We start from the raw sequence: 56,038 nt of genomic DNA on the forward strand, positions 1-56,038 counted from the left end.
CTCATCGAGACGATGGCGAACGACGAGACGATGCCCGAGCTGCGGGTCGGCATCGCCTTCGGCACGGTCACCACCCGGATGGGCGACGTGTTCGGCACGACCGTGAACCTGGCGAGCCGTCTCACGTCGATAGCCCCGCGGGACGCGGTCCTCGTCGACGGCGCCTTCGCCGAGGAACTGACCCGCACCGGTGACGCCCCCGCCTCCGAGGCGGAGGCGGCCGAGGCCGCGGCGACCGCCGAGAAGGAGGGCGAGGAGCCGCCCGCCTACCGCTTCGCCCTCCAGCCCATGTGGCAGCGGCCCGTCCGCGGACTGGGCGTCGTCGAACCCTGGCTGCTCGGCCGCCGGGAACCCGGGGCGTAGCCCCGCCCGCGACCCGCTCGCCGCCACGCCGGCGGCACCCGCCGCCTCCGGGCGTCCCGCCTCCGGGCCCGCGGTACCGGTCGTCTGCGGGCGTCGGGCTTCCGGACCTGTGGTACCGGTCGTTTGCGGGCGTCGGGCCTTCGGGCCTGTGGTACCGGTCGTCTCCGGGCGTCCGGCCTCCGGGCCCGCACTACCTGCCGCCCTCGGCCCTCGTGCCTCCGGGCCCCCCGCGTTCGCGTCCGCGGCGCCCTGATCGCGTGCGCCCGGGCCCTCCGTCTCCACACCTCCGCCCGCCGGGCCCTCCACCGCCGGGCTGCCGGCCGGCCGGTCGCGCCTCGCCGGGCTTCCCGGTTCCCGGTCATCCGGTACCGGGCTCCCGGCTGCCCGGTACCGCGGGGCCGGGCCGGTGGCCTCCCGGTCGCCCCTCTCCGGGCTCCCGGCCGCCCGGTCCCGGGTCACGGGGCCCACGGCCCACCCGCCCGCGCCCCGGTTCCTGGCCGGCCGCCCGGTCATCCCCGCTGCCCCGGTGGCAGCAGCCCGTCGACGCAGATCCCCACGACCGGCACGCACACCTCCGGCCGGTGCGTCGGGGCCGGAGGACGCGTACTCCCGGCCGGCGTCGGGGGCGCCGTCGGCGCCCGGCCGGGCGCCGTGGCGGTGGACGCCGGGGCGGGGACCTGCGCGGGGCGGGTCGGCTCCGGCTCCGCGGGGACGCCGGGCACCCCGAAACCGGGTGCCGCACGGCGCGCGTCCGGCGCCGCGCCGCCGGACGCCGCGGGGGACGGGCCCGGGCTCAGGCTCGCGCCCGGGGAGGGCGCCGGACTCACGCCGCCCATGGCGGCCGTCGCCGTGGCGGCGGCGCCGGGGCGGGCGGGCGGCGGAACGGCCTCCACGGTGGTGACGGCGTCGTCCTCCGGGTCCGTGGCCGCGGCCGATCCGCGCGGCTCGGCGTCCGCGGTCCCGCCGCCCCCGCCGATCCCGGGTGCCGACTCCGGTGCCATGCGGACGAGGCTCAGCACCCCCGCGGCCAGGGCGAGTCCCCCCGCGGCGAAGAGCACCCGCCGGCGCCGCGGACGGCGGTGCCGCCCGCGCCCGGAGGCCGGCGCGAAGAACTCCCGGTCCGCCCCGGCCGCGGTGCCGGTCCCCGCGGGACCCGCGCCGGTCCGGGGCGCGGGGTCCTCGGTCCCGGTGCCGGCCGGCACGGCGCCCGGAGCGGTCCGCGGACGCGGGCGGGGTCCGCGGGCGGCACCCGGAGCGGCCTCCGTGCCCCCGCGTCTTTGGGGCTCCGCGCGCTCGTGCCCGGCGGTCGCGCCGGTGCGCGGTCCCGTGCCCGCGCCGCTCGCGGTCGACGCCGATTCCGTCTCCGTACCGGTCCCGGGGCCGCTCCGCGCGGAAGCCCCGGTCCCGCCGCCGATCGCCCGTCCGGTCGCGGGGCCGAGCGGCCCGGCCGGGTCGCTCCCGAGCGGGACCTGCCCGCCGCCCGTGTGGGGGACCGACCCGGCGGGGCCGGGGCGTGTCGCGGTCCGCGGGGCCGGGTGCCCCCCGGCCGGCGGCGGAGTTCCCGCCCGACCACCGGGCTCCGTCCGGGGCTGCCCGGGCCGACCGGGTACCGGTGGAGCCGAAACGTTCCTGGAGGCGCCGGGAACCTGGCCGACCCGCCTCGCCGGGGGCGCCGGGGGCACCGGCCCGGCGGGACCCGCGAGGCGCTGTGCCGGTGAGGGGGCCGGCGCCGGAGGCGTCCCGGCACCGGGCGGCGCCGCGACGCGGGGTGCCGGCACGGTGCCGGGCCGGGCCGGTGCCGCGGCCCGCGGGGGTGTTCCGCCCGGCGCGCCCGGCGCCGGGTGACCGTCCCCCGGCGGCCGGGGGCCCGCCGCTGCCGCCGGCTGGGCCGGAACGGCCGGAACCGGGTCAGGCCGGCCGGCGACCGGCCGGAACCGTCCACGGGCGACGACGCGGGTGCCGGCCGCGCCGGGTGCGGGGACCTCGGGGCCCCGGGCTCCGGCCGCGGCCGGCCGCGCGGGTGCGCGTACCGCCGCCGTCCGCGCCGGGTCCACGGCTCCCGCGGCGAACGAGGTGGGCGCGTCCGTCGCCACCCCGAGGGACGGGGAACGCACCCAGCGCCCGCCCGCCCGCGCGGAGGCCGTCCTGGCGCTCCCCTGCGTCCCCCGGAGGGGTGGAGCCGGGCTCGGAGGAGCCGCGGGGCCCTCCGCTCCCGCGCGCTGCGGGAGCGGGCCGGGAGGGACCGGGCCGACGGGGCTTTCCGGGCCGGGGGGCGGCGCGTCGGCCGGGCGTGCCGTGCCGGGGTGCGGCCGGCGCGGGGAGGGGGCCGGGACGGCGGGGTCCGCGGGAGCGGGTGCGCCGGGTGCGGGTCCGGAGCGGCCGGGCCCGGACGGTGTCCGGGGCGCGGTCCCGGGTGCCGGGCGCCCGGCACCGGCGTGCGGCCTCTCGCGGTCTGTCATGGCCGTCCCTCCCCGGTGTGCCGGTGTCGTGGATGCGCTGTGGCGGTGCGCAGGTTACGCACGGGCCGGGGCGCCCGGTACGGGAGTCGGGTGCCATGTCACCCGAACGAGGGGGCCGGCGGCCACGAGGTGGGTTTCGCCGGGCGGCCTCGGCTGCGATGATCGGGGCGTCGTTGTTAACCCGCGTTAACCGGGAGGGTGTCATGGCGGAGCAAGGGGCGGAGCGACCCGTGGAGCAGGGCGGGGACCCGGGGGAGCGGCGGTTCGGCGAGTTCGTCGCGGTGCGGCGGCACGGGCACGTCGCCGAGCTCGTCCTCGACCGGCCCAAGGCCATGAACGCCGTGTCCACGCAGATGGCCCGGTCCATCGCGGGCGCCTGTGACGCGCTGGCCGCCGACCGGGACGTCCGAGTCGTGGTGCTCACCTCCACCCACGAGCGGGCGTTCTGCGTGGGCGCCGACCTGAAGGAGCGGAACTCCTTCACCGACGCCGAGCTGGTGCGGCAGCGGCCCGTCGCGCGCGCCGCCTACACGGGCGTCCTGGAGCTGCCCGTGCCCACCGTGGCCGCCGTCCACGGCTTCGCCCTCGGCGGCGGGTTCGAGCTGGCGCTGTCCTGCGACATCGTCGTGGCCGACGCCACGGCGGTCGTGGGGCTGCCCGAGGTCTCCGTCGGGGTGATCCCGGGCGGTGGCGGCACCCAGCTGCTGCCCCGCCGGGTGGGGGCGGCCCGCGCGGCGGAGCTGATCTTCTCCGCCCGCCGCCTGGAAGCCTCCGAGGCGCGGGAGTTGGGGCTGGTCGACGAGCTCGTGGAGACGGGCCAGGACCGTACGCGGGCGCTCGCGATGGCGGCCCGCATCGCCGCGAACTCGCCCGTCGGGCTGCGGGCCGCCAAGCGCGCCCTGCGCCTCGGGCACGGCCTGGACCTGCGGGCCGGTCTGGAGGTGGAGGACGCGGCCTGGCGCTCCGTGGCGTTCTCCGGCGACCGGGCGGAGGGGGTCGCCGCGTTCAACGAGAAGCGGACCCCGGACTGGCCCGGGGAGTGACCCGGCCCCCTGTTCGCCGCACCAATGTCCCAAAGATAGGTAAATATCCCTAACCTGGGGAGATGGGAGAGGACAGGCGGCTGAGGGCCGTGGTGGCGCTGGCACAGGGGATGGCCGCGGCGCACACGCCGCGGGAGTCGTGGCGGGCCGCCGCGCTCGGCGCGTGTCACGCGCTGGCCGGGAGTTTCGCCGCGCTGTCCGTGTGGGAGCGCGAACTCGGCCGGCTCCGCGTCCTGGCCAACGTGGGGGACCGCGCGCCGGACGAGGCGGAGTTCCCCGAGGGGGAGGCCTACCCCGTGCACCAGTTCCCCGAGATCACCGAGTTCCTGCACGAGCGGTGGGCCGGCGGAGGCGAGCCCAACGCCTGGGTGGAGACGGCCGACGGCCCGGCGGCCGGCCCCGCCGGGTACTGCCATCAGCGGGTCGCCGCTCTGCGCAGGCGCGGGCGGGGCTGCTGCGTCGTCGCGCCGATCGTGCTGCACGGGCGGGCCTGGGGCGAGCTGTACGTGGCCCGGCGCACCGGTGCCCCCGTCTTCGCCCGGTCCGACGCGGACTTCGCGACCGTGCTCGCCTCCGTCGTCGCCGCCGGGATCGCCCAGACCGAGCGCCTGGAGGAGGCCCGGCGGCTGGCGTACACCGACGCCCTGACCGGGCTCGCCAACCGCCGTGCCGTGGACGTGCGGCTCGACGAGGCCGTCGAGCTGCACCGGACCCAGGGGGCCGTGGTCAGTCTCGTCGTCTGCGATCTCAACGGGCTCAAGCGGGTCAACGACACCCGCGGCCACGCCGTCGGGGACCGGCTCCTGGAGCGGTTCGGCTCCGTGCTCTCGCTGTGCGGCGCGATGCTGCCCGGCACCCTCGCCGCGCGGCTCGGCGGGGACGAGTTCTGCCTCCTCGCGGTCGGCCCCGGCGCCGACGAGGTGGTCCGGATCGCCGACGAACTCTGCCGTCGCGCGGCCGAGTTGGAGCTGGGCGAGGGAGTGGCCTGCGGGGTCGCCTCGACCGAGGACCCGATCGGGCCCGTGCGGTCGGCGCGCCGGCTGTTCCGGCTGGCGGACGCCGCGCAGTACCGGGCGAAGGCGGTCCGGGCGGCGAAGCCGGTGGTCGCCGGGCGCGAGGGCCCCGACGATCCCGTGGTCCGCCTCGCGGACACCCCCGCACCCCCGGCGGGCGAGCGCCGCAGGTTCCGGGGACGGCACGACCGGCCGCGTTCCTGAGCACCCGGAGGGGGTCCGCTGTGACGTACGCCGGAGTAAGGGGCCAACCCGCCGTCCACTAGTGACATCATCGAATTCACTGCGTACGCTCCTGAATATGGATATGCACACTGTGGTGGTGGGGACGTCCGGGGTGACCGCGTCCGACGTACTCGCCGTGGCGCGCGGCGGCGCCCGGATCGAACTCTCCGGCGAGGCGATGGCGGCCCTGGCCGCGGCGCGCGAGATCGTCGACGCCCTGGCGGCCAAGCCGGAGCCCGTCTACGGCGTCTCCACCGGCTTCGGGGCCCTGGCCTCCCGGCACATCAGCCCGGAGCTGCGCGCACAGTTGCAGCGCAACATCGTCCGCTCGCACGCCGCCGGAATGGGTCCGCGGGTCGAGCGCGAGGTCGTCCGGGCGCTGATGTTCCTGCGCCTCAAGACGGTGTGCTCCGGGCGCACCGGCGTGCGGCCCGAGGTCGCCCGCACCATGGCCGACCTCCTCAACGCGGGCATCACCCCGGTCGTGCACGAGTACGGCTCGCTCGGCTGCTCGGGCGACCTCGCCCCGCTGTCCCACTGCGCGCTGACGCTGATGGGGGAGGGGGACGCCGAAGGCCCCGACGGCGTCGTCCGCCCGGCCGCCGAACTCCTCGCCGAGCACGGCATCGACGCCGTCGAACTCCGTGAGAAGGAGGGGCTCGCCCTCCTCAACGGCACCGACGGCATGCTCGGCATGCTGGTCATGGCCCTCGCCGACCTGGAGACGCTCTACAAGTCCGCCGACGTCACCGCCGCGCTCTCCCTGGAGGCGCTGCTCGGCACGGACAAGGTGCTCGCCCCCGAGCTGCACGCCATCCGCCCGCACCCCGGCCAGGGTGCCAGCGCCGCCAACATGCTGGCCGTGCTGAAGGGTTCGGAGCTGACCGGCCATCACCAGGACGACGCCCCGCGCGTCCAGGACGCCTACTCCGTGCGCTGCGCCCCGCAGGTGGCCGGCGCCGGCCGGGACACCCTCGCCCACGCCCGCACGGTCGCCGAGCGCGAACTGGCCGCCGCCGTCGACAATCCCGTGGTGCTGCCCGACGGGCGGGTGGAGTCCAACGGCAACTTCCACGGCGCCCCGGTCGCCTACGTCCTGGACTTCCTCGCCATCGCCGCCGCCGACCTCGGCTCGATCGCCGAGCGCCGCACCGACCGGCTGCTCGACAAGAACCGCAGCCACGGCCTGCCGCCGTTCCTCGCGGACGACGCCGGCGTCGACTCGGGGCTGATGATCGCCCAGTACACGCAGGCCGCCCTGGTCAGCGAGATGAAGCGGCTCGCCGTACCGGCGTCCGCGGACTCCATCCCCTCCTCCGCCATGCAGGAGGACCACGTCTCCATGGGCTGGTCGGCCGCGCGCAAGCTCCGCACCGCGGTAGGCAACCTGGCCCGCATCGTGGCGATCGAGCTGTACGCCGCCACCCGCGCGGTCGAACTGCGCACGGGGCTGGCCCCCGCCCCCGCCTCGCAGGCGGTGATCGACGCCGTCCGCGCGGCCGGCGTCCGGGGGCCCGGCCCGGACCGCTTCCTCGCCCCCGACCTGGAGGCGGCGGACGCGTTCGTGCGCGCGGGCGGCGTGCTCGCCGCGGTGGAGCCGGTGACGGGCCCGCTCGCCTGAGGGGACTCCCGTAGGGACGGTGCGCGAAAGTCCCTCCGGTCGCCCCCGGGGCGGGCTGCACGGCGCGAGTGCGTGCACGGCGTCGCGCGGCAGGAGGGACTTTCGCAACACGCCCGAGGACGTCGCACGGCAGAGGGGCTTTCGCATCACCCGCTGGACGCGCGGTGGGCGCCGTTCGCCGCGGCGGTCCGGTGGTGCCCGCCGGGGTGCCGAACCGGACGGGCACGGGCGGGTGCATACTCGGAACGACGGGCGGCGGCTCGTCGCCGCGTCCGCGACGGCCGCGAGGGCCGGGCGGATTCGCGCAGGCGGGACGGGGCGAGCGGGTGGCCGGCGGCGGCCCGCGCACCCCGCCGCGCAGCGATGCGGCGGGGTGTGCTACTGTCTCATTGATACGTTTTTGGTACCCATTTACTTTGTGCGCCTGATCGGAATCCTCCGCAGGCGCGTTTTGTTTTACCGGCATCTCCGGCATTACCGGTGCATGCTCCGGATGGGGCCTCTACCTGTTCAGGAGAACAACATGGCTACCGGCACCGTGAAGTGGTTCAACTCGGAAAAGGGCTTCGGCTTCATCGAGCAGGACGGCGGCGGCCCCGACGTCTTCGCGCACTACTCGAACATCGCGAGCTCCGGCTTCCGTGAGCTCCTCGAGGGCCAGAAGGTCTCCTTCGAGGTCACGCAGGGCCAGAAGGGCCTGCAGGCGGAGAACATCGTTCCCGCCTAGTTCGCGACGCGCTTTTCCAGAGCCGGGTCCCGCGCCTTCGGGCGCGGGTCCCGGCTCGCGCTGTGACAGCTCATGCAGGTGGTGAGCGCTGTGTGTGCAGTCCGTGGGGCCCAGGAAGGAAATCCAGATCCAGCATGACTCGATCCGAACGTCCCGTCCGTAAGCGGCCGGCGAACGCACGCGCCGGACAGGCCGGCGGTTCCGCCGGGAACTCCGGACGCTCCGGCGGCCGGGGCGCGGGCCGCGGCCCCGCCCGCAAGGTGACACCCCCGCAGGAGTTCTCGCTCCCCGAGACCGTCACCCCGGCGCTGCCCGCCGTCGAGTCCTTCGACGCGCTGGACATGCCCGCCGCCCTGACGAAGACCCTCGCGGCGCAGGGCGTCACCGAGCCCTTCCCGATCCAGGGCGCCACCCTGCCCAACTCCCTCGCCGGGCGCGACGTCCTCGGACGCGGGCGCACCGGCTCCGGCAAGACGCTCGCCTTCGGGCTCGCCCTCCTGGCCCGCACGGCCGGCCGCCGCGCCGAGCCGCGGCAGCCCCTCGCGCTCGTCCTCGTCCCCACCCGCGAACTCGCCCAGCAGGTCGACGACGCCCTGACGCCGTACGCCACCGCCGTGAACCTGCGCGTGGCCACCGCCGTCGGCGGGATGTCGATCGGCCGCCAGGCCGGCACGCTGCGCCGCGGCGTCGAGGTCCTCGTGGCCACCCCCGGGCGGCTCAAGGACCTCATCGAACGCGGCGACTGCGCGCTCGGCCAGGTCGCGATCACCGTCCTCGACGAGGCCGACCAGATGGCCGACATGGGCTTCATGCCGCAGGTCGTCGCGCTGCTCAAGCAGGTCGAGCCGGGCGGCCAGCGACTGCTGTTCTCGGCCACCCTCGACAAGAACATCGACCGGCTCGTCCGGATGTTCCTCACCGACCCCGTGGTGCACTCCGTCGACCCCTCCGCCGGGGCGGTCACGACGATGGAGCACCACGTGCTGCACGTCGCCGACGAGACCGACAAGAAGGCCGTCGCCCTGCGGATCGCCGCCCGCGACGGCCGGGTCATCCTCTTCGTCGACACCAAGCGCGGCGCCGACCGCTTCACCAAGCGGCTGCTCGCCAACGGTGTCCGCGCCTCCGCGCTGCACGGCGGGCGCAGCCAGCCGCAGCGCAACCGCACCCTCGACCAGTTCAAGAACGGTCAGGTCACCGCGCTCGTCGCCACCAACGTGGCGGCGCGCGGCATCCACATCGACGACCTCGACCTGGTGGTCAACGTCGACCCGCCGACCGACCACAAGGACTACCTGCACCGCGGCGGACGCACCGCCCGCGCGGGTGAGTCCGGCAGCGTCGTCACCCTCGTGCTCCCCGAGCAGAAGCGCGAGATGACCCGTCTGATGGCGGACGCCGGCATCACGCCACGCACCGCCCGCGTCAGCTCAGGGGACGAGGAACTCTCCCGCGTCACCGGCGCCCGCGAGCCCTCCGGCGTCCCCGTCGTGATCGAGGTTCCGGCCCAGCCCGAACCGGCCAAGCAGCGGCCCAAGTCGCGGCGCGCCACCGGGGGCGGCGCCAGGCGCCCCGCCGGCGGCGGGGCGGGCGCGCGCCAGGACGCCGCCGGGGCGGACGGCCGGTCGCGCCGGCAGCGCGGCGGCGGCAGGTCGGCCGCGGGCGCCGAGGGCGGCACCCGCCGTGCGAGCGGCGGCGCGGGCTCGTCCCGGCGCGCCGAGGGCGGCACCGGAGGCGGCCGCCGGGCCGACGGAGCCGGCGCGCCGCGCCGGGCCGAGGGAGGCGCCGGCACGGGCCGCTCCGGCGGCACCGGCCGCGGCGGGCGTCCCGCGCAGCGCGGCGGCCAGGGCGGCGGCGGGCGCAGGGCGGCCTGACGGCGTCCCGGATACGACCGGTGGCCTGCTTCCCCGCGAACCGCGGGGAAGCAGGCCACCGTCGTGTTCGGCCACCGTCGTGTTCGGCCACCGTCGTGTTCGGCCACCGTCGTGTTCGGCCACCGTCGTGTTCGGCCACCGTCGTGTTCGGGCTCCGCTTCCCGCGCGGCGCGACGGCCGGTGGCGGCCGGGTGTCCGGGAGGGCCGCGCGGGCCGGGGCCGCGTCGGGTGGGGGAGGGGTCAGACGGTGCCGAGGAACCCCGGGTCGATCTGGTCCAGTCTCAGGCCGAACTCGCGGTGCAGCCGGAGGATCTCGGCCAGGGGGGCGGGGCGGCGGCTGGTGGACATCAGGTCGCGGCGGGCCTCGGCCGACCACAGGTACGGCACGACGGACAGCCCCTGCACACCGGTCAGGGGACCGGACTCCGCGCGCCAGCCGGGCCAGCGCAGGGTGTCGTAGAAGCGGTCCGTGCCCTCGCCGAGGAGCCACTGGAGCCAGGCCGCGTGGCCGACCTCCAGCGCCTCCCACTTCAGGGAGTCCGGCGCGAAGTACACGATCTCGCCGGGGTGCCCCGGCCGCCCGGCCGCCTCCGGGTCGGGCCCGTTCAGGGCGAAGACGCCGCCCAGGACGTCGTGGCCCACGACGAGGCCGCCGCCCGCGGGGCGCCAGGCCGGGTCGACGTGCTCGGGGAAGTCGTTGACGTCGGCGAGCGAGGGAAGGTCCGTGGAGCCGCCCGGCAGTCCGGCCGGGGCGTCCTCGGCCGGACTGCCGTAGATCCGCACCCAGCCGCTGTCCAGGACCACCCCGCCGCATTCGAGCACCATGCCGCCCAGCCAGGACCGGGCGGTGACCTGGAGCTGTTGAAGGGTGGCGCGGCCCAGTGCGGGGTCCACGGGGAGGACCTCCATGGACACGCCGCTGGTGTCGAGCGCCCGGGCCAGCAGCGGCCAGGCCGGCTCCGCGACGTCGGTCAGCTCGCTCAGCTCTCGCATGGTTTCCCCACGGTTGTCCGGAACGCCGGTCGGCCGGCTCGGTGCGCCGGGCGCCGTCAGAGGGCCACGGAGCGCTCGCGGCGCACGGAGTACGCCACGAAACCGGCCCCGAGGCCGAGGAAGGCCGTGCCGCCGACGACGTACGGCGTCGTGTCCACGCTGCCGGTGTCGGCGAGTTGGGTGCCGGCGCCGGCGGGGGCCGCGTCCGGGCCGGTGTCCGACGCGGCGGGGGTTCCGGTCGCCGTGGCGTCGGCGGAGGCGGAAGCCGGTGCCGGACCGTGCGGGGACACGGAGTCCGGACTCGCGTTCGCGGACGGGACGAACCACAGGGCCCCCAGGAGGGTCCCTGCTGCGGTGGCGGTCAGCAACGATCGACGTGCGGCGGACACGAAATATCGATCCCCTTGTGGCGCTGGCGAATTGGCCGTGTGGGGCGATGCTAGTGAACGGCGCGGGTCGCGGGAAAGTCGCGCACCCCATGGGCCGTACGCTCCCTCCCATGAGTACCCCTGAGACGTCACGTTTCGTCCGCATTCGTGTCGAACTGGTGCTGGAGATCGGCGATGCCGGCGCGGTCGCCGAGGCCGCGCTCGGCAGGATCGCCGAGGAATCCCTGCCGGCCGGTGAGCGGGCGTACGCCGAGCGGGCCGTGACGGAGGACACGGCGGAGGCGCTCGCCTATCTCGTCGATCCGTTCGACCTGGTCGGTGATGTGCCCGGAACCGATCTCGCGCAGGCGTCCTGGAGCGCCGAACGCGTCGACTACGATCCCGATTCGCCTGACGGGGGCCTCGGCGAGGATGATGCGGACGAGGACGACGAGGACGACGTGCGCGGCTGACGCGTTTCGGGGGATTGACCGGCCCCGGGCGGCAACCGCCGCCCGGTTTTTCTCGTCTCCGCAGACGCACGGGCCACTCGCGTACCGCTCCGTCCGCGCGCCCGAACGTGGCGTGCCCCACACTTCCGCGGGAAGTGGAACGGGACGAACCGGTCGTAGCGTTGAAGGTTCTTACGGGGGCTCTCGTGTCTTTTCGGGATTCGGCGACGATGGAGAAGCGTGTGATGACGGACAGTAGGCGGCGCAAGGGTCTGACGGCCGCGTCCGCACTGCTCGGCGGGGTGCTGGTGCTCTCTGCGTGCAGCGGGGGCGAGGACAAGGCCGGTGCTCCGGAGGCCAGTGACGGCAGTTCGTCGCAGGCGAAGGTCGACGAGGCCGCGGCCAAGAAGACCTCCGAGGCCCAGATCAAGATCACGCCGAAGGACGGCTCCGACAACGCCTCGATCAACAACGGCACGGCGGTCGTGGTCAGCAAGGGCTCGCTCACCTCGGTGACGATGCGCACCGCGGACGGTACGGCCGTCGCCGGCCGGATATCCGCGGACAAGAAGAGCTGGAAGCCCAGCGCGCAGCTGAGTCGTGCGACCACCTACAAGATCGCCGCCGAGGCCGCCGACTCGTCGGGCCGCGTCGCCCACGAGAACGCCTCGTTCAGCACCGTCTCGCCCGCGAACAGCTTCATCGGCAACTTCACGCCGGAGGACGGCTCCACCGTCGGTGTCGGCATGCCGGTGTCGATCAACTTCGACAAGGCGATCACCGACAAGGCCGCGGTGCAGAAGGGGATCTCGGTCTCCTCCAGCAGCGGCCAGGAGGTCGTCGGGCACTGGTTCAGCGCCAACCGCCTGGACTTCCGCCCCGAGAAGTACTGGACCGGCGGCTCCACCGTCACCCTGAAGCTGAACCTCGACGGTGTCGAGGGCGCTGACGGCGTGTACGGCGTGCAGCAGAAGACGGTCACCTTCAAGATCGGCCGCAACCAGGTCTCCATCGTCGACGCCAAGTCCAAGACGATGAAGGTCACCCACGACGGCAAGACGATCAAGACCATCCCGATCTCCGCCGGTTCGCCCGAGAACAAGACCTACCAGGGCCAGATGGTGATCTCCGAGAAGTTCAAGGAGACCCGGATGGACGGCTCGACCGTCGGATTCAAGAACGACGAGGGCAAGGGCGAGTACGACATCAAGGACGTGCCGCACGCCATGCGCCTGTCCACGTCGGGCACCTTCATCCACGGCAACTACTGGGGCCCGAAGTCCATCTTCGGCTCCGCGAACACCAGCCACGGCTGCGTCGGCCTGTCCGACACCAAGGGCGCGGGCGACCCGGACACGCCCGCCGCGTGGTTCTACAACAACTCCCTGATCGGTGACGTGGTCGTCGTCGAGAACACCGGCGACAAGACCATCGCCCCGGACAACGGCCTCAACGGCTGGAACATGGACTGGTCGGCCTGGAAGGCCGGTTCGGCCGTCTGACCGCACGCGCGGTGCCCGCCGATGCGGCGGCGATCCTCCGGGGTCGCCGCCGCATCGGCGTTCCGCGTCCCGGGTCCCGTACGGGCGTCGCGGCCCGCCCGCGGCGTTCTCATGCTTCTTTTATTTCGGCCTTATCCCTTCGTCACGCGCCGTCCCTAGCTTGCGGCCATGTTCTTCACCTACCTGAGGCGCGAACTGCGCCGCCGCAGAAAGGCGGCCCTCGTCGTCGCCTCCGGGCTCGCCCTGGGCATCGCCCTTGTCATCGTGGTCAGCTCCGTCTCCTCGGGCATGGAGAAGGCCCAGGGCACGGTCCTCCAGTCGCTGTACGGGCTGGGAACCGACATGACCGTCACCAAGGCGGCCGAACCGGTCTCCGCCGGCAGCGAGCGCCCGCGCTTCTCCTTCGACGCGAACGACGGCGGCTCCGACGAGGAGCAGAGCAGCGACCGCGTCATGGTCCGGGGCTTCCAGACGCTGGCCTCCTCGACCGTCGCCGAGGTCGGCGGCCAGCAGGGCGTCGCGGACGCGGTCGGCGGCCTGAGCCTCCAGGTCGTCCGCGTCGACGGCAGGTTCACCCGCGGGAAGTTCGAGCAGGCCCCCGGGCAGGAGGGCGGCAGCCGGCGCGGCGGAGCCCAGCCCTCGCCCCAGGGCACCGTCAAGGGCGGCGGCGCCGACTTCGACGTCAACAACTACTCGGTCTACGGCACCGACGTCACCAAGCCCGCGCTGGGACCGCTGACCTCGTCGAAGATCACCGACGGCCGGACGTTCACCACCTCGGAGACCAACGCGAAGGTCGTGGTCGCCGACGTCTCCTACGCCCAGGAGAAGAAGCTCGACGTCGGCGGCACCGTCACCGTCAAGGACGTCACGTACAAGGTCATCGGCATCGCGACGCCGGACAGCGGGGACGCGGCGGCCAACCTGTACATGCCGCTCCGGCAGGCGCAGACGCTCGCCGGCGCCAAGGACAAGGTCACCACGATCTACGTCAAGGCGTCCGACTCGCAGCAGATCTCCAGCGTGAAGAGCGCCATCCGGAAGAACGTCTCGGGCACGACGGTCACCACCTCCGCCGACCTCGCCGACACCGTCTCCGGTTCCCTGTCCACCGCCTCCGACCTCGCGTCGAACGTGGGCAGGTGGCTGTCGATCGCGGTGCTGGTGGCCGCGTTCCTGGTCGCGGGACTGCTCACCTCCTCGGCCGTCTCCCGGCGCGTCCGCGAGTTCGGCACCCTCAAGGCGCTCGGCTGGACGTCGGGCCGGGTCACCCGCCAGGTGGTCGGCGAGGCCGTCGTCAACGGACTCGTCGGCGGCGTGCTGGGCATCGCCCTCGGGCTCGCGGGCGCCTACGCCGTCACCGAGATCAGCCCCACCCTCCAGGCGCAGCTCGGCGGATCGGGCGGCGGAGGCGGTGGCGGCGGTCTCGGCGGGGCCGGTTTCGGCGGGCCCGGCCGGCGGGCGGCGTCGCAGGCCCTCGACGTGGCGCTCACCGCGCCCGTCGGCGTCGACACGATCGCCGTCGCGGTCGCGCTGGCCGTGGCCGGCGGCCTGATCGCCGGTGCCTTCGGCGGCTGGCGCGCCTCCCGGCTGCGCCCGGCGGACGCGCTGCGCCGCGTCGAATAGCCCGGCCCCACCCCCTCACGCATCCCAGTCCCAGGAGCTGCACCATGTACGAACTCAGAGGCGTCACCAAGCGCTACGCGCGAGGCAAGGAGACGGTGGACGCGCTCGCCGGCGTCGACCTCACGATCGGGGACGGCGACCGGCTCGTCATCCAGGGCCCCACCGGCGGCGGGAAGTCCACCCTCCTGCAGATGCTCGGCGGCCTCGACCGCCCCACCGCGGGCAGCATCGAACTCGACGGCACGGACCTGGCGAAGCTGTCCGAGGCCAGGCTGACCCGGGTGCGCAGCGAGACCATCGGATTCGTCTTCCAGAGCTTCAACCTGATCCCCACACTCACCGCCCAGGAGAACGTCGAGACCGCGCTCGTACCGCTCGGCGTGAAGGCCGCGGAGCGGCGGGAGCGGGCCGCCGCCGCCCTGGCGTCGGTGGGCCTCGCCGAGCGGCTCGGCCACCTGCCCGCCGAACTGTCGGGCGGCCAGCAGCAGCGGGTGGCGATCGCCCGGGCCCTCGTCAAGCGGCCCAAGGTCCTGCTCGCCGACGAGCCCACCGGCAACCTCGACGAGTCCATGCGCGACGAGATCATGGACGTGCTCGAAGCCCTGTGGAAGGAGCACGGGCTGACCTTCATCATGGTCACGCACGACTCCTCGATCGCGAAGAGGGCACCGCGCCTCGTGACGATCCGCAAGGGGCTGATCACCGTCAAGGAGAACGCGAAGGCGTAGCGGGAAGGGCGCCGCGGGCGGGGCGCTGTGCCCGCAGCGAACGGACCGCCGGAAGCGGGGCCTTCGGCGGTCCGTTCGTGTTTGTGTGGAGCATGACCGTTTCGACAGTCGAATACATCCGCTACCGGATCGCCGCCGAGCAGTCGGCGCAGTTCCTCGCCGCCTGGACCCGCGCCGCGGCCCAGCTCGCCGCCGCCCCCGAATGCGTGGACTACGAACTCGCCCGCTCCGAGGACGACTTCGAGAACTACGTCCTGCGGATCACCTGGACGTCGACCGAGGCGCACCTCGAGGGATTCCGGCAGTCCGACCGCTTCCCCGTCTTCCTCGCCGAGATCGGGCCCTACGCCGACGCCGTCCAGGAGATGCGCCACTACAAGCCGACGGCCGTACGCGGCCGCGGCTCCGCCGTCCCCACGCTCTACGACTGGGCCGGCGGCGCCGAGGCGTTCACCCGGCTCACCGAGGTGTTCTACGACAAGGTCCGCAAGGACGACCTGCTCGCCCCGCTCTTCGCCGGACTCGCGCCCGAGCACGCCGCCCACGTCGCGGCCTGGCTCGGCGAGGTCTTCGGCGGCCCCACCCACTACTCCGACACCCAGGGCGGGCACGGCCACATGGTCGCGGCGCACCTGGGCAAGGGCATCACCGAGGCCCAGCGCCGCCGCTGGGTCGACCTGATCCAGGACGCGGCCGACGACGCCGCGCTCCCCACCGACGCGGAGTTCCGCTCCGCCTTCCTCGCCTACGTCGAGTGGGGCACGCGCCTGGCCGTCCTCTTCTCCGCCCCCGGCGCGGCCCCGCCCGCCGAACAGCCCGTACCGCGGTGGCACTGGGGAGCGGCCCCGCCGTACCGGCCCTGAGGGCCCGGCCGGGGGCGGAGGCGTCCGGGCCCACGGCCGGGCGAGGCGGGACGCCCGCCGTACGCCCTAGGAGGGCGAGGAGGCGCCCGCGCGGGTCGCGTCCGTGCCCCACGCGGCCAGCAGCCGCAGCGCCTCCGCCGACGGCGATCCCGGCTCGGCGTGGTACGTGACCAGCGCCAGCTCGGCGTCGTCCACCAGCCGGAACGACTCGTACCGCAGAGCGAGATCGCCGACCAGGGGGTGGCGCAGCAGCTTCACCCCGTGGCTCTTCTCCTTCACGTCGTGCGTCGCCCACAGCTGGCGGAAGTCCTCGCTCTTCACCGACAGCTCCCCGACCAGCGCCGACAGCCGCGGGTCGTCGGGGTGGCAGCCGGCGTCCATCCGCAGGTGACAGACGATGTCGATCGCCTTCTGCTCCCACTCCACGTACAGGTCGCGGTACTCGGGCCGCAGGAACACCATCCGCGCCCAGTTGCGGTCCTGGGGCGGCAGCTCCGACCAGTCGCCGAAGACGGCGGCGGCCATCCGGTTCCAGCAGAGCAGGTCCGAGCGCCGCCCGGTGATGTAGGCGGGGACGCCGTCCAGTGTGTCCAGCAGCTCCCGCAGCGGCCCGCGCACCTGCTGCGGGCGCGCTGCCTGCCGCTTCTTGTGCTGCTTGGGCTTGGCGAGGTGCGTGAGGTGGTTGTGCTCGGCGTCGGTCAGCCGCAGCGCCCGCGCGATCGCGTCGAGCACCTCCGCCGACACGTTCCGCCCGTTGCCCTGCTCCAGGCGCGTGTAGTACGCCACGGACACCCCGGCGAGCTGCGCCAGCTCCTCGCGGCGCAGTCCGGGCACCCGGCGGTGCCGACCGTGGTCCGGCAGACCCACGTCCCGGGGCTTGAGCCGGGCCCGGCGGGTGCGCAGGAACTCGCTCAGCTCGGCACGGCGGTCCAGCGGCATGCCCGCCTCGCCGGCGGACCTCGCGGAGGGGTGTTCGTCCATACGTCCAGTATTCCCGGTCGTACGCCCGCGAGCCTGACCCCGCCAGTGGTAGGACCGGCGAACGTACGCCAAGCCGTGACCTGGGTGAACACCGGAACATCGGGCAGGCTGAAAAGCGTGCCCGATGCGAGAGACCCGATCGCCGGGCACCGCACTGACCACTCTGGAGGAGAACCCCGGCATGACCACAGTCGCCGCGTACGCCGCTCCCGCCGCCAAGGCTCCGCTGGAGCGCACCACCATCGAGCGTCGCGAGGTCGGCGAGCACGACGTCCTGATCGACATCAAGTTCGCCGGCATCTGCCACTCCGACATCCACCAGGCCCGCGAGGGCTGGGGCGAGGCCATCTTCCCGATGGTCCCCGGCCACGAGATCGCCGGCATCGTCTCCGAGGTCGGCCCCGGCGTGACCAAGTTCAAGGTCGGCGACCGCGTCGGCGTCGGCTGCATGGTCGACTCCTGCCGCACCTGCGAGAACTGCCGCGCGGGCCTGGAGCAGTACTGCCTGAAGGGCAACGTCGGCACCTACAACGCGATCGGCAAGGACGGCGAGCCCACCTACGGCGGCTACTCGCAGAAGGTCGTCGTCGACGAGAACTACACCCTGCACATCCCCGAGGGCATCTCCCTCGACGTGGCCGCGCCGCTGCTCTGCGCCGGCATCACCACGTACTCCCCGCTGCGGCACTGGAACGCCGGTCCCGGCAAGAAGGTCGCCGTGCTCGGCATGGGCGGCCTCGGCCACATGGCCGTCAAGATCGCGCACGCGCTCGGCGCCGAGGTCACGGTCCTCTCCCAGTCGCTGCGCAAGAAGGACGACGGGCTGAAGCTGGGCGCCGCCCAGTACCACGCCACCAGCGACCCGAAGACCTTCGAGGACCTGCGCGGCACCTTCGACGTGATCCTCTCCACCGTCTCCGCGCCGCTGGACCTGGACGCCTACCTCTCCCTGCTGCGCACCGACGGCGCCTTCGTCAACGTCGGCGCCCCCGAGGAGCCGGTCCGGCTCAACCTGTTCTCGGTGATCGGCGGCCGCAAGACCCTCGCCGGCTCCGGCATCGGCGGCATCCAGGAGACCCAGGAGATGCTGGACTTCTGCGCGGAGCACGGCCTCGGCGCCGAGATCGAGCTGATCGCCGCGTCCGAGATCAACGACGCCTACGAGCGGGTGCTCGCCAGCGACGTCCGCTACCGCTTCGTGATCGACGCGGCCACGATCTGATCCGTACCGGCGGGGGCGCCGGCCGTCCCGGCGACAGCCTGGGGCGTTCCCCGGAGGAGACCCGATGGCGCGGGTCCCGGTCCTACGACCGGGACCCGCGCCATCCGCTCTCCCCGTCCGCGGTTCCACGCCGCACTCACGCGGCGCGAGCGGTCTAGGCCCAGCTGGTCATGGTCGGTGTGGGGTCACCGGCGGCCACCGCGGTCACGATCACGGCGCCGAGGGTCATCCCGGCGAGAATTCTCGCTCGGCGGGCGAAGACGTCCGTGCCGGACGCGTGCCCTTCGGAGTCCACGGCGGAACCGCCCGGCTCCTCCCGCTCCTGCTCCCGGTCCAGCTCCTCCGGCTCCTGCGCCGCGGCGAGTTCACGTTCCTGCTCCTGCATGTCGTGCTCCCTTCGATGGGGTGGTGTCTCCGGTGTCGGGCTGGTGCGGACGGGTCAGTTCCGCCCCGGTCCGGGCCGCAGGGCCAGGACCGAGGGCACGGCGGCGGGTTCGGCCAGGCGCAGCAGGCCGTAGCCGATCCCCGCGGTTCCGTACAGCAGGCCGGGGGTGGGCACCTCGTTCGGTGTGCCGCACCGGAGGCCGTACTGCTCGACGGCGCCGAGCAGACGACTGCCGCCGATGGTCGACAGGCGACGGGCCTCCGCGTACCCGGCCTGTTCCAGTTCGATGAGGACGTCGAGGATGCCGAGTTCGCCGGTGCACAGCGACTGGTCGCGCAGTGGCTCGTGCCCGGCGGCGGCATCGAGGAAGCTCCGGACCACCGGTTCGCCGCCGGGGCGTCCGGCCGCCGCCAGAGCCGCACCCGCCAGCCCCGTGCTCCAGCTCAGGTCCCGGCCGGGCGGAGGCGGCACGGGGGCGGCTCCCGCGGCCCAGCGCACACCGGCACCGCCGTGCAGGAAGCCCCCGGTCCGGTCGCGGTCGTCCAGCCGCTCGGCGAGCCGCCCGCCGAGTTCGCCGGCGAGGGGTTCGCCCGTCTCCGTGTGCACGGCGCGCAGGGCGGCGAGGCCGCCGGCCAGGCCGAGCCCGACACCCTGCCCGTGCTCGTCGGCCAGGGACGCGGCCAGCGCGCGCAGCGCGACGGACAGCGAGGCTCTGAGCCGGTCGTCGTCCAGCAGCGTCGCCAGGCGGCACAGCGCGTAGCAGATGCCGCCCACGCCGAAGAAGCCGCCGGGACCGACCTGTCGGGACAGCGCGGTGTGCCGGGCGAGGCCCTGGACGAGTCCCGGCAGCGCCGCGGCGGCTCGGCGCGCCACCGCGGTGTACCGCTCGATGCCGGTGAGCCGTCCCAGCTGTGCGAGGAACAGGGCGGGGCCGGGATGGCCGTCGCCCAGGCCCGCTCCGCACTGCTGCACCGCCCAGCGGGCTCCGTCCAGCCGCTCCAGGCCGATCCAGTTCGTGCGGGCGCTGTTCCGCACGGACGTGGCGATCACTTCGTCGCCCAGACGGCAGGCCAGGGCCAGCAGCCGGCCGCGCTCCAGGGGCTGAGGTGTCACCGGCCGGGCCGGCGCCGCGTCGGCGGCGGGCGCGGCCTTGGTCGCCAGTGCCGCGGCGATGAGCCACGCCTGACGCCGCAGATCGGCCTCGCTCATGCGGAGGATCTTCGCGCGCGCCGCGTCGAGCCCGGTGGCGTCGAGGGTGACGGGGACGAGGGCGCCGCGCGCCGTGTGCAGCGTCCGCGCGTCGGTCGTGCCGGTGAACAGCGGGATGTCGCCCGCCATCAGGTCCGACCGCTCGTGCACGGCCAGCTCCCGCAGATGTGCCGAGCCGGCCTCCGCGAACAGGGCCGAGAAGGCGGTGGCGCGGTCCTCCGGCCCGGTGAGCCGGTAGGGCTGGGTGGCCTCGGTCAGCATGGTGGCGTAGACGTGACTCGGCCGGACCACGACCCGGATCGGCAGCCCGGCGAAGGCGTCCAGCAGTCCGCCGGCCGCGGTCAGTTCCTCGGCGTGATCCAGGATGGAGCGGTATCCCGCGGCGAAGCCCGTCTGCAGGTGCGTTCCATAGGACAGGGGGTCGACCGGGTGTCCGTCGATCACCGGCCGGTTCGCGGCAGGCGCGTAGGGGACGGACCGTCGGACGATCCGCATCGTGTCGGTGCCCAGGTCGGTCCAGTCCGGTACCAGCAGCGCCTCGGAGCCGGAACCGTCGTGGCCCGCGCCGAACGCCGAGATGTCGACCTGGCCGGCCTCGATGTCCATCAGCCACGGGAGGAGGCCGGTGCGGGCCACCGAGTCGTTCAGCGCGGCGAGGGCCGGATCGTCGCCGTGGTCGGTCCGCGGCCGCCATGCCGGGTGGAACAGTGTCTCGACGTCGACGACGACCGGCTGACCGGCCCCGGCGATGACGTTCTCGCAGTGCAGGTCGACCGCGTCGATCGCGTAGCAGAGGGCGAGCAGCGCGCCCTGCCGCCGGTAGAACGCCTCCACCTCGCCCGCGTCCGCACAGGGCGACGCGGGGACGAACTCGGCCCATCCGTAGCCGTCGCGGGGCAGTACCGCGAGGGCGGCGGGCGCGAGGCCGGGCAGGATGCCGCGATACCACGCCAGCAACGCGTTCCAGCTCTGGTGCAGAGCGAGCGGCCGGGGCTTGTAGACGAGCCGCTCTCCGCAGGCGAACCGGAGCACCGCGACCGTCCGGCCCGCGTGACGGTCGCCCGCACCGAACCCGACCCCGACCAGCCGGGCTGTCGCGGCCGCCGGCAGCACGTCCACGGCCAGCGCCGCGCGGTCGCCGGCGAGCCGGTCGAGGAGCTCCGTGAGCGCGGTGACGGTGTCGATGCAGGCGTCGGTGAGCAGCCGGGCCAGCTCCGGGTGGCGTGCGAGCACATCGCCGAGCCGGTCGCGCCGGGCGAGCCGGCCCAGGAATCGCCGGTATCGGACGGGACCGGTCGTGCCACGGAGCTCGTCGGCGTCGCGGGCCGCGGCCAGTTCGGAGGCGAGCACGTGCCCGGCGAGGCGGGCCAGCCGCTCGGTCAGGGTCGCCGCGACCTCGGTCCACACCGAGTCCAGGTCCACGGACTCCGATGGGGCCCTCGGGGCGAGTAGCTCCCTGGCGGCCGTCGCGAACGGGCGCAGTGGGTGGGTCAGTTCGGCAAGGGTTCCGGCCTCGGTCGCCGGCGGCGGGGTGTCGGTGCCGGGGGCCAGCCCGAGTGCTCGCACGAGGAACGTCTCCCGCTCCTCCTCCGGCCGGCGTGCCGGGGCGGCCATGAGGGCCGTCTGCCTGTCCGTTCGCTTGTCCACGTCCCCCAGAGTGCCGAGCCTGCACGGGTCCGGCATGGGTATTCGTTGCCCAGATTCCCGCCGTGCCGCACTCCGCCCCGCCGGCCGGGTCCCGCCACCGGCCTCTCCGGCAGCCGCGCTGCGCCGAACTCCTGTGCAGAAAGCCCGAGTTACACTCCCGGCATGCGAACCCGTGCCGCCACCTACGTCGGCCGCCCCGCCGAACTGACGGCCCTGCGCGCACTTCTGGGGGAGGCCCGCGAGGGACGGGGCGTAGTCGCCTTCCTGACGGGTGAGCCCGGAATCGGCAAGTCGCGCCTGCTGAGGGAGGTTCTCGGCTGCGCCGTCGACGCCGAGATGCCGGTGCTGCGCGGACGGGGCAGTACGACCGGCCCCCCGGTGCCGTTCCGGCCGCTGGCGGAGGCCCTGATGTCCGTCGCGAGAACCCTGGACCCGGAGCTGGTGCGGCAACTCGGTCCGTACCGAAGGGTCCTGGGCCGCCTGGTGCCCGACTGGGAGGATCCCGGGGGCCAGTACGGGGACGCGTCCATGGTCGTGCTGGGCGAGGCGATTCTGCGGCTGACCGCTCTGGTGGGCCGCGACCGGGGGTGCGTGCTGGCACTCGACGACCTGCACGAGGCCGACCCGGAGACGCTCGCGGTGGTGGAGTATCTCGCGGGCAACCTGACGGGTCAGCCGGTCGCCGTGGTGGCCGCCGTGCGCACCGAGTCGCCGGAGGCCCACGAGCTGGCCGAGGACGTGTGCCGCCGCGGTGACGGCGTGGCGTTCCCGCTCGGCCGGCTCGGCCGACCCGAGGTCCATGAACTGGTCGCGACCTGCCTGGAGTCCGAGCCGTCGCTCATCCCCGCCGAGGTGTGCGACCGGCTGCTCCACGACAGCGCGGGCAACCCGCTCATGGTGGAGGAACTGCTGCACAGCATGCTCGCCACGGGCGAGCTCGTCTCGGTACGGGACAGCTGGGCGCTCGCGGACACCTCCGCCGGCACGGTGCCCCCGACCCTGGTCCGGCTGCTCAGTGCCCGCGCCGACCGGCTGGGCCCCGGAGGGTCGCGCCTGCTGTCCGTCGCGGCGCTGCTGGGGCGCCGATTCCAGCTCACCCTCCTCCAGGAGATCCTCGGCCTGGACGACCAGCGCCTGCTCAACGACGTGCAGTCCGCGGTGGACGCCCAGCTGCTGGCCCCCGACGAGCGGACGCCGGGCTGGTACGCGTTCCAGCACCCGCTCGCCGTCGACGCGCTGCGCAGCAGGATCGGACCCGGCGAACTGGCCCGGACCGCCCGGCAGGCTGCGGAGGCCGTGGAGGCGGTCCACCCGGGGCTGCCCGGAGAGTGGTGCCAGACGGCGGCCCGGCTGCGTGAACGGGCCGGTGAGCGCATGGCTGCCGCCCGGCTCTACCTGGAGTGCGGTCTGCGCGCCACACGCGCCGGGGCGCCCGGCTCGGCGGCCGTCGTGCTCGAGCGCGCCCGGTCGATGCTGAACGGCGTCGACGACGTCCTCGCCGACCACCGGACGCTGCTCTCCGAGGTGCTGGAGGCGCGGCTCCAGGCACTCGCCGACGACGGCCAGCTGGACCCTGCGCTGGCCCTGGTGGAGGAGCTGACCGCGCTGGCGCCCGGCGACCGCACCCGGCAGATCGACCGGCACATCCGGCTGGCCTGGGCCGCGCAGGTCGGCGGCCACTGGGCGCAGGGAGACGCCCAGGTGACGGCGGCCCGGACCCTGTTGCCGGGCGCGGCGACCGAGGAGCAGCTGGCGACGCTGGACGCGGTGGCGGCGTACCTGTCGGTGGTGAGCCCGGCTGCCGACCGCATGGACCGCTGTATCGAACTCGCTCGGAGCGCGGCACGGCGGGCGGAGAGCATCGGCCTGGCCCGGGTCGTCTGCCAGGCCTGGTACATCCTCGGATTCGCGCTGCGAGAACGGGACATGACCGAGTCGGACGCCGGCTTCCGCCGGGTCCTGGACTGTGCGGTCGAGCACGGCCTGACGGCGTGGCGCAACTACGCGCTCGTGGGGCTCGGCGGCAATGCCTGGCTCACGCGCGGGGATGCCGGGCCGCTGCGCCGGGCACACCGGGAACTGCTGGACGGCGGTGCGCTCACCCTCGCGCAGAACGCCGCCGCCGTACTCGGTCTGCACACGGTGCTCACCGCCGACTTCGAACGCGCCGAGCGGGAACTGGACGCGTGCCTGGCCGGCAGCCGCGGCCTGCGGTTGGTCGGGGTGACGCAGTACGTGCTCATGGCCAGGGTGGTGCTGGCCGCGCACCGTGGATTGCGCGACGACATGACGGAGGCGCTCGCCGAGTTCACCCGCCACGGCGGGGGCCGGTCCGGTGAGGTGATGCTGGTCCACGGTCTGGGGCGGACGTTCTGTGCGCTGCTGGAGGAGGACCGTGCCGCCGCGGAGGCCGAGATGGCCTGGGTCGCGGCGGAACAGGGCCGACGACAGAGTCCGTTCCATCTCGACGGGCACCACGGACTCGGACTGCTGCTCGACGTCCTGGCCGGGCGGGCCGACGAGGCGCGACTGCGCCGGGCCGCCGCCGCGGACGCGGCCACGATGCGGTGGAACCGGCACTTCGTGGCGCTCGCGGAGGCGGTGCTCGCCGGGCGCCGCGGCGATGCGAGGGCGGCGAGCGACGCGATGCGCCGGGCCGGACGCGACGCCGAGCCCTTCGGCATGGCCCGGCACCTCGGTTTGCGGCTGGTGGCGGAATCGGCGGTCGACGAGGGCTGGGGACACCCTCGGGACTGGCTGCGTGAGGCGGAGGAGTATTTCCACCGCCTGGAGGTGGGGCCGGTGGCCGGGGCCTGCCGGGCGTTGCTCCGGCGGCTGGGCGAGCCGGTGCGGCAGCGACGGTCCGGCACCGACCGCATTCCCGAGTCGCTGCGCCGACTCGGGGTCACGGCGCGCGAGTTCGAGGTACTGGAGATGATGCCCGGCAAGCCGAGCAACAAGACGTTGGCGGCGCGCCTGCACATCTCACCGCGGACGGTCGAGAAGCACGTCGCGAGTCTGTTGCAGAAGACCGGACTGCCGGATCGGGGCGCCCTGTGCGAACGGGTGGGTGAACTGCTGGCGGGGGAGTGAGCACCCGGCCGGTCGGGGGCGGCGAACGGCGTCTCGTGGGGCCCGTGGGCGTCCGGGCCCACCGCACGGCGGAGCCCCGGGCCGGAATCTGGGGCGCTGCCACCCATGTGGCGGGCTGCCGCGCGGCCGGATGATTCCCCTGCCGCGACCGCGGTGACCCACCACCCAGGACGCGCAGAGAGGGGCCGCCGTGGAACTCGACGAGCGGGCGAAGCCTCATCCGGCATCGAGCGGGCGAGCGGGCGGGGCGCCGGGCGCACCGGCTGCGGCTCCACGGACACGGCGGCCGCCGTGGGGGACGATCGCACCTCCGCGGCCGATCCGGACCGATACGGCCGAACTGGCCTGGTGGACCGCTCGGGACGCGTTCGGCCCCGCACCGGGCGGTCTCCGCCACCGGCCCTGTCCCGGCCCGGATGACGACCGTCCGGCGGCGCAGGAGGACGGCGCACTCGCGCGGCTGCGGTACGCCGTGCGGGCCGCCCGCAAGCGCCAGTGCCTGGGCCGGTACGGCGAGGCCGCCGCCCTGGGGGAGAGTGCGCTGAGGTGGGCCCGGCGGGCGGGTGCGACCGAGGGAGAACGGGCCTCCGTACTGGGTGTCCTCGGATTCTCGCTGCTGTACGGCCCCGAGCCCGTCTCCTCCGCGGTGCCCCGTCTCCGCACCCTGCTGAGTCGATACGGCGACCAGGGACCCGCCTGCCGTTTGGCGCTGGCCGGTCCGCTGGTGCTGTTGCACGCGATGCAGGGCCGCGATTCCCTCGCCCGCGCCGCTCTGGTCCTGGCCCGTTCCGCGGCGGCGGAGGCCGATCCACGGTGCGGTGCGGTGCTGCTGTCCGTGCTGGAAGCCCGCCTGGAGTCGCTGGCCGGGCGGACCACGCGTTCTGCCCGGCACCTGGCGGAGGCTCGGGACGCGGCCGCGTCCCTCGGCCTCGGCCCGGTGCGGGACGCGGTGCGCTGGGCGTCCGTGCGGCTGCTGACCGACGCGGGCCGGTACGAGGAGGCGGCCCGACGGCTGGCGGCCGGCGGCTCGCCGGTCGTGCGGACGGAGGGGCGCGGTGTGGCGTGCTCGGTGGACACGGCCGGTCCGGCGGGTCTGCTGGCACGGCTGGCGGCCGCCGAAGGGCGTGCCGAGGACGCCCGCGCGCTGGCGGACCGTGCGGTGGGCGAGGCGGCCGCGTCCGACTCGCCGTTGGTCCACGCACTGGCCCGGCTGGACCAGGCGGAGGTCCTCAGGCTGGCCGGCCGGGGAGAGGCGGCGCGGTACGCCGTCTGCCTGGCGGGGGAGGGCTTCGCGCGCAAGGGTCATGTCCCCGGTGTGCGCGACGCGGCCGCACGTCACGCGGCGCTGGCTCCGGCGGCGCGGCGCCGCTGACGGCCTGCTCCCGGACCGCCGGCACCGGAGCCGGGCGGCGGCTCCCGTGACCGCCTCGTCCGGCGGGTGCCGTGCCGGACGACCCCTGAGGGCGGGAAGGCCACCTCGGCCTTCCCGCCCTCAGGGTTTCTCGGTGTGCGTGCCCGGGGCGACGGCCGCGCCGCGTACGGCGTGGCCGGCCCGGCGCCGTGGCCGGACGGTCCGTCCCGGGACGGGTGCCGGTCCGAGCGGCGAGGGCACGGACCGGCCGGTGCGCCGGGACGGACCGTCCCGGCGGCCCTAGAACGTCGAGGACGTGATGGTGACGGTCCACGTCGTGAGTGTCGGCGGTATCTCCGCCACCACGGAGGACGCCAGTTCCTCCGCGTCCACGAAGGTCCGGTAGCCGTCGATGAGGTCCTGGGCGGTCATGGCGTCGGCCCCCTTCAGCAGGTGTGCTCGGCGGTCAGCGACAGGGACACACCGATGGTGATGGTGATGGTGGGCGTCGACTGCTCGTCGGCGACCCCGACCGCCGCCTGTGCGGCGAGCTCGCCCGCGTCGGTGTAGGCGTCGAAACCGTTCATCAGATCCTGGACGGACATCGTGTCTCCTCGGTGATGGTGATGATGATGGACAAGCTCAGTCAAAAAGCGTGACATGACTAGTCATGCGCGAGGGTGTTCCGGGTCCCCTTTCGGACGGGATGGGTCCGCAGGGGGGAGGGGCTTGGCGCCGCCGGCTCCGGGCGGGCCGGAGTCGGCCCCGGTGGCGGGGAGGTCGCGGTCAGCAGCCCGTGTCGTAGGTGTGCACCACGCTGATCAGGCTCACGGTGATGGTGATGGTCGGCGTGGACTGCTCCTCGGCGACCCCGTTGACGGGCTCCGCGGCCAGCTCGGCGGCGTCGGTGTAGGCGTCGAAGCCGCTCATCAGGTTCTGGGTGGACATGGGTGTCTCCTGTCGGTGAGGCGTGATTCCCGTCCCGGCCGGGGGTCCCCGCCGGGTGTGACTCCTTTGTAGGCCCATCGCGTCGGCGTGTCAATAACGATGACTAAATCTGTCATGTCGAGCGGATCGAACCTTCGGCGAAGTGTCATGAGCGGAGGCTGTCGGCGGCTGCCGCCAGATGACGGCAGCCGTATCGGGCCTGTAGGCGGAGCCGTAAGCTACGGAGAGATCCTTGACTCGCGGGTGGAATGGACGGCGGATGGAACTGTTGGGCCAACCCGACTTCGGACGGCTGTTGCGCCGTCTGCGGGTCGAGCGCGGACTGTCGCAGGCGGACCTCGTCGGCCCCAAGGTCTCGGCGAGTTACGTCTCCCGGCTGGAGTCCGGAAGCCGGGCGGTGACGTCCCAGGCGGCCGGCCACCTGGCGGAGCGGCTCGGGATCGCCCCGGACGTCTTCCGGATCGCCTCCGGCGCGGCGAGCGGCGACCGGGCCCCGGCGCTTCTGGCGTCCGCCGTCGCCGCCCTCGAGGACGGTGAGCCGGCCGAGGCCGTCCGGCAGCTCACCACCGCTGCCGCGCTGCCCGACGTTCCCGCCGGCCAGCGCTGGCAGGTGCTCTGGTTCCTGGCCCGCGCACACGAGCTGCTCGGCGACGTGCGGGTGCGACGGGAGGTGCTGGACCGCCTGGACGCGGTAGCCCGCGAGTCCGGCATCGTCCCGCTGCGGGCACGGGTGCTGACCGGGCTGTCCGACTGCCATCTGCTGCTCGGAGAGACGGACGCCGCCGTCGGGCGTGGGCGGGAGGCGCTGGCGTCGGCCGAGGACGCGGGCGCGACCGACGCCGACCGGCTGGAGGCGCTGCTGGCCGTCACCGCGGCCGAACTGGCGGCGGGTCGGCTCGGCGAGGCGGAGGAGCACGCCGGGAGGCTGCTGGAGCGGTCCGGGCAAGCGTCCCGGTCGACCGGACGGCGACGGGTCCGCGCCCTGTGGACCGCCGCCGCCGTGTACACGGCGCGCGACGCCCACCAGCGCGCTCTCCATCTGCTGACGGAGGCGGTCGGTGCCGCGGACGCGCGGGACGACCTGCTGCTGTGGGCCAGGGTGCGGCTGGCCGCCGTCGCCGCCCACATCGAGGTCCACGGCGGGATGACGGCCGATCCCGAACGGTGGTGCCGTGAGGCGGAGGCGGCGCTGGGGATGATGGACGACGGTGCCGGGCACGTCGGTGAACTGTGGGCGGTCCAGGCGCGCGTCGCCTTGCAGCAGGGTGAACCCGCCGTGGCCGCCGGATGGTGCCGCAAGGCCCTCGCCGCACCGGGCGTGATGAGTCGCCGCGACCGGGTCAGGACGGAAATCCTGCTGCGCGAGGCCGAGTTGGCCACGGGCGCGGGCGAACCGGCCGCGGCGGAGCTGCGGCGGATCGCGGAGGAGACGACCCGGTCGGGCAGCCTCGATCTCGCCACCCGGGCGTGGAAGGCCCTCGCTCAGGCCGCTCTGCCCGGCACCTGAGCCGTCACGCCGTCAAGCGGGCGGGCGCCGTCGGGGCACCGCCCCGCGGTCGCGCGCGACCGGATTCCGCGCGGCGCGTTCCTTCCTCACCGCGCCCCGACGGAGCACACCCGCGTGGCGTCCCAGCCCGCCGCGGCGTCCGGCGCCTCCGCCGCTTCCGCGGCCTCCGCGACCAGGTCCAGGTACGTGGTCAACTCGGAGTGCCAGGTGACGTAGGCGGCGAAGTCGTGCGCGTGGGTGAGACTGCGCACGGCCACCGCCCGGCGCGCCGCGGCAGGTGAGGGCTGCCTGCCGTAGCCGTCCAGGAACGCCCTGGCCAGGCCCGTGTGGTCGGCGGGGCCGCAGACGCCCCAGCGCACGCCCGCGGCCATCTCGGCGAACTCGGCCAGTTGCCAGGCGACGTCGAACTCCCATGAGCCGCCGGTTGCCTCCTCTCCCGTCAGCAGCACCGGCCGGCCGGAGCCGACGGGCAGGACGAGCCCGCCGAGGGCCGGGCCGCCGTGAAGCAGGACGCGAGGGTGGGAGCCGCGCGGGGCTTCGTCCGCCCAGTCGGCGATCGACCCGAGCCGACGGTCGCCCAGGCGGGACCGGGCCGCCGCGTACAGCCGCCGGGTGGCTCCGGGCCCGTGACCGGAGCGCAGCCATCGGGACAGCCGGGCCGGTGCCGGCGGAGCGGCGCCGGTCTCGGGTGCGGGCTGTGCGTGCAGCAGGCGCAGCGTCGTGCCCAGCCCCCGAACGGCCTCCCGGACGGACGGGCCGGCGCCCCGGGCGTTCACGCGGAGCAGCGTGGCCGCCGCCTGGACTCCGGGCGCCGGGTAGCGCAGCACGCCCGCCTGGTGCTGGTCGGGCTCGGCCAGAGCGAGGCCGACCGGTGACACGTCCGACACCGTGCGCAGCGAGGAAGCGGTGGCGGGTCCGGGCAGGGGGAGCGGGGCGTCCCGTGCGGGCCCCGGGCGGCGAGCCCACACGTGGCCGCCGGCGGGCAGGGCGAGGACGGCCGTGACGATGTGCGCGGTGCCCAGCTCGCGGACCAGTCGCTCGTCCCGGGCGATCCGGATGCCGGTTCGGGGGGCGAGGTCAGACGGGGCGGGCATGGGGGACTCCCTCCGTCGGCTTCTCCGCGGCACGGTGACGGGTGATCAGGTCGAGCAGAGCGGGCAGCGGGGCCGCCACCGAGGCGTCGCAGCGACCCGTGGAGGCGCTGCGACCGGGATGGGGCGCCGCGACGAGGACGTTGTCGTACCGCTCCAGCGCCGTGAGATGACCTTGGTAGGCGGGGCCGGCTTCGGCCCCCGGCGGCAGCGCGGGGGCGATGCCGATCACGGCCCGGGTGCACTGGAGCGCCATCAGCAGCGGTGTGTCGGCCAGGCCCCCGGCGAACCTGCCGATGAAGTTCAGGCCCGCCGGGTGCACCGCGACGGCCTCGGGCCAGGCGGCGAGTTCGACGTGGTCCAGGTGCGGCGCTTCGGCATCGGAGGTGCCCGGCCAGGTGTCCAGCAGCACCTCCTTGCCCAGGATCGCCCCGAGGGCGGCCCGGCTGACGAACCGGTCCGCGCTCCGGGTGAGGGCCAGCCGGACCTCGGTCTGCGGATGGGTGGTGCGCAGCCAGTTGAGCCAGAAGGGCAGGAAGGCCACGCTCAGGGCCCCGGTGCCGAACAGCAGCAGGCGGGACGGTGGAGGCTGCGGGCCGGTGGTCGGCGGCTGCGGCGCGCGTCCGGCGGTCGGGCCGTCCGCCCCGGTTCGCGGCGCCGTCCCGGAGGACGTCCGAGGCGTGGCTGCTGTGGCCTGGTCCGGTGCCGTGGGGCGCGCTGTCTCCTCAGCCATGGTGCTCCTCCACGGCGGTGTACACGTCCTCCAGGTCCGTCAGCGCCTCCGGGAGGCCGTGGGTGAACTGGACCCCGCCGACGTTGAGGATCACTTCGTCGATGCCGGCCGCGCGGTGCCGTGCCAGCTCGCGGGCGATATGCGCGGGGCTGCCGTAGACGAACACCCCGGCGTCGACCAGCTGTTTGGCCTTGACCCTGGTGTCGTCCTCGGCCCGGACGGGCAATCCCGCCCGGCGCAGCATGTCGAGGTAGTGCGGGGCGGTGAGGTGGCCGGAGACGACGGAGGCCGCAAGACGCGCCGCGTCGCGGCCGGGCCGGTCGACGGCGACGTGGACCACGGTGGCGACCCGCGGGGAGCGCCCGCCGCCCGCCCCTTCACGCAGCGCGGGTGCCAATACGTCCCGGATGTACGCGGCCGGGGTGAGCCAGGTGATGGCGACGTCGGCCACCGCTCCGGCGGACCGCGCCATGGCCGGGCGCAGCACCCCCGCGCCGATCTCGACGGCAGGGTGCGGCCGCGTGGCGGGGAGCGCGGTGCGCAGCCGCTGGTACTCGCCCGCCAGGTCGGCCGTCGAGCCGTCGAGCAGGGTGCGGGCGGCCGTGAGGAACTCGACCGCCGCGGTGCGCGGACTGCGGTACGGCGCTCCGTGCAGCGACGCCACGAAACCCGGCGTCGCGGTCCCGTACCCCATGACGACCGTCCGCCCGGTGATCAGGGCCAGCGAACGGGCCTGGACCGCGGCGTCGTACGGGGTGCGCAGCGGGATCAGCGACACGCCGGTGCCGACCGGCAGGCGTATCCCGCGCCCGGCGAGGTGGGCGAAGAGCTGGAGGGGGTCCAGGCGCAGCGACTGGCCGGTCCAGAGGCGGCGGGCGCGGCGCCTGAGCGCCAGTTCCGCGTAGGGCAGGACGTCGTCGACGCTGTCCGGCTGGTGCGGGATCATCAGGGCCGGTGTGGCCCGGCGGGACAGGGCCATGGCGTGGCTCCGCTCCTCTCTCATCGCCCGGCGACCGCGAACGGGCCGGTGGCCGACGGTGTCAGGCCAGGTCGGCGTGGAGCAGGGCCCGGGGCGCCGGGCGGCGGGGACGTCGCGGCCGGCGCCTTGCCGCCCGCGCGCGGAGCGGCCAGAACATCGCGCGGAGAGGTCAGGTTCCGCGCAAGGTCGGCAGGGTCGACGCCGGCCTCCACCAGGCTGTCGTGCACGGCCCGGGTCAGGGAGCGGGCCTCGGGGTCCCGGGCGTGCGCGACGAGACCGGCGGCCAGCGCGGCGGCCCGGTGTTCGCCGAAGCTGACCCGACGCATGCCGGGCCGGGCGTCGTCCGGCTCCCAGGCACATCCGACACCGGGGGCGAGTTCCCGGACGAAGGCGGAGACCGTCGTGCCGAGTCCGGGCAGGCCCCGGGCGGCGTCGGCGATGAGCTCCGCCGCGCCCCAGCTCTCCGGGCCGAGGTAGATCACGCAGGCGTCCTGGCGCGGGTAGCCGGCCCGGGAGGACGTGATCTTGGCGCGGTACGGGAGCCGTTCGCCCTCCAGGACGTCGAGCACGTCGGCCCAGATCCGCGGGGCGCCCTCGGCGCCGGTGACGTGCACGTAGACGCGGAGTGTGGCGGTGGCCCGGGCCCGCGCGGCCGTGCTGCCCTCGCACAGGAAGAAGCCGGGGGACACGGCAGGCCGGGCGGCGTCCAGCCGCACCCGGACGCCGTCGCCGCCGGTCTCCACCCGGTCGTGCCCGACGGTCACCCGCAGCCCGCCGTCCAGGGCGACCGGGACGCCGGTCGCGTCGCCGTCGCCGATCCGCCGGACCGGGCGGCTGATGTGGTGGTGCGGCATGGCGGCCAGCAGCCGGGTCTCCAGGGCCGGGTCCCGCAACGACCTCGGAGCCGCGGTCTCCTCGTCCGGACGGCCCATGTGGTGATGGCGGTACAGGGCGGAGGCGAGGGACGCGCGCAGGGCGCGGGGGTCGTCGGCGGTGACCTCCCGTCCGCCGACCAGGGCACGGGTCGCTCCGGCGGCGACGGTGGTCTCGTCGAGCAGCCGCAGTACCGAGGGAGCCAGCACGGCCTCGGACGGCGGAACGCTCGGGTCGTTCGGTGAGGGGTTCATGTCCGGGGTCCCTTCCAGCCGAGTACGGACACGAACGCGTCCGGGGAGAGCAGGGCGGTGCGGCCGATGCCGGCCGCGGCACGTTCCGCGGCGCCCAGGCGGGCGCTGCGCTCGGCGGTGGCCAGAAGCCGGTCGAGCAGGTGCCAGCCGGCAAAGGCGGTCGCCCGGCGCAGCAGGTCGGGGTCGTCCGCGGCGGCGTCCGGCCGGACGGCGGTGTAGCCGTGGTGGAAGGCGGCGACGAGCGGGGTCACGCGGGCCAGTTCGGCCGTTCCGGCGGCGACGATCTCGGTGTGCGAGACGGGGGTGCCGGATGCCTGGGGGAGAGCGGCGGGCACCTGGAGAACGGCCCGGAAGAGCCATTCGCCGGCGAATCCGCCGAGGTCGCGGGCGGGGTCGCCGCGACGGAACTCCTCCCAGTCGGTCAGGAGCATCGGGCTTCCGGGAGCGGTGAGGAACTGGTCCAGACGCAGATCACCGTGGATCGGTGCGTGCGGTGCGCGGGCCTCGTCCCGGCGCAGGCCGTGCAGCGCCTCGCACAGGGCGGCGTCGCCCTGCATCAGCCGCCAGGCCTCCAGGGCGCCGGCGCTGGCCCGGGTGTACAGAGCCCAGGGCAGGGCCCGGAGGTGTCCGAGGGGAGGCAGCGGCGGTGGCGTGTCGTCGATGTCCGCGGGGCCGGCCGGCCGGAGTGCGTGCACGGAGGCGACCATCCGTCCGGCCTCCCGTGCCAGGTCGGCTCCGAAGGCGTCGCGCGCGGCCAGGTCGCTGCCCGAGGACGAATCCGCCACCAGGTCGAAGACGAGCAGTCGGGCCGTCTCGTCCGATCCGATCAGCCGGGGCCGGGGAAAGGCCGCGCCGGGCGCGGTCGCGACCGCCTTCTCGAAGCTGACGACCCGGCGGAACCGGCGCAGGGACTCGCTCGGTTCGCCGCCGATGTGTTTCACGAAGACCGGTGTGCCCCGGGTGGTGGTGCCCACCCAGTTGTCGTTGCGGCCGGGGTAGGCGCTGAGCGATCCGTCGGTGAGGACGCCCAGGCCCAGCCCGCTGAGGAGCTCCTGCACGGCGGGGAAGTCGGATAGGTCGGCGGGGGTGAGGCGGCGCCGCGCACGCTCGTCCGGCCTCGCCAGAGTGTCATTCGGCATGACGGAAACGTAGCGCCCGGCCATAGGGAGCTGTCAAGAACGCAGACAAGCTAGGCAAGAAACTTGACAAGGTCGGGGGTGGGTCCGGTAGACAGTCGGTGTCCCGCAGCGTGCCGCTGCGACGCCGGCGATTCGACGGAGGAACAGCCATGGCGACCGAAGTGACCCAGCCAGATCTCCCGCGCGACCGACTTCGCCTGCTGCGCCACGTGCTCCGGGACCGACGGAACACCGTCCCCGCTGTGCTGCTCGCTCTGGCGGCGACGGCCGCGACGCTCACGGTCCCGTTGGTGGTCCGCCGTATCGTCAGTGAGTTCTCCCAGCATCACGGCGTGACAAAATATGTCATGCTGATGACGGTGCTGGCCCTGGCCGGCGCGGTGGCATCGGCCCTCTCGTCCTACCTCCTGGCCCGGGCCGGTGAGGCGATGGTCCTGACGGTCCGGCGCCGGGTCGTCGCCCATGCACTGCGCCTGCCGCTGTCCGAGGCCCGCAGCGTCGGCGTCGGAGAGCTGGTCTCCCGCGTCACCTCCGACTCCGCGCAGCTGCGCTCGGTCGTCGACATCGGCGTCACCCAACTGCCGATGGCCGCCCTCACCGTCACCGCCACCCTCGTCATCATGGGGCTGCTCGACTGGGTGCTGCTGCTCATCGTCCTGTTCACGTTCTCGGTGGCGGGTCTGGCCATCGCCGTCTTCATCAAGGGCATCCGGCAGAGCAGCGCCGATCAGCAGGACGCGCTCGGTGCGCTGGCGCAGCGGTTCACCGCCGCGCTCGGCGCCCTCGCCACCGTCAAGGCGTGCCGGGCCGAGGCCCAGGTCACGCATGCCATCGGCGAGGACGCCGTGACCGCCACCGGCGCCGCGATCACGGCGGCACGACGGCAGGCATTCGTCACGCCGATCATGGGACTCGGGCAGCAACTGGCCCTGATCGGAGTGGTTCTGGGCAGCGGTACGCGACTGGCCTCCGGAGCACTGAACATCGGTGAGTTCGCCGCCTTCCTGTTGTACCTGCTGCAACTGCTCGCTCCGCTGTCGCTGGTGACCGGCGGTATCGCCCGGCTCCAGCTCGGCTTCGCCGCCCAGACCCGTATCGAGGGCGTGCTCTCCACCCTCCCCGAGGACGCCTCGCGCGGCTCGGCCGCCGTGACGGGTGCCGGACGGACGGCAACCGGACAGACCGTCACCGGCCGATCCGCGGTCGAGTTCGACGACGTGACCTACAGCCACGACGGGGACCGGCAGGCTCTCGACGGCCTGTCCTTCACCGTCCCCGCCCGCGGTGTCACCGCCCTCGTGGGCCCGTCGGGAGCCGGGAAGACGACCGCCCTGAACCTCGTGGAGCGGTTCCTCGTCCCCGACAGCGGCTCCGTCCGGGTCCTGGGACGCGACGCAGGGCACTGGCCGCTGCACGAACTGCGCGGGTGTGTCAGCTATCTCGACCAGGCGTTCACCCTGCTCGAAGGGACGGTCCGGGAGAATCTCCTGCTCGGCCGCACCTCCCCGGCCACGGACGACACCCTGTTCGCCGCCCTGGCGGCGGTGGGGCTCGCCGACGCGGTCGGCCGGCTGCCCGGCGGCCTCGACACCACCGTCGGCCGGGGCGACGACCTCTCCGGCGGTCAGCGGCAGCGGCTCGCCCTGGCCCGCGTGCTGCTGACCGACGCCCCCGTGGTCCTGCTGGACGAGCCCACCTCCCAGCTCGACAGCATCAACGAGAACCGGCTGCGGGACGTGGTCGACCGCCTCTCCCGGGACCGCGCCGTGATCGTCGTCGCGCACCGCATCTCGACGGTGCGCCAGGCCGAACGCATCGTGGTCCTCGACCAGGGCCGTTGCCTCGACGTCGGCACCCACGAACAGCTCCTGGACCGTTGCGGGATGTACGCAGAGCTGGTGCGGGGACAGCGGATCGGCCTCCGGGTGGCCGCAGGTGTCTGAGCCCGCCGCCGGCACGACGCAGGCGCGCCCCGCCGGTCGGCTCCACCGCCTCACCCTGCCCAACGGTCTGCGGGTGGTACTCGCCCCCGAACCGGGCACCGGAGTCTGCGCCGTGGGACTCCGCTACGGGGTGGGCTTCCGCTCCGATCCGCCCGAGCGAGCGGGGCTCGCCCACCTGCTGGAACACCTGATGTTCCGTCGGCGCCCCCACACCGGTGATCCCGGCGGCCGGGTACCCGCGGGTGGCACCGCCAACGCGGCGACGGGACCCGACGCCACCGACTTCCACCACGTGGTCCCCTCGGGCTTTCTGGAGGGCGCGCTGGCCGCGGAGCGCGCCCGCATGGCCGGGCCGCCGGCGGACGCGTCGGCGCTCACGGTGGAGCGGGCCGTCGTCGCCGAGGAGGTCCGGCGCAACGTCACGGGGCGCCCCTACGGCGGCTTCCCCAAGTCCCTGCTGCCGCCCCTTCTCTACAGCGATGACGCCCACACGCACGACGGGTACGGAGAGGCGGACGTGCTGGCACAGGTCACCCCAGAGGAGTGCCGGGCCTTCTTCGACCGCCACCACGTGCCCGGCAACGCCGTCCTCACCGTCATCGGCGGGTTCGCCGCCGAGCCGACACGGCGCCTCGTCGAGCGCATGTTCGGCGACGTGCCGTTCCGGCCGGCGCCCGCCCGCAGCCTTCCGTCCGAGCCGACGCCGGGGGCCGGCCGACGAGGGTGGCACACGGACCCGCTGGCACCCCTGCCGGCCGTCAGCGTCGGCTACCGACTCCCCGACCCCGTCGCCGATCTGCCCGGCTACCTGGCGCACGTGCTCCTGGCGGCGGTCCTCGAACAGCGGTTGCGTGACCGACTCGTACGACGGGACAACACCGCCGTCGCCGTGACGGCGGGGTGCGGGCTGGTCGGCGGGGCGTTCGCCACGCGCCACCCCGTGACCCTGGCCTGCACCGTCACCCACACACCGCGGATCGGCACCCCCGAGGTCGAAGCCGCTCTCGACACCGCCCTCGCCGGGCTGGCCGCCCGGGGGCCGACGCCGGACGAACTCCTCGTCGTCGCCAACCGATGGATCGGCGGGCTGCTGCGCCGCAACGACGACCCCCGGGCACGGGTGCGTTCTCTGGGAGCCTTCGAACTGCTCCACTCGGACGCGGGCCTGCACGACCGGGTCCCCCGACTGCTGGCCGACACCTCGCCGGCGGCCGTCGGGGGAGCGGCGCGCCGGCTGCGCGACACGGATCGAGCCGTCCTCACCCTGATCCCCGGGCACCCTGCCCGCGGAAACCCGCGTTCCGGGCCCGGAGCCGGCCGCCTGGGGCCCGAATGACCGCGAGGCGACAACGGCCGGCCGCATCCGCCACGTCCTCGGGGAGGACCACGGCCCGCGGGCATCACCACCCGGTCCCCCCGTCACCACCAGTACCCTCGGGAGCCCCCGGATGACCACTGCCCTGCTCGGCTCCGCCGCCGACGTTCCGCAGACCGCCACCGGGTGCCTGCCCGGCGGGCTGCGGGTGACCGCGGTACGGCTCGCGACGGTGGCACGCGTCGAGATGCGGCTCACCCTCCCGCTCCCTCTCCCGGACGCCGGAACGCGAGACGACACCGACCGGCCGACGCGGTCCGTCGCGGCGGCCCGGGCGGCCGTGCTCGCCGCCTGCCTGCTGCGCGGATCGACGGCGACCGACGGCGTCGGCGTGGAGACCGCCCTCGGACGGATCGGAGCGGACGTGGCGCCGCTGGCCGACGCCGGCCGGCTCGTGCTGCGCGGCGGCGTCCTCAGCGGCGGACTCGGGGATCTGCTGCGCCTCCTGGCGGGCGCCGTGACGACGATGACGTACTCCGACGACGAGGTGGCGGCGGCGCGCACCGTACTGGCCGGACAGGCGGCGGTGATCGGCATGCGGCCCGAGGCCGCGGTCCGTGCCCTGCTCCACCGGCAGGCTCCGGACCGGCCCGGCGATCCGACGGAACCGCCGACCCCGCGGCTGATGGCGGCGGTGACGGCTGAGGAGGTGCGCGCGCTGCACGCCAGGGCACTGCGGCCCGCGCACGCGCGCCTCGTCCTGGTCGGTGACCTCGATCCGGACCGCGCGATCGGGGAGGCCCGAGCGGCGTTCGCCGGCTGGTCCGCCCGCACGCCGCCGGGCTCCCCGCCGGTGCCCGGCGGCCCGCTCCCGTCCCCGCCCGCCGATCCGAGGGCGTCCGGGCTGGTGGGCTGGTACCCGGCGGTCCGCGAGGACACGGCTCAGGTGCTCCTGTGCTCGGTCGGCGACGATCTGCCGCTCACCCCCGCTCTGCGCCTGGCCTGTCTCGCGTTCGGCGGTCACCCGGAATCCCGGACGGCCGCCTCGCTGCGGGAACGGCACGGCTACACGTACGCCGTGCGCGCCTGGCCGGAGAACGGCGGTACCGTCGGGCGCGGGGCCGGCCGGCAGACCCGTCCGGGGCACCGCCTCTTCGTCGGGGCGGACACCGCGCCGACGAAGGCGCGCGCCCTCCTGGAGTGCCTGGGCGAAGAACTGGCACGGATGGTGTCCGAACCGCCCTCGGCGACCGAGGTGGAGCGTGCGCGTACCCGCCTCGCGGGAGCGTCGCTGACCGCCTGGTCGACCCAGACGGGTCTGGCCGACGCGCTCGCGGATCCCTCGCCCGGGGCGCCGGCGGACCCCGGGCGACTGCGTACGGCGTTGGACACGCTGATGCGCACGTCCACCGACGCCGTGGCCGCCGCGGCCCGCGAGGCGTTCTCCCCCGGCCGTTTCACCGGAGTGGTGGCCGGAGCGGCTCAGGCCACCCCCGCCACCAGCCGCCACTGGACCTTCCGCACCGCGCCCTCGGCTCGGTGACGGGACGGTCCCTCCGCAGGGACGCACGGCTTCCGGACGGCGCGCCGGCCCCGCGACCGCGGCGCGGCGGGAACCGGCACCGGCCGCCGCCGGCCCCCGCTGACGCGGGGGCCGGCGGCGGCCGGTGTTCGGGGACGTGCGGTGGGGATCAGACGGTGCGGCGCCTGCTGCGGATCAGCAGGACCACGCCCGCGAGCGCCAGCGCGCCTCCCGCCAGGGCCGGCCACAGGCTCGCGCCGGTCTCGGCGAGGCCGCCGGTCACCGTCTGCGGTTCGGTCTGCGCTCCCGCGTCGGAGACGTCGCCGCCCCCGGTGGACGGTGCCCCGGCGGCCGAAGGGGTCCCCTCCGCGGCCGGGGTCGCCGCCGTGTCCGCCGTGTCGGCCGAGTCGTCCGCCTGCTCGTCGGCGGAGTCGTCGTCCGTCTTGACGAGGGCGTCGTTCTGCTCGGCCTTCTGCGTGGCCGGGGGCGTCGCGGAGGACGCGGGGGCCGCCGTCGCGCCGCCCTTGTCGTCCTTGTCGCCCTTGTCGTCCTTCACCGTTCCCGTGTTGCCGGTGCCGGCGTTCCCGGAGTCCGTGCCGTGCTTGCCGCCCGAACCGGCGGACGTCCGCGTGGCACCCGGCTTCGCACCGCCCTGGTAACCGCCGTGACCCGAACCGGCGGTCGGCGGGACCGACGCCTTCGGCTCCACGGTGGCCCCCGAACCCGAACCCGAACCCGCACCCGCGTCGGCGCCGTCGTCCGCGCCGCCGGAGCCGGCGTCCGCACCCGCGCCGCACGTCCGCCCGCCGTTGATGCAGTCGACCATGCTGTTCATCAGCTTGTCGTCCATGACGCTGATGAAGTCGTCGTGGTCGGTGATCGCCTTGTGCAGCTGCTCCGGGAAGCCGTCCACCGCGAACGGGTTCTTCACCTGGCCGTTCTCGACGACCGGCGCCGGAACGTCGTACACCAGGCGCATCGTCAGCTGCGGAATGGCCTTGAAGCCGTTCTGGCACCGGCCCTCGGCGTCGGCGAAGGCCACGTGCGTCCGGTGGTTGGCGCTGTCGATGTTCTGCCCGTCCCAGCAGCTCTGGAAGGCGTAGCTGCGCACCACGTCACTGCCGCCGGGGCAGATCGGGTACTTGTCGGTCAGCTGCACCTTGTCCTCGAAGCCGGTGCAGCTCCAGTGCGCGTTGGCGTTCGCGGTGCCGTTGGTGAAGGCCTTGGCGTCGCCGGTGATGATGCGCAGGAACTTCGGCATCGCCACCACCTGGCCCTGCGGGCTGCCCACATAGGTGATGTCGGCCTTGGCCGCCTGGAGAATCCTGCCGACGTTGCCCTCGCCGCCACCGCCGGGGCGGCCCGCGTCGAACTCCTTGGTGCCGTCCTGGAGGCGCAGAACCGGCCAGTAGTACGACGACTTGTCCCCCTGCTCCGAGCAACTGGTCTCGGAGGCGGCCAGCTTGTCGTTGCTGGAGAAGGCGTCGACGCCCTGGTTGCCGACGTAGTCGTGGGTGTGGTGGGCGCCGTTGCCGACGCCGGGCGCGACGATGATGTTGTCGGTGTTGTACAGCTTGTTCTCGTTGACACCGCACTCGACCGAGAACGTGCCGGTCGAGGCGTCGCCGGAGGCGGCCGGCTTGCCCGGCACGTTCGGCTGGACCGTCGTGATGTCGACGAAGTCCGCGGCGACCGGACCGGCCGCGCCGTTGCCGTTGTCGTTCTGGCCGGTGCCGGGTGCGGCGGTGCCGCCGGAGCCGTCCTGGCCCCCCTCCCCGTTCCCGCCTTCGCCGGCCTGGTCCTGGGCACCGTTGCCCTGCTCGCAGGCGGCGAGGTCGTCCAGGGCGTCGGGGGCCTGGGCGCCCACCCGCTTCAGATCGAGCTGGATCCGGTCGATGACCGCGGCCCGCTTGTCCTTCAGCGGACCGAGGATGGCGTTCTGGACGAAACCGGGGTCCTGGGTCTGCGCCTGCGACGAGGAGGTCAGGCGGGTGTACGCCTCGGCGATCTGCTTGTCGAGGTTCGCCAGTTCCTTGTCGACCTCCGCGCGCGCCTCGTCCGGCACGTCGCTCAGCTTCTGCCCGACGTCCGGGCAGGAGATGGTGGCCGCTCCGGACGCCGCGGGCTGGTCCGCGCCGTCAGAGGGGCTTTCCGTTGCCGAGGCGTAGACATTGGCCGCAACCAGTGTGCCTCCGCCCAGGATCAGCGCGACCGCGGTGAGGGTCGCGCGGCGTGCGCCCGTGGGGCGTTTGCGCGTGTTGCGTCTCACTGGAAGTACTCCTACGCGTCGGGGCAGGCGTGTTTGAACCTCTGCTCCTGTACGCAGACGGCCCCTCCAGTGTTCAGCCGTCCCACGAATTCACGTCGGATTCCTTCCCCAACTCCCTTGCGTGAAGCGCCCGTCACCCCTTCGCGGGGTCTCGGTCACCCCCGCCGAGCAGCGCCTTCGCGACCCGGCACGGCGTCGCACCGGGCGCCGGCCGGGCAGGACGGCCGCGGCGACCGAGGTGTTTCCCCGGCCCCCGGCCGCGGGCCCGAACCGACGGCCTCGCGACCCGGTTGCCCCGTCGGCCGCAGGCTCTCGGCGAGCCCGCCCCGCGGCCCGCTCAGGCGGACAACGTCGCCGGGCTGCCGCCGTTGGCCTCGTAGCCCGCCACGGCCATCGCGCGGTAGATCGCGTAGTCCGCGGCCGGGTCCGGGGTGAGGGTCCACGGCAGGGCGCCGACGTGACCGTCCACGTGGACCAGCTGGCTCATCGCCTCGGACCAGCGCTCGCCGCGGACGAGGAAGAACACCAGCAGGTGGCGCACATGGGCCAGCATCGGGTCGTCGGGGCGGGCCGCGTGCACCGCGTAGAGCGCGCCGTGCACGGCCTTCGTCACGACCTCGCTCTGGTAGAAGCCGCGGACCAGATTCACCTCGGGGAGGTGCTCGAAGACGGCGAAGAGCGGCATCGCCGCGAGCAGCGAGCCCTGCGGCGCCCGGGCCGCGGCGGCCTCCGCGAAGGCGTACGCCGTCTCGCGCGAGCCGTGCCACTTCTCGCACCAGTAGTGCAGGGCCGCCAGATGCGCGCCCATGTGGGCGGGGGCGCGGTCCAGGATCTTCAGCCAGACCTGCTCGAACTCCGTCCGGTCGTACCCCAGCCCGCGCGCCACCGACAGCTCGATGATGTACGGCACCGGGTCGCCGGGGGAGAGCAGCGCCGCCTCGCCGCACGCGGCGCGCGCCTCCTCCATGATGATCCGGAAGTCGTCCGTGCCCGGCGTCGCCGTGCGCCACGCCTGCTGGACCAGGAACTCCGCGTGCACCGCCGCGCCGCCCGCGTCCTTGGGGGCCTCGGCGCGCCACACGCGCAGCCACTGGCCTCCGGGCGTCTCGCTGACCCCGCCGGGTCGCCGGCTCAGTTCCAGCGACGCGGCACCGGCGAAGGCCTGCACCCGCTGCCAGCGCGTCTCGCCCGCGATCTCCGTGCCGGCGAGCAGCTGGGAGGCGGCCCGGTGGTCCTGGGTGCGCTGCACGACGTCCAGCACGTCCACCAGATCGGCGTCCGGGCCCGGCATGCGGACGTCCAGCTCCTCCTGCCGCAGGAACCCGTAGGTCGCCGGGTCCGCACCGTCCGGATCGCCGGGCGCCACCAGCTGCACACCGGCGCGCCTGCGGCGCAGCACCGGCAGCAGGACCAGGCTGAACATGGCCAGCGCCATCAGGACCCAGAGAATCTCCATGCCACCAGCGAACCAGACGGGTCCGACAATTGGCCAACCCGGTTCCGGGGCGCGACCACCCGGTCGTTCCCGGTCACCGCCGGCCCCCGGACCGGCACCGGCCCGTGCGCCCGGACACCCCGGGACGGACCGTGTCCGGAGCCCGGACCGGCCCATCCCGGCACCCGAACCCGGGGCCGTGTCCGGGCCGTCCCGGCCGGGTCCGTGTCCCGGCCGTCCCCGCCCGGTCCGCCCCCGCGGGTGCGCCCGCCCCGCCCGCGCACCCGCGGTACGGACGGGGCCCGGCGGGCGTGTCCGCGGGACGCCCGCCGACCGGCCGTCCGTCCTCACGGCGTCCCCGATGCGCGGCATCCCCGGTCCGGGCGGCGCGGCATCCCCGGTCCGCGCCGCCCGGCACCGCGCCCGCCGTCACCATCGCCGCCGGAGCACTACGCTCGGGACCCATGAGCGACAGGCACATCAGTCAGCATTTCGAGACCCTCGCGATCCACGCGGGCAACACCGCGGATCCCCTGACCGGCGCGGTCGTCCCGCCGATCTACCAGGTCTCGACCTACAAGCAGGACGGCGTCGGCGGGCTGCGCGGCGGCTACGAGTACAGCCGCAGCGCCAATCCCACCCGGACCGCCCTGGAAGAGAACCTCGCCGCCCTGGAGGGCGGCAGCCGCGGTCTCGCGTTCGCGTCCGGACTGGCGGCCGAGGACTGCCTGCTGCGCACGCTGCTGAGCCCCGGTGACCACGTGGTCATCCCGAACGACGCCTACGGCGGTACCTTCCGCCTCTTCGCCAAGGTCGTCTCCCGATGGGGCGTGGAGTGGTCGGTCGCCGACACTGGCGACCTCGACTCGGTGCGGGCGGCCATCACGCCCCGGACCAAGGCCGTCTGGGTCGAGACGCCGTCCAACCCGCTCCTCGGCATCACGGACATCGCCGCGGTCGCCCAGGTCGCGCGGGACGCCGGCGCCCGGCTCGTCGTCGACAACACCTTCGCCACGCCGTACCTCCAGCAGCCGCTGGCGCTCGGCGCGGACGTCGTCGTGCACTCCCTGACCAAGTACATGGGCGGCCACTCCGACGTCGTCGGCGGCGCCCTGATCACCGCGGACCGGGAACTCGGCGAGGAACTGGCCTACCACCAGAACGCGATGGGCGCGGTCGCCGGGCCCTTCGACTCCTGGCTGGTGCTGCGCGGCACCAAGACGCTCTCCGTGCGCATGGACCGGCACAGCGAGAACGCGGCCAAGGTCGCGGACATGCTCAGCCGGCACGCGCGTGTGACGCGCGTGCTCTACCCGGGCCTCCCGGAGCACCCGGGCCACGAGATCGCCGCCAAGCAGATGCGGTCGTTCGGCGGCATGGTGTCCTTCCAGGTCGCGGGAGGCGAGGAGGCGGCCGTCGAGGTCTGCAACCGCGCCAAGGTGTTCACTCTCGGCGAGTCCCTCGGCGGCGTGGAGTCGCTGATCGAGCACCCGGGCCGGATGACGCACGCGTCCGCGGCCGGCTCCGCCCTGGAGGTCCCCGCCGACCTGGTCCGCGTCTCCGTGGGCATCGAGAACGCCGACGACCTGCTCCAGGACCTTCAGCAGGCCCTGGGCTGACCCGCCCGCCTCACCAGGTGGACAGGGGTGGGGTCGTCTCCGACGGCGGCTCCACCCACGGGTGCGCGGTGGCGGCCCAGACCAGGAAGACCACGGCCGCCGCGCACAGCACCGCCCACAGCACGCGTCGCGCCGCCCGTCTGCGGCGCAGCATGCGCCCGCCGCGGCGGACGGCCTCCTCGTGCAGGCCCGGCGGCACCGCCGGCGGCGTCCGCTCCAGCAGCCGCCGCACGGCCGCCTCGCGCTCCGCGAGATTCACGACGGAGCCACCTCCATCCGGGCCGGTGCCGGGCCGCGCGGCGGATGCAGCAGGGTCGCCGTCGCCCGCGCGCAGACCGCCCGCACGCGCTCCGCGGGAAGCCCCAGCAGGGCCGCCGTCTGCTCCTCGGCGACCCCCTCGTACAGCCTCAGGACGAGGATCAGCCGCTCGTGCGGGGTGAGCCGGGCCAGCACGCTGTCCGGGGCCGGCGAGGGGCGCAGCCGTCCGAGGCCGCCGTACCGGTGCCAGGCGGCGCGCTGGAAGCGCACGGCGAGCTGGGCCCGGGTGCCGTCGTAGGGGTCGTCGCCGCGCAGCCGGTCCCAGGAGGCGTACGTGTGGGCGAGGGACACGGCGAGCAGGCGCCGCGCGCGCGGGTTGGCGTCCGCCGGCTCCGCCGTGAGCAGCGTGGCGGTCTGGAGCAGCCGCCCGGCCGCGCCCGCGACGAACGCCTCGAACTCCCGGGCCCGCCGGGCGGCCTGCGACGCGTGCCGTTCTCGCACCGTGCCTCCCGTCCGAGGGCGACCTGTGGAAGCGGGTCCGCGGCCGTGTGCGGCCCGTCGCACCCGGTGCGACGGGGACCCGGTCTCATATGAGGGCAGCCGCCGCCTTCCGGTCAAGAGCCCCGCCGCGCCCGCCCGACCCGTCCGCGCGCCGCGCACGCCCGCGCGGGGCGCGCGCGGGGGAGGCCGTCCGGCCGTCCGGTGGCGCTGCCGCGCCACCCGGGGACCCGACCGGCGTCCGGGTGGCTCAGGAGGAGGCCGGGTCGGGGTCCGCGGCCGGTACGCCGTGGGACGCCTGGCGGGCGGAGAGCGCGGTGTTGAAGCGGGTGAGCAGGGAGCAGAACGCCGCACGCTCCTCCGGCTCCCAGCCGCTCGTCAGTTCGGCCATCAGTTGGCGGCGTGACGTGCGTACTTCGTCGAGCCTGGCCTGACCGCGCGGCGACAGCTGGAGCACCACGGCCCGTCCGTCCTCGGGGTGCGAGGTGCGCTTGACGAGCCCGGTGTCCACGAGCGGGGCGACCTGCCGGGTGACCGTCGAGGAGTCGATGCCCATGCTCGCGGCGAGCGCCTTGACGCCCATCGGGCCTTCCTTGTCGAGGCGGTTGAGCAGCAGGTACGCGGCGCGGTCCATGGAGTTGCGCACCTGCCCCACTCCGCCGAGCCGGGTCTGTTCCGCACGGCGCGCGAAGACCGCGACCTCGTGCTGGAGGGTTTCGAGGAGACCGGTGTCACCGACGGTCGTCATGTCCATCGACATCTCTGGTGTTGTGGGCATGGCCGGGGGCTCAATTCATGCGTGGGGAGCTGGGTTGGGGGACAGGGTACGCGGCCGGGGCGCGGGCCGTACCGACGCTGCGCAAACCCGGTCTCGGAGGGTGGTCACGGCGGGGGTGCGCCCGCGTGAACTGCGAGACTGGGCGCCATGAGCTACGGCACGGCTGACCTCTCTCCCAGTGTGACGCTCGACGACGTGCGCGGCGCGCAGAAGATGCTCACCGGGGTGGCGCGGACGACGGCGCTGGAGGGCAGCCGGTACCTGTCGCGGCTGGTGGGCGAGCCGGTGCACCTCAAGTGCGAGAACCTCCAGCGGACGGGGTCCTTCAAGCTGCGCGGCGCCTACGTGCGGATCGCGGGCCTGCGCCCGGAGGAGCGCGCGGCCGGGGTCGTCGCGGCGAGCGCGGGCAACCACGCGCAGGGGGTGGCCCTCGCGTCCTCGCTGCTCGGCGTGCGCTCCACGGTCTTCATGCCGACCGGCGCCCCGCTGCCGAAGGTCGCGGCCACCCGGCACTACGGCGCCGAGGTGAGGCTGCACGGTCAGGTCGTCGACGAGACGCTGGCCGCGGCGCAGGAGTACGCGGCGCGGACCGGAGCCGTGTTCATCCATCCCTTCGACCACCCGGACATCATCGCCGGGCAGGGCACGGTCGGCCTGGAGATCCTGGACCAGTGCCCCGAGGTCCGCACGATCGTGGTGGGAGTCGGCGGCGGCGGGCTCGCAGCGGGCGTGGCGGTCGCGGTGAAGGAGCTGCGTCCGGACGTGCGCCTCGTGGGCGTGCAGGCGGAGGGGGCGGCGGCCTACCCGCCCTCGCTGGCCTCCGGGCGCCCGGTGTCGATCGAGCGCCCGGCGACCATGGCCGACGGCATCAAGGTGGGCCGCCCCGGGGACGTGCCGTTCCGGCTCGTCGAGCAGCTGGTCGACGAGGTGCGCACCGTCTCGGAGAACAACCTCTCCAGCGCGCTGCTGCTGTGCCTGGAGCGGGCCAAGCTGGTCGTCGAGCCGGCCGGCGCGAGCCCCGTGGCGGCGCTGCTGGCCGACCCGGAGGGCTTCGAGGGACCGGTGGTGGCGCTGCTCTCGGGCGGGAACGTGGACCCCCTGCTGATGCAGCGCATCCTGCGGCACGGCATGGCGGCGGGCGGCCGGTACCTCGCCGTCACCCTCCGGCTGACCGACCGGCCCGGCGCGCTGGCCACACTCCTCGGGGTGTTGTCAGTGGCGGATGCCAATGTTCTCGACGTGAGTCACGTACGGACCGACCCCCGGCTCGGGCTCACGGAGGTGGAGGTCGAACTCCAGCTGGAGACGAAGGGGCCCGAGCACTGCGCCGCGGTCAACCGCGCGCTGCGCGAGGCGGGATACACGGTCATCGACTGAGGCCGGCACCGTGTCCACCGCCCGGACCCCTCCGCGGAAAACCCGTTGAGGCACGCGATACATCGCGTTAGGGTCTGAGCGTCGGCGCGTCCCGGACGTCCGGGTGGCGACGAGCCGGAGCCGCCCCGGCGGTCACCATCCGGGATTCCCGGCGACCGGGACTCCCCGCACACCGACCATTCGAACAACCCCGAAGACGTGGAGAATTCTTATGCCAGGTGCCATCTACGCCGAAGGTCTGGTGAAGACCTTCGGCGACGTAAGGGCTCTGGACGGCGTCGATCTCGACGTCCCGGAAGGCACGGTCCTCGGCCTCCTCGGGCCGAACGGCGCGGGAAAGACCACCGCCGTCCGCTGCCTGACCACGCTGCTGCGCCCCGACAGCGGCCGGGCCGTGGTCGCGGGTATCGACGTGCTCAAGCACCCCGACGCGGTCCGCCGCAGCATCGGCCTGTCCGGGCAGTTCGCCGCGGTCGACGAGTACCTGACCGGCCGGGAGAACCTCCAGATGGTCGGCCAGCTCTACCAGATGCGCGCGGGGGCCGCGAAGGCCCGGGCGGCCGAGCTGCTGGAGCAGTTCAACCTCACGGAGGCCGCCGACCGCACCACCAAGACCTACTCCGGCGGCATGCGCCGCCGGCTCGACCTGGCGGCGGCCCTCGTCGTGTCCCCGCCGGTCATGTTCATGGACGAGCCGACCACCGGCCTCGACCCGCGCAACCGCCAGCAGCTGTGGGAGGTCATCAAGCAGCTCGTCTCCGGCGGCACGACCCTGCTGCTGACCACGCAGTACCTGGAGGAGGCCGACCACCTCGCCCACGACATCTGCGTCGTCGACCACGGCCGCGTCATCGCCCGCGGCACCGCCGACGCCCTGAAGGCGCAGACCGGCGGCGAGCGGGTCGAGGTCGTCGTGCACGAGCGCGAGCACATCGCCGGCGCCTCCGAGGTGCTGCGCGGCTTCGGCAAGGGCGAGACCACGGTGGAGGAGCACACCCGCAAGCTCACCGTGCCGGTCAGCGGCGGCGCGAAACTCCTCGCGGAGGTCATCCGCGAGCTGGACGCGCGCGGCATCGAGATCGACGACATCGGCCTGCGCCGCCCCACCCTCGACGACGTCTTCCTCTCCCTGACCGGCCACGCCGCCGAGGAGCAGCCCGCGTCGGGCGACGACGCATCCCGTTCGGACCAGCACGACAAGGAGACCGCCACATGAGCGCCGCCACCGACACCGTGCAGGTCATGCCGCGGGGCAACGCCGTCGGACAGTCCGTCCGGGACTCCCTGGTGATGGCCAGACGCAACCTGATCAGGATGTCCCGCATCCCCGAGGTGGTGATCTTCGGGCTGATCCAGCCGATCATGTTCGTGGTGCTGTTCACCTACGTCTTCGGCGGATCGATGAAGATCGGCGGCAGCACCAGCTCCTCCGCCTACACCAACTTCCTGATGGCCGGCATCTTCGCCCAGACCGTCACGTTCGCCACCGCCGGAGCGGGCGCGGGCATCGCCGACGACATGCACAAGGGGCTCGTCGACCGCTTCCGCTCACTGCCCATGGCCCGCGGCGCGGTCCTCACCGGCCGCACGCTCGCCGACCTCGTGCAGACCGCGCTCACCCTGCTGGTCCTCGCCGGGGTCGCCCTGCTGGTCGGCTGGCGCGTCGGCTCCTACGGCAGCACCAACGCGTTCCGGGTCGCGGGGGCCTTCGGCCTGCTGCTCCTGCTCGGATACGCCTTCACCTGGATCGGCGCCCTCATCGGCCTGTCCGTGCGCACGCCCGAGGCGGCCACCTCCGGCGGGCTGATCTGGCTCTTCCCGGTCACCTTCATCTCGAACGCGTTCGTGGACACCTCCAACATGACCCCCTGGCTGCGCCACGTCGCCGACTGGAACCCGTTCAGCGCCACCGTGCAGGCCTGCCGCGTGCTGTTCGCCAACCCCGGGCAGTCGACCTCCGGCGCCTGGCCCATGCAGCACTCCGTCTGGGCCTCGGTCATCTACTCGGTGCTCATCATCCTGATCTTCCGGACCCTGGCGGTCCGCAAGTACCGCTCGGCGACCGCCTGACCCTTCCGGCGGCCGCGCACCCCTCCGCCGGGGGGAGCGCCGGTCGCCGGACCGGCGGGCGCCCGGACAGCGCGATGCCCCCGGCCGTCCGGCCGGGGGCATCGCTGTCGTCGCAGGTCCTGGGCTCAGCCCTGGTAGGGCACGGCCTTGAGGATCTTGACCTTGGCGAGCTTGCCGTTGGGCAGCTCGTACTCGGCGTCCTCGCCGACCTTCTTGCCGGTCACGCCGGAGCCCAGCGGGGACTGCGGGGAGAAGGTCTCGATGTCGGAGCTCGCGTACTCGCGGGAGGCGAGCAGGAAGTCCAGGGTGTCGTCCTCGTCGCCGTCGAAAGCGATGGTGACGACCATGCCTGGTGCGACCGCGCCGTCCGCCGCGGGAGCCTCGCCGACCTTGGCGTTCTCCAGGAGCTGGGTCAGCTGGCGCACACGGAGCTCCTGCTTGCCCTGCTCTTCCTTGGCCGCGTGGTACCCGCCGTTCTCGCGCAGATCGCCCTCCTCGCGCGCGGCCGCGATCTTGGCGGCGATCTCCGTGCGCGCAGGACCAGACAGGTGATCCAGCTCGGCCTTGAGCTGGTTGTACGCCTCCTGGGTCAGCCAGGTGACGTTCTCGCTGGTCTGGGTCACAGGTGCTCCTCGTAGTGACTGGGATACAAAGCATCGCCCTACCCAGAAGAATGTGCGTTCACAGGAGGGCGAAACCACGAGCCTAACAATTCAGCGGCCCGGACGGGAGGACATAAGACACCAGAATTACGTCTCCGCAGGTCGGCGCGGGGGCTCCGCAGCGGCCCCGGGCCGCGTCCGGCGCCGGCCCCGGGCGATGCGCCGCCGACCGGTCACCCGCGGTCACGAAGGGCCGCTCCCGGGGAACGCCGGCACCGGCGCCGCGGACCACGCCGGCGGGCCGGAACGGGCGGCGGACGGGCGCGACCTCCCGACGGGCCCCGCTCAGCCGCTGTGGCAGCCGAGCAGCTCCGCCGTCGACCCGCGGGCCGTCGTGCGCAGCGTGACCACCTGGTCGACGCGGGAGGCGTCCTGGTCGAAACGGAAGTCCGCGCGACCCACCTCGACACCGTCCGCGTCCTGCGAGCGCAGCGTGCAGTAGCCGCTCGAACCGGCGTCCTTGTGCACCTCCAGGTGCGCCTCGACCGCGCTGTCCGAGACGGCCTTGAAGGTGATCACCTGCGCACTGATCGTGGTGCCGCCGACGTAGTGGAAGCCGAACCAGCCGATCAGGGCGATCAGAGCGGCGCCGAGAACGCCCCCGACGGCCTTCAGCCTCCGGTCCGCGCGGTCGTCCGCGGAGCGGCCGTAGCGGCCCTCGGGCACCCGCGTGCTCGCCGTGGTCATGATCGTCCTCTCGGCCGGGTCCCGCACCGGGACCCCGGAATTATTCGCCCCCCGATTCCGTCACTATAGAAGCCGCCCATCGCGCCGATTCACGCCGGGCGCCGACAGCCGATCCACTCTGGCGACAGCCGACCGACCGAGGATTGAGTCTTGACTGACCAGCTGCGACTGATGGCCGTGCACGCCCACCCCGACGACGAGTCGAGCAAGGGCGCGGCCACCATGGCGAAGTACGTGTCCGAGGGGGTGGACGTGCTGGTCGTGACCTGCACGGGCGGGGAGCGCGGCTCCATCCTCAACCCCAAGCTGCAGGGCGACTCGTACATCGAGGAGCACATCCACGAGGTGCGCAAGAAGGAGATGGACGAGGCGCGCGAGATCCTCGGCGTCCGCCAGGAGTGGCTCGGCTTCGTCGACTCGGGGCTGCCCGAGGGCGACCCCCTGCCGCCCCTTCCGGAGGGCTGCTTCGCCCTGGAGGACGTCGACAAGGCGGCCGGCGAGCTCGTCCGGCAGATCCGCTCGTTCCGCCCGCAGGTGATCACCACCTACGACGAGAACGGCGGCTACCCGCACCCCGACCACATCATGACCCACAAGATCACGATGGTGGCGTTCGACGGCGCCGCGGACACCGGGAAGTACCCCGAGGCCGAGTACGGCCCGGCCTTCCAGCCCCGCAAGCTGTACTACAACCAGGGCTTCAACCGGCCGCGCACCGAGGCCCTGCACAACGCCCTGCTCGACCGCGGCATGGAGTCGCCGTACGGGGACTGGCTCAAGCGCTGGAAGGACTTCGAGCGCACCGAGCGCACGCTGACCACCCACGTCCCCTGCGCGGACTTCTTCGAGATCCGGGACAAGGCGCTCATCGCGCACGCCACCCAGATCGACCCCGACGGCGGCTGGTTCAAGGTCCCGATGGACCTCCAGCGCGAGGTCTGGCCCACCGAGGAGTACGAGCTGGCGAAGTCCCTCGTCGATACCTCCCTCCCCGAGGACGACCTCTTTGCGGGCATCCGCGACAATGCCTGACATGAGCGCAAGCCTGGCACTGACGCACCTCGTCCCTCTCGCCAAGGAGGTCGACGAGAACAAGGTCACCCCCGGCGTCCTCGGCTTCATCGTGTTCGCGGTGATGGCCCTGGCCGTCTGGGGCCTGATGAAGTCCATGAACCGCCACATGGGCAAGGTCGACTTCACGGAGCCCGCCGAGGACACGGCCGACTCCGGCACCGCGGACCGGTCCCCGTCGGCCGGCTCCGGCTCCACCGGCTCCGGCGGAGCCGCACCCGCGAAGGGCTGAGCACACCGTCCCGGGCCCCGCACGCGAGGCCCGGGACGGGGACCGCGACCGCCCGTACCCCTTCCACCGCCCCGGCGATCCGGGGCGCGCAACGGTCCGGACCGGCCGCGGCGCCGACCCCGCCCACCGGCCCGACGGGCTCCGGGCGCTCCCGGGCCTCGGCACGGCGGGCCGGGGCTGCCCGTCCCGTGCCCGCGTGCGGGCCCCGGACCGCCCCGCCTCCCGGCGCGGTGCGGCCCGGCCCTCAGTCGCGGGCCGACGCCACCGTCACGCCCATCACCTCCCGGGCGTGCCGGCCCGGCACCATGCCCAGCCGCCACGCCTGCCAGCCGGCGTCCAGATCCACCCCCCGCTCCAGCAGGAGCCCGTAGGCCTCGATGCAGTCGTCCAGCCTCCCGTCCCGCGTCGCATGACCGCTCCGGGCCAGCTGCGCCAGCTCCTCCTGCGCCACCGCGGCCCCCACCTCGTACCCGCCCGGCGCCGCGTACGGCAGCAGTGTGCCGCGCAGGAAACGCGCCCAGTCCTCGCCCCGGTGGTCGCCGTAGGACGCGAACAGGCCGATCGCCTCGTCGCACAACCCCATCGCCTGCTGCACCCGGCCGTTGCCCGCGTCGACCACGGCCAGCTCCAGACACGTCCACGCCTCGCCGTGCGCCACCCCGATGCGCTGGAAGTCCGCGCGGGCGTCGACCAGGAGCTGCCGGGCGAAGCCGGAGTTGCGCAGCGAACCCGTCTGCGCGGCCCGCTGGTCACGCGTCACCCGGGCCGAGTGATGACGGGCACAGGCGAGCCCGTACACGTCCCGCATCCGCGAGAACATCGTCCGCGACCGCTCCAGCTCACGCACCGCCTGGTCCAGACTCCCCGTCTCCTCCAGCGCCTGCCCCAGGTAGTAGACCGTCCACGCCTCACCCCGGGCGTCCTCGTTCTCCCGGTGACGGGCCGCCGCCTGGCGCAGCCCGTCGACGGCCGACGACGCGTCGCCCTCCACCAGCCGCGCCCGCGCCAGCTGGGTCAGCGCCCACGCCTCCCCCCGCGCGTCGCGTGTCCGGCCGTACAGCTCCAGCGCCTCGCGCAGCTCCCGGTCGGCCCGCGGCACGTCACCCATCCGCAGCCCGAGCTGACCGAGCTGGAAGTGCGCCCACGCCTCGCCGTGCACCGAACCACTGGCCCGGTGCAGCACCAGCGCCTCGGTGAGCAGATCGAGCGCCTGCGCCAGCCGCGACCGGTCCCGCTCCACCGCCGCCAGGGCGTGCATCGTCCACGCCCGGTCCGCCGCCAGTTCCGGAGCGGCCTGGAGATCCATCGCCTCCCGGAGCCTGGCCGCCGCCTCCGCCAGATTGCCCTGGTGATGCAGCGTGATCCCCAGCGAACACAGCGCCCGCGCCGCGCCCGCGTCGTGATGCGCCTCGAAATACAGGTCCACCACCGACGCCAGCGTCGTCCGCGCCTTGTCCAGCTCGCCCAGCTGCCGGGCCGCGATACCGGTCCGCCACCGCACCGAGCGGACCAGCAGCCCCTGGTCGACCGCCTGCGTCAGCTCACTGATCTCGCCCAGCCGGTACAGGTCACCCCGCAACAGGCAGTAGTCGCACAACGCCCCCAGCAGATGCAGGACCGCCGCCTGGTCCACCCCCTCCGCGTGCCGCAGGGCCGAGGTGATGAAACTCGACTCGTCGTCCAGCCAGCGCAGCGCCGCGTCCAGCGAGGTGAAGCCGTGCGGACCGAACCGGTCGGCGCGCGTCGACGTCTTCCCGTCGACCAGCCGGATCACGGAGTCGGCCAGCTCCGCGTAGTTCACGATCAGGCGCTCCTGCGCCGCGGTCCGCTCCGCCGCCTCCTCCTCGTCGAGCAGCCGGGCCGCCGCGAACACCCGCACCAGGTCGTGCAGCCGGTAACGACTGCCCCGCACATGGTCGATCAGGCCCGCCCGCGCCAGCTCGGTCAGATGCCGAGTCGCCTCCGGCTCGTCCGCCGCGAGGAGCGCGGCCGCCGCCGCGGCCCCCAGCGAGGCGCGCCCCGCCAGCGCCAGCCGCCTCAGCAGCCGGCGCGCCGTCTCCGACTGGTCGGTGTACCGCAGCCACAGCACCCGCTCCACGGGCTCCACCGGGCCGTAGGCCGCCAGATCGCCCGCCAGCCGGCGCGCGCTGCGTGGACCCAGCGAGGACCCCGCCACCCGCAGGGCCAGCGGCAACCCGCCGCACAACTCCCTGACCCGGTCGATCGATTCGGCGTCGTACGGACCCGAGGCGTCCTGCGCCGACGCGCCGAGCACCTCCTCGGCACCCGCCGCGTCCAGCGCCTCGACGGGCACCTGGTGCACCCACGCCGCGAGATCGGCCGGCAGGTCCAGCGGCTTGCGCGCGGTGACCAGGACGAGGCTCTCCGACCGCTCCGGAACGAGGGCGCGCACCTGCTCGACATCGCCGGCGTCGTCCAGCACGATCACCACCGGCAGCCCCGTCAGATGCTGGTAGTACAGCTCGCTCAGCCGCCTGACCTGCTGGTCCTGCGCGGCACGCTCACGGAACAACAGCTGTTCGCGGGGCGCGCCCAGCCGGTTCAGCAGGTGCAGCAGCGCGTCCCTGGTGGCGAGCGGCGGATCGTCGGCACTGTCGCCCCGCAGGTCCACCACGCACGCGCCGCGGAACTGGTCCCGCAGGGCGTGCGCCGCACGGATCGCCAGCGTGGTGCGGCCGGACCCGGGCGCCCCGTGCAGGACGACCACGACCGGTTTCGTCTCGGTGCTCGCCCGCGCCGCCTGCACCCACTGCGCGACCCGCGACAGTTCACCGCGCCGCCCGGCGAACGGCCCCTCGGGCTCGGGAAGGTGACCGAAGGACTGCTCCAGGACACTGCGCCGGCGGGCCGCCGCGCTCTTGTCCGTACGCCGCAGTTGAGGAGCCCCCTTCTTCGCACCGGCCGTGGAGCCCAGCACCCGCTGCTGGTCCAGGAACGGCCGGACGCCCCGGACCTCCAGGGCGGTCAGCCACTGGAGGCGCAACTGCTCCGGCCCGCCCGGCCGGCTCAGCGCCCCGGCGCGGCGGCTGGCGGCGGGCACGTGGGTGGCCGTCACCTTGAGGACGGTGGTCGCCGCGCCCGCCACCGCCACCGTCGCCCCCGCGCCGACGGCCGTCCCCGCCCCGGCGCCCAGGGCCAGATCGGCGACGAGGGCAGCCGCCGCGCCGACGGCCGCCACCAGCAGGGGCGTTCCGGCCCCTTCCCGCGCGTAGCGCTGCCCGAAGGTCTGCTGTCCCGCCGCCGCCTCGTCCAGGGCCCGGGTGTACGTCGCGTACTCCTCGGCGGCGGTCCGTGCCATGGCGTCGAGTCCGGCCCGGGCCCGCGACAGCAGCACACCACCGTCGACCCGCCCGCCCGTGCGGCGCACCTCCTCCTCGACGGCCCTGGCCAACAGGCGCTCGGCCTCCGCCCGGTGGCTCTCCCGCATCTCACGTCCCCCTCCGGCAGCAACTCGTGGACCTACGAGTGTCCTTCGGGAGCGACCCGAGCGCGAGAGGGCCGGGGATCACGGGACGACGACGGGAGGACGGCTCCGGCCGCGACGCGAGGTCACGGGCGCCGTGGCCGACGCCGACCGCCGCGGTGACCGAGCGCCCGGCGCGGGCAGCGGAGCGACGTCCCCGCTCCCTACCCGACTCCCAGCTCGACGGCGACGGGGAACGGCACGGTGGCCTTCACCGTGCCGGTGAACATCTCGCCGTCCCGATACGCCGTGGTGGCGGGGTCGAGGACGTAGGTGTAGACGATCGGAACGCCGGTGGCGGACTGCTCGATGCGCCAGTAGTAGGGGATGCCGGCTTTGGCGTACTGGTCGACCTTCACGATCCGGTCGGTGGTCTCCGAACCGGGCGACACGACTTCGACGACCAGGAGTACGTGCTCGGGGCGGGTGGGCGTGAGGTCGATGGTCTCCGCCCGGTAGACGATGACGTCAGGGCGGCGGTTGGTGAGCGGAACGTCCTGAAGGCGGACGTCGAAGTCCGTGTCGGCGTTCCAGTCCGGGCCCGCGGCGGCGTCCAGGGCATTGGCCAGGAGCCGAGCCAGTCGGTTGTGCCGCTTGGAGGCGCTCGGAACCACGACGACCATCCCGTCCACGATCTCGATGCCGGCGCACTGCTCCTCGGACCAGGAGTCGTACTGTTCCGCGCTGATCTGCGTATGCATCCACGCGGGCGCCACCATCTCGGCGGTCATGAAGTACCTCCTTCGAGGATGCGGTGCTGCTCGGCTCAGCGTACTGCCCGCTTCCGGCCGGGCACCGGCTTTGGATCGGGGCGGAACCTCCAGCGTCCGCAGGGCGGCGTGGGTGCGAAAGGGGCGATCCGCGTTCACCACGTGATGGCGCATGCGTGCAGATCGGCCAAGTGGGGCGGGGGCTCGCGGGCCGAACCGGCAGGGCTGTGCCGGCGTGAGAGGCTGGGTCGTATGAACCGGTTGGCTGGTACGACCTCGCCTTATCTGCTTCAGCACGCTGATAACCCGGTCGACTGGTGGCCGTGGGGACCCGAGGCGTTCGAGGAAGCGAAACGGCGCGATGCACCCGTTCTGCTGTCGGTCGGTTACTCTGCGTGTCACTGGTGCCATGTCATGGCGCACGAGTCCTTCGAGGACGAGGCCACCGCCGCGTACCTGAACGAGCACTTCGTGTCCGTCAAGGTGGACCGCGAGGAGCGGCCCGACGTCGACGCCGTCTACATGGAGGCCGTACAGGCCGCCACCGGGCAGGGCGGCTGGCCCATGTCCGTCTTCATGACACCGGACGGGGAGCCCTTCTACTTCGGCACGTACTTCCCGCCGGAACCCCGCCACGGGATGCCGTCCTTCCGGCAGGTCCTTCAGGGGGTGTCCACCGCCTGGGCGGAGCGACGCGACGAGGTCGCCGACGTCGCCGGCAAGATCACCCGGGATCTCGCCGAGCGGGAGATGAGCCTCGGGGACAGCGGCCTGCCCGGCGAGGAGGACCTGGCGGGCGCGCTGCTCGGTCTGACGCGCGAGTACGACGCCACCCGCGG

At 74.3% G+C, this 56,038-nt stretch carries 48 protein-coding genes (2 of these 48 only partly in view); 25 read left to right on the top strand and 23 right to left on the bottom strand.

All coding sequences use genetic code 11. From position 1 onward, the window contains the following. On the top strand, positions 1 to 363 hold the 3' end of the coding sequence (locus ACGFS9_RS18950; RefSeq protein WP_393254535.1) for an adenylate/guanylate cyclase domain-containing protein. It extends 1,020 nt beyond the left edge of the window; only the last 363 of its 1,383 coding nucleotides appear in the window; its start codon lies beyond the left edge, outside the window; it ends in the stop codon at positions 361 to 363. 509 nt (positions 364 to 872) lie between these two features. Here the strand turns inward: ACGFS9_RS18950 and ACGFS9_RS18955 are convergent. Next, a complete protein-coding gene (locus ACGFS9_RS18955; RefSeq protein WP_393254537.1) occupies positions 873 to 1,421 on the bottom strand; it encodes a hypothetical protein in 549 nt (182 codons plus the stop codon). 1,604 nt (positions 1,422 to 3,025) lie between these two features. Here ACGFS9_RS18955 and ACGFS9_RS18960 point away from each other — a divergent pair. From ACGFS9_RS18960 to ACGFS9_RS18980, 5 genes are all read left to right on the top strand, one after another. After that, positions 3,026 to 3,865: an enoyl-CoA hydratase/isomerase family protein gene (locus ACGFS9_RS18960; protein ID WP_393254539.1), complete on the top strand. Its 840-nt coding sequence runs from the start codon at positions 3,026 to 3,028 to the stop codon at positions 3,863 to 3,865. Positions 3,866 to 3,927: 62 nt separating this feature from the next. Beyond that, positions 3,928 to 5,082, top strand: a complete 1,155-nt coding sequence (locus ACGFS9_RS18965; protein ID WP_393254541.1) for a diguanylate cyclase domain-containing protein — start codon at positions 3,928 to 3,930, stop codon at positions 5,080 to 5,082. A gap of 103 nt (positions 5,083 to 5,185) precedes the next feature. Then, a complete protein-coding gene (gene hutH / locus ACGFS9_RS18970) occupies positions 5,186 to 6,724 on the top strand; it encodes a histidine ammonia-lyase (RefSeq protein WP_393254667.1) in 1,539 nt (512 codons plus the stop codon). 523 nt (positions 6,725 to 7,247) lie between these two features. Further along, positions 7,248 to 7,451: a cold-shock protein gene (locus tag ACGFS9_RS18975; protein ID WP_030362889.1), complete on the top strand. Its 204-nt coding sequence runs from the start codon at positions 7,248 to 7,250 to the stop codon at positions 7,449 to 7,451. Between the two features lie 134 nt (positions 7,452 to 7,585). Then, entirely contained in the window at positions 7,586 to 9,325 is a 1,740-nt protein-coding gene (locus ACGFS9_RS18980) for a DEAD/DEAH box helicase (RefSeq protein ID WP_393254542.1), read from the top strand. A 240-nt stretch (positions 9,326 to 9,565) separates the two neighbouring features. Here the strand turns inward: ACGFS9_RS18980 and ACGFS9_RS18985 are convergent, their stop codons facing one another. Together ACGFS9_RS18985 and ACGFS9_RS18990 are read right to left on the bottom strand one after the other, a co-directional pair. Beyond that, positions 9,566 to 10,318 (bottom strand): DUF2625 family protein, encoded by a 753-nt coding sequence (locus ACGFS9_RS18985; RefSeq protein WP_393254543.1) that lies wholly within the window; start codon positions 10,316 to 10,318, stop codon positions 9,566 to 9,568. A gap of 56 nt (positions 10,319 to 10,374) precedes the next feature. Then, a complete protein-coding gene (locus ACGFS9_RS18990) occupies positions 10,375 to 10,707 on the bottom strand; it encodes a hypothetical protein (protein WP_393254544.1) in 333 nt (110 codons plus the stop codon). Between the two features lie 110 nt (positions 10,708 to 10,817). On the opposite strand from ACGFS9_RS18990, the gene ACGFS9_RS18995 reads away from it, so the two are divergent. The 5 genes from ACGFS9_RS18995 to ACGFS9_RS19015 all read left to right on the top strand — a co-directional run bounded on the left by ACGFS9_RS18995 (position 10,818) and on the right by ACGFS9_RS19015 (position 15,857). Beyond that, on the top strand, positions 10,818 to 11,159 hold the full coding sequence (locus ACGFS9_RS18995; protein WP_393254546.1) for a hypothetical protein: 342 nt from the start codon (positions 10,818 to 10,820) through the stop codon (positions 11,157 to 11,159). A 224-nt stretch (positions 11,160 to 11,383) separates the two neighbouring features. Beyond that, a complete protein-coding gene (locus tag ACGFS9_RS19000; RefSeq protein WP_393254547.1) occupies positions 11,384 to 12,640 on the top strand; it encodes an Ig-like domain-containing protein in 1,257 nt (418 codons plus the stop codon). 168 nt (positions 12,641 to 12,808) lie between these two features. Beyond that, positions 12,809 to 14,266, top strand: a complete 1,458-nt coding sequence (locus tag ACGFS9_RS19005) for an ABC transporter permease (RefSeq protein WP_393254549.1) — start codon at positions 12,809 to 12,811, stop codon at positions 14,264 to 14,266. 44 nt (positions 14,267 to 14,310) lie between these two features. Then, on the top strand, positions 14,311 to 14,994 hold the full coding sequence (locus tag ACGFS9_RS19010) for an ABC transporter ATP-binding protein (RefSeq protein WP_393254550.1): 684 nt from the start codon (positions 14,311 to 14,313) through the stop codon (positions 14,992 to 14,994). A gap of 92 nt (positions 14,995 to 15,086) precedes the next feature. Beyond that, positions 15,087 to 15,857, top strand: coding sequence for a group II truncated hemoglobin (locus ACGFS9_RS19015; protein WP_393254551.1), 771 nt, complete (start codon positions 15,087 to 15,089; stop codon positions 15,855 to 15,857). Positions 15,858 to 15,923: 66 nt separating this feature from the next. Here the strand turns inward: ACGFS9_RS19015 and ACGFS9_RS19020 are convergent, their stop codons facing one another. Further along, complete coding sequence (locus ACGFS9_RS19020; protein WP_393254553.1) at positions 15,924 to 16,838, bottom strand: helix-turn-helix domain-containing protein; 915 nt, start codon at positions 16,836 to 16,838, stop codon at positions 15,924 to 15,926. 181 nt (positions 16,839 to 17,019) lie between these two features. Between ACGFS9_RS19020 and ACGFS9_RS19025 the strand changes: the two genes are divergently transcribed. Next, entirely contained in the window at positions 17,020 to 18,060 is a 1,041-nt protein-coding gene (locus tag ACGFS9_RS19025) for an NAD(P)-dependent alcohol dehydrogenase (protein ID WP_393254554.1), read from the top strand. A gap of 154 nt (positions 18,061 to 18,214) precedes the next feature. On the opposite strand, the gene ACGFS9_RS19030 is transcribed toward ACGFS9_RS19025, so the two are convergent. Further along, the gene (locus ACGFS9_RS19030) at positions 18,215 to 18,445 is read right to left on the bottom strand and encodes a hypothetical protein (RefSeq protein ID WP_393254556.1); all 231 of its coding nucleotides are present in this window, start codon (positions 18,443 to 18,445) and stop codon (positions 18,215 to 18,217) included. A 54-nt stretch (positions 18,446 to 18,499) separates the two neighbouring features. Continuing rightward, the gene (locus ACGFS9_RS19035) at positions 18,500 to 21,301 is read right to left on the bottom strand and encodes a type 2 lanthipeptide synthetase LanM family protein (protein ID WP_393254558.1); all 2,802 of its coding nucleotides are present in this window, start codon (positions 21,299 to 21,301) and stop codon (positions 18,500 to 18,502) included. Between the two features lie 162 nt (positions 21,302 to 21,463). On the opposite strand from ACGFS9_RS19035, the gene ACGFS9_RS19040 reads away from it, so the two are divergent. Beyond that, a complete protein-coding gene (locus ACGFS9_RS19040) occupies positions 21,464 to 24,394 on the top strand; it encodes a helix-turn-helix transcriptional regulator (protein ID WP_393254559.1) in 2,931 nt (976 codons plus the stop codon). A gap of 472 nt (positions 24,395 to 24,866) precedes the next feature. Then, on the top strand, positions 24,867 to 25,766 hold the full coding sequence (locus tag ACGFS9_RS19045; protein ID WP_393254561.1) for a hypothetical protein: 900 nt from the start codon (positions 24,867 to 24,869) through the stop codon (positions 25,764 to 25,766). Between the two features lie 279 nt (positions 25,767 to 26,045). Here ACGFS9_RS19045 and ACGFS9_RS19050 read toward each other — a convergent pair whose 3' ends face one another. The 3 genes from ACGFS9_RS19050 to ACGFS9_RS19060 form a co-directional block, all read right to left on the bottom strand. After that, complete coding sequence (locus tag ACGFS9_RS19050) at positions 26,046 to 26,177, bottom strand: LxmA leader domain family RiPP (RefSeq protein ID WP_393254563.1); 132 nt, start codon at positions 26,175 to 26,177, stop codon at positions 26,046 to 26,048. A 14-nt stretch (positions 26,178 to 26,191) separates the two neighbouring features. After that, positions 26,192 to 26,350, bottom strand: coding sequence for an LxmA leader domain family RiPP (locus tag ACGFS9_RS19055; protein ID WP_393254564.1), 159 nt, complete (start codon positions 26,348 to 26,350; stop codon positions 26,192 to 26,194). A gap of 181 nt (positions 26,351 to 26,531) precedes the next feature. Next, a complete protein-coding gene (locus ACGFS9_RS19060) occupies positions 26,532 to 26,693 on the bottom strand; it encodes an LxmA leader domain family RiPP (RefSeq protein WP_393254566.1) in 162 nt (53 codons plus the stop codon). A gap of 259 nt (positions 26,694 to 26,952) precedes the next feature. Between ACGFS9_RS19060 and ACGFS9_RS19065 the strand changes: the two genes are divergently transcribed. Then, the gene (locus ACGFS9_RS19065; protein WP_393254568.1) at positions 26,953 to 28,200 is read left to right on the top strand and encodes a helix-turn-helix domain-containing protein; all 1,248 of its coding nucleotides are present in this window, start codon (positions 26,953 to 26,955) and stop codon (positions 28,198 to 28,200) included. An 86-nt stretch (positions 28,201 to 28,286) separates the two neighbouring features. On the opposite strand, the gene ACGFS9_RS19070 is transcribed toward ACGFS9_RS19065, so the two are convergent. Genes ACGFS9_RS19070 through lxmK form a run of 5 tightly spaced genes read right to left on the bottom strand, consistent with a single transcriptional unit; the run spans position 28,287 to position 33,269 of the window. Next, positions 28,287 to 29,294 carry a hypothetical protein gene (locus ACGFS9_RS19070; RefSeq protein ID WP_393254570.1) on the bottom strand — a complete coding sequence of 336 codons (1,008 nt, stop codon included), beginning with the start codon at positions 29,292 to 29,294 and terminating at the stop codon, positions 28,287 to 28,289. Beyond that, complete coding sequence (locus ACGFS9_RS19075) at positions 29,278 to 30,024, bottom strand: flavoprotein (protein ID WP_393254572.1); 747 nt, start codon at positions 30,022 to 30,024, stop codon at positions 29,278 to 29,280. The genes ACGFS9_RS19070 and ACGFS9_RS19075 overlap by 17 nt, the downstream gene beginning before the upstream one ends. Further along, positions 30,017 to 31,003, bottom strand: coding sequence for an LLM class flavin-dependent oxidoreductase (locus tag ACGFS9_RS19080; protein WP_393254573.1), 987 nt, complete (start codon positions 31,001 to 31,003; stop codon positions 30,017 to 30,019). Before ACGFS9_RS19080 ends, ACGFS9_RS19075 begins: the two co-directional genes overlap by 8 nt. A gap of 20 nt (positions 31,004 to 31,023) precedes the next feature. Beyond that, positions 31,024 to 32,130, bottom strand: coding sequence for a T3SS effector HopA1 family protein (locus tag ACGFS9_RS19085; protein WP_393254575.1), 1,107 nt, complete (start codon positions 32,128 to 32,130; stop codon positions 31,024 to 31,026). Further along, positions 32,127 to 33,269: a class V lanthionine synthetase subunit LxmK gene (lxmK, locus tag ACGFS9_RS19090; RefSeq protein ID WP_393254578.1), complete on the bottom strand. Its 1,143-nt coding sequence runs from the start codon at positions 33,267 to 33,269 to the stop codon at positions 32,127 to 32,129. Before lxmK ends, ACGFS9_RS19085 begins: the two co-directional genes overlap by 4 nt. Before the next feature lie 149 nt (positions 33,270 to 33,418). Here lxmK and ACGFS9_RS19095 point away from each other — a divergent pair, with 149 nt between their 5' ends. The 3 genes from ACGFS9_RS19095 (at position 33,419) to ACGFS9_RS19105 (ending at position 38,070) form a co-directional block, all read left to right on the top strand. Continuing rightward, positions 33,419 to 35,212 carry an ABC transporter ATP-binding protein gene (locus ACGFS9_RS19095; RefSeq protein WP_393254579.1) on the top strand — a complete coding sequence of 598 codons (1,794 nt, stop codon included), beginning with the start codon at positions 33,419 to 33,421 and terminating at the stop codon, positions 35,210 to 35,212. Beyond that, positions 35,205 to 36,548 (top strand): M16 family metallopeptidase, encoded by a 1,344-nt coding sequence (locus tag ACGFS9_RS19100; RefSeq protein WP_393254581.1) that lies wholly within the window; start codon positions 35,205 to 35,207, stop codon positions 36,546 to 36,548. Before ACGFS9_RS19095 ends, ACGFS9_RS19100 begins: the two co-directional genes overlap by 8 nt. 112 nt (positions 36,549 to 36,660) lie before the next feature. Beyond that, positions 36,661 to 38,070 (top strand): M16 family metallopeptidase, encoded by a 1,410-nt coding sequence (locus ACGFS9_RS19105; protein WP_393254583.1) that lies wholly within the window; start codon positions 36,661 to 36,663, stop codon positions 38,068 to 38,070. A gap of 148 nt (positions 38,071 to 38,218) precedes the next feature. On the opposite strand, the gene ACGFS9_RS19110 is transcribed toward ACGFS9_RS19105, so the two are convergent. Together ACGFS9_RS19110 and ACGFS9_RS19115 are read right to left on the bottom strand one after the other, a co-directional pair. Next, positions 38,219 to 40,318, bottom strand: coding sequence for a DUF1996 domain-containing protein (locus tag ACGFS9_RS19110; RefSeq protein WP_393254585.1), 2,100 nt, complete (start codon positions 40,316 to 40,318; stop codon positions 38,219 to 38,221). 337 nt (positions 40,319 to 40,655) lie between these two features. Beyond that, positions 40,656 to 41,774, bottom strand: coding sequence for a hypothetical protein (locus tag ACGFS9_RS19115; protein ID WP_393254586.1), 1,119 nt, complete (start codon positions 41,772 to 41,774; stop codon positions 40,656 to 40,658). Between the two features lie 443 nt (positions 41,775 to 42,217). Between ACGFS9_RS19115 and ACGFS9_RS19120 the strand changes: the two genes are divergently transcribed. After that, positions 42,218 to 43,372, top strand: a complete 1,155-nt coding sequence (locus ACGFS9_RS19120; protein WP_393254588.1) for a cystathionine gamma-synthase — start codon at positions 42,218 to 42,220, stop codon at positions 43,370 to 43,372. A gap of 10 nt (positions 43,373 to 43,382) precedes the next feature. On the opposite strand, the gene ACGFS9_RS19125 is transcribed toward ACGFS9_RS19120, so the two are convergent. The 3 genes from ACGFS9_RS19125 to ACGFS9_RS19135 form a co-directional block, all read right to left on the bottom strand. After that, positions 43,383 to 43,631, bottom strand: a complete 249-nt coding sequence (locus ACGFS9_RS19125) for a hypothetical protein (RefSeq protein ID WP_393254589.1) — start codon at positions 43,629 to 43,631, stop codon at positions 43,383 to 43,385. After that, the gene (locus tag ACGFS9_RS19130) at positions 43,628 to 44,131 is read right to left on the bottom strand and encodes a sigma factor-like helix-turn-helix DNA-binding protein (RefSeq protein WP_393254590.1); all 504 of its coding nucleotides are present in this window, start codon (positions 44,129 to 44,131) and stop codon (positions 43,628 to 43,630) included. Before ACGFS9_RS19130 ends, ACGFS9_RS19125 begins: the two co-directional genes overlap by 4 nt. Positions 44,132 to 44,378: 247 nt before the next feature. Then, positions 44,379 to 44,888, bottom strand: coding sequence for a MarR family winged helix-turn-helix transcriptional regulator (locus ACGFS9_RS19135; protein ID WP_393254668.1), 510 nt, complete (start codon positions 44,886 to 44,888; stop codon positions 44,379 to 44,381). Positions 44,889 to 45,053: 165 nt separating this feature from the next. Between ACGFS9_RS19135 and ilvA the strand changes: the two genes are divergently transcribed. The 3 genes from ilvA to ACGFS9_RS19150 all read left to right on the top strand — a co-directional run bounded on the left by ilvA (position 45,054) and on the right by ACGFS9_RS19150 (position 48,353). Further along, on the top strand, positions 45,054 to 46,283 hold the full coding sequence (gene ilvA / locus ACGFS9_RS19140) for a threonine ammonia-lyase (protein ID WP_393254591.1): 1,230 nt from the start codon (positions 45,054 to 45,056) through the stop codon (positions 46,281 to 46,283). A gap of 211 nt (positions 46,284 to 46,494) precedes the next feature. Next, positions 46,495 to 47,499 carry an ATP-binding cassette domain-containing protein gene (locus tag ACGFS9_RS19145; protein ID WP_393254593.1) on the top strand — a complete coding sequence of 335 codons (1,005 nt, stop codon included), beginning with the start codon at positions 46,495 to 46,497 and terminating at the stop codon, positions 47,497 to 47,499. Further along, entirely contained in the window at positions 47,496 to 48,353 is an 858-nt protein-coding gene (locus tag ACGFS9_RS19150; RefSeq protein ID WP_393254595.1) for an ABC transporter permease, read from the top strand. Before ACGFS9_RS19145 ends, ACGFS9_RS19150 begins: the two co-directional genes overlap by 4 nt. A 125-nt stretch (positions 48,354 to 48,478) precedes the next feature. On the opposite strand, the gene greA is transcribed toward ACGFS9_RS19150, so the two are convergent. Next, complete coding sequence (gene greA, locus ACGFS9_RS19155) at positions 48,479 to 48,976, bottom strand: transcription elongation factor GreA (RefSeq protein ID WP_366696793.1); 498 nt, start codon at positions 48,974 to 48,976, stop codon at positions 48,479 to 48,481. A gap of 324 nt (positions 48,977 to 49,300) precedes the next feature. Next, positions 49,301 to 49,702 carry a DUF4307 domain-containing protein gene (locus tag ACGFS9_RS19160; RefSeq protein ID WP_393254596.1) on the bottom strand — a complete coding sequence of 134 codons (402 nt, stop codon included), beginning with the start codon at positions 49,700 to 49,702 and terminating at the stop codon, positions 49,301 to 49,303. Between the two features lie 150 nt (positions 49,703 to 49,852). Between ACGFS9_RS19160 and mca the strand changes: the two genes are divergently transcribed. Both mca and ACGFS9_RS19170 read left to right on the top strand, forming a co-directional pair. Next, a complete protein-coding gene (gene mca, locus ACGFS9_RS19165) occupies positions 49,853 to 50,734 on the top strand; it encodes a mycothiol conjugate amidase Mca (protein ID WP_393254598.1) in 882 nt (293 codons plus the stop codon). Then, a complete protein-coding gene (locus ACGFS9_RS19170) occupies positions 50,727 to 51,005 on the top strand; it encodes a hypothetical protein (protein ID WP_393254599.1) in 279 nt (92 codons plus the stop codon). The genes mca and ACGFS9_RS19170 overlap by 8 nt, the downstream gene beginning before the upstream one ends. Positions 51,006 to 51,249: 244 nt before the next feature. On the opposite strand, the gene ACGFS9_RS19175 is transcribed toward ACGFS9_RS19170, so the two are convergent. Beyond that, positions 51,250 to 54,453 (bottom strand): tetratricopeptide repeat protein, encoded by a 3,204-nt coding sequence (locus ACGFS9_RS19175; protein WP_393254600.1) that lies wholly within the window; start codon positions 54,451 to 54,453, stop codon positions 51,250 to 51,252. 200 nt (positions 54,454 to 54,653) lie between these two features. After that, positions 54,654 to 55,220 carry a Uma2 family endonuclease gene (locus ACGFS9_RS19180; RefSeq protein WP_393254602.1) on the bottom strand — a complete coding sequence of 189 codons (567 nt, stop codon included), beginning with the start codon at positions 55,218 to 55,220 and terminating at the stop codon, positions 54,654 to 54,656. 231 nt (positions 55,221 to 55,451) lie between these two features. On the opposite strand from ACGFS9_RS19180, the gene ACGFS9_RS19185 reads away from it, so the two are divergent. Beyond that, positions 55,452 to 56,038, top strand: the 5' end (the start) of a protein-coding gene (locus tag ACGFS9_RS19185; RefSeq protein ID WP_393254604.1) for a thioredoxin domain-containing protein. It continues 1,450 nt past the right edge of the window; only the first 587 of its 2,037 coding nucleotides appear in the window; its start codon is at positions 55,452 to 55,454; the stop codon falls past the right edge of the window.

It is taken from the genome of Streptomyces sp. NPDC048566, from assembly GCF_043199735.1.
Taxonomy (GTDB): domain Bacteria; phylum Actinomycetota; class Actinomycetes; order Streptomycetales; family Streptomycetaceae; genus Streptomyces.

Coding starts and splice junctions, on each gene's coding strand:
- ACGFS9_RS19145 (WP_393254593.1), top strand. CDS start 46,495: ATGCCAGGTGCCATCTACGCCGAAGGTCTGGTGAAGACCTTCGGCGAC.
- ACGFS9_RS18980 (WP_393254542.1), top strand. CDS start 7,586: ATGACTCGATCCGAACGTCCCGTCCGTAAGCGGCCGGCGAACGCACGC.
- ACGFS9_RS19030 (WP_393254556.1), bottom strand. CDS start 18,445: ATGCAGGAGCAGGAACGTGAACTCGCCGCGGCGCAGGAGCCGGAGGAG.
- ACGFS9_RS19015 (WP_393254551.1), top strand. CDS start 15,087: ATGACCGTTTCGACAGTCGAATACATCCGCTACCGGATCGCCGCCGAG.
- ACGFS9_RS18960 (WP_393254539.1), top strand. CDS start 3,026: ATGGCGGAGCAAGGGGCGGAGCGACCCGTGGAGCAGGGCGGGGACCCG.
- ACGFS9_RS19080 (WP_393254573.1), bottom strand. CDS start 31,003: ATGGCCCTGTCCCGCCGGGCCACACCGGCCCTGATGATCCCGCACCAG.
- ACGFS9_RS18985 (WP_393254543.1), bottom strand. CDS start 10,318: ATGCGAGAGCTGAGCGAGCTGACCGACGTCGCGGAGCCGGCCTGGCCG.
- ACGFS9_RS19180 (WP_393254602.1), bottom strand. CDS start 55,220: ATGACCGCCGAGATGGTGGCGCCCGCGTGGATGCATACGCAGATCAGC.
- ACGFS9_RS19135 (WP_393254668.1), bottom strand. CDS start 44,888: ATGTCGATGGACATGACGACCGTCGGTGACACCGGTCTCCTCGAAACC.
- ACGFS9_RS19115 (WP_393254586.1), bottom strand. CDS start 41,774: ATGGAGATTCTCTGGGTCCTGATGGCGCTGGCCATGTTCAGCCTGGTC.
- ACGFS9_RS19150 (WP_393254595.1), top strand. CDS start 47,496: ATGAGCGCCGCCACCGACACCGTGCAGGTCATGCCGCGGGGCAACGCC.
- ACGFS9_RS19085 (WP_393254575.1), bottom strand. CDS start 32,130: ATGAACCCCTCACCGAACGACCCGAGCGTTCCGCCGTCCGAGGCCGTG.
- ACGFS9_RS19050 (WP_393254563.1), bottom strand. CDS start 26,177: ATGACCGCCCAGGACCTCATCGACGGCTACCGGACCTTCGTGGACGCG.
- ACGFS9_RS19055 (WP_393254564.1), bottom strand. CDS start 26,350: ATGTCCGTCCAGGATCTGATGAACGGTTTCGACGCCTACACCGACGCG.
- ACGFS9_RS19120 (WP_393254588.1), top strand. CDS start 42,218: ATGAGCGACAGGCACATCAGTCAGCATTTCGAGACCCTCGCGATCCAC.
- ACGFS9_RS19060 (WP_393254566.1), bottom strand. CDS start 26,693: ATGTCCACCCAGAACCTGATGAGCGGCTTCGACGCCTACACCGACGCC.
- ACGFS9_RS19070 (WP_393254570.1), bottom strand. CDS start 29,294: ATGCCCGCCCCGTCTGACCTCGCCCCCCGAACCGGCATCCGGATCGCC.
- ACGFS9_RS19010 (WP_393254550.1), top strand. CDS start 14,311: ATGTACGAACTCAGAGGCGTCACCAAGCGCTACGCGCGAGGCAAGGAG.
- ACGFS9_RS19005 (WP_393254549.1), top strand. CDS start 12,809: ATGTTCTTCACCTACCTGAGGCGCGAACTGCGCCGCCGCAGAAAGGCG.
- hutH (WP_393254667.1), top strand. CDS start 5,186: ATGCACACTGTGGTGGTGGGGACGTCCGGGGTGACCGCGTCCGACGTA.
- ACGFS9_RS19040 (WP_393254559.1), top strand. CDS start 21,464: ATGCGAACCCGTGCCGCCACCTACGTCGGCCGCCCCGCCGAACTGACG.
- ACGFS9_RS19175 (WP_393254600.1), bottom strand. CDS start 54,453: ATGCGGGAGAGCCACCGGGCGGAGGCCGAGCGCCTGTTGGCCAGGGCC.
- ACGFS9_RS19095 (WP_393254579.1), top strand. CDS start 33,419: ATGGCGACCGAAGTGACCCAGCCAGATCTCCCGCGCGACCGACTTCGC.
- ilvA (WP_393254591.1), top strand. CDS start 45,054: ATGAGCTACGGCACGGCTGACCTCTCTCCCAGTGTGACGCTCGACGAC.
- ACGFS9_RS18965 (WP_393254541.1), top strand. CDS start 3,928: ATGGGAGAGGACAGGCGGCTGAGGGCCGTGGTGGCGCTGGCACAGGGG.
- lxmK (WP_393254578.1), bottom strand. CDS start 33,269: ATGCCGAATGACACTCTGGCGAGGCCGGACGAGCGTGCGCGGCGCCGC.
- ACGFS9_RS18995 (WP_393254546.1), top strand. CDS start 10,818: ATGAGTACCCCTGAGACGTCACGTTTCGTCCGCATTCGTGTCGAACTG.
- ACGFS9_RS19170 (WP_393254599.1), top strand. CDS start 50,727: ATGCCTGACATGAGCGCAAGCCTGGCACTGACGCACCTCGTCCCTCTC.
- ACGFS9_RS19020 (WP_393254553.1), bottom strand. CDS start 16,838: ATGGACGAACACCCCTCCGCGAGGTCCGCCGGCGAGGCGGGCATGCCG.
- ACGFS9_RS19075 (WP_393254572.1), bottom strand. CDS start 30,024: ATGGCTGAGGAGACAGCGCGCCCCACGGCACCGGACCAGGCCACAGCA.
- ACGFS9_RS19160 (WP_393254596.1), bottom strand. CDS start 49,702: ATGACCACGGCGAGCACGCGGGTGCCCGAGGGCCGCTACGGCCGCTCC.
- ACGFS9_RS18975 (WP_030362889.1), top strand. CDS start 7,248: ATGGCTACCGGCACCGTGAAGTGGTTCAACTCGGAAAAGGGCTTCGGC.
- ACGFS9_RS19025 (WP_393254554.1), top strand. CDS start 17,020: ATGACCACAGTCGCCGCGTACGCCGCTCCCGCCGCCAAGGCTCCGCTG.
- ACGFS9_RS19065 (WP_393254568.1), top strand. CDS start 26,953: ATGGAACTGTTGGGCCAACCCGACTTCGGACGGCTGTTGCGCCGTCTG.
- ACGFS9_RS19105 (WP_393254583.1), top strand. CDS start 36,661: ATGACCACTGCCCTGCTCGGCTCCGCCGCCGACGTTCCGCAGACCGCC.
- ACGFS9_RS19000 (WP_393254547.1), top strand. CDS start 11,384: ATGACGGACAGTAGGCGGCGCAAGGGTCTGACGGCCGCGTCCGCACTG.